The sequence below is a fragment of the Flavobacterium araucananum genome (assembly GCF_002222055.1).
GTDB classification, from domain to species: domain Bacteria; phylum Bacteroidota; class Bacteroidia; order Flavobacteriales; family Flavobacteriaceae; genus Flavobacterium; species Flavobacterium araucananum.
Genome location: NZ_MUGS01000005.1, coordinates 1 through 57671, shown reverse-complemented (window position 1 = coordinate 57671; position 57671 = coordinate 1). Strand labels below are relative to the sequence as shown.

Genomic DNA, 57671 nt, shown 5'->3' with positions numbered 1-57671 from the left:
GGTTTTAAAATATTTTTTATACACTTTAACAACCTGAATACTTCCTAAAACAATAAAGAACAACGGAATAAAAACAGGCATTATGTACTTTGAAAACTGATTTGTTTTTTCGAAAAGACGCTGTAAAATTACAATCAGACTTAACATTCCTAAAAAAATCCCCATCAAAGTTCCTGCAATATAATAATATTTTAACTTTTTTTCTATTGTAATATACTTTCCGTTAAGTAAATATAAATTCCAACTGGTCCAGAAAGGGACCTGCAAGAAATTGAAACCGTTTAAAATCACACCAATCACGAATGGCGAATACATTAAATACTCTTGTAAATCATTATTTGAATTTGCTTTTTGATTAAACCTGAAATAAAAAACAAACGCCAGAATAAACATAAATGCGATGGCAAAAAAATCAATGATCTTCATCAACTTCCTATTGTTTACGAGCCTTTTGGCAAAAAGCAATGTAAAATAAATTACAAAAGTCTCCACAAAAACAACTCCAAACAAAAAGAAAACCAGGTTATGGAATCCTGATTTTGAATAAATTTCTAATCCCGCCAGATTTAAATATCCCAACGGAATAGAACCAAGGAAACTGACCAGAAATCCTACTGAGATATTTTTAAGTTGTTTCATCTTTAAAAATTTACAATCTTATTATTTTGCGCCAAATGCAATTTGTATTCACGAATTCCAACTTTATATTCTAAATACGGAACTCCCATTTTATGATTTTCTACACTTATTTCATACATATAGGTTATGTGTCTCGCAAGCTCTTTCCAGGCAAACCAAACAGAGTGTTTAGGATCATAAATATGTGTGGGTTCACTTGCGGCACCATTAAGCTCTACTATCTGAAAATTTTCTCCGCGCTCTAATTCCTCAAGAGTATTGTACATGATATCAAAGCGTCCAAAATAAAATTCCGGAATTTGAGTTGCAATTTCGTTAATCATTGCTGTTAGTTTTTTGGTAATCAAATCGCTTCCGTCAAGAAATTTTGCACCTCGGGCATGGTTCCCAAACGGAACTAAATTGATTCTTTCGCCCTTGTGCAAAATGCGCTGCAATTGATCTCCATATTCTTCTTTTAAGGCTTCGAGCTGAAACTGAAATCTGGGTGTTTTATTAATTAAGTTCTCTATTGTCGAAATTCCGTCGCCGGTAACGATTAAAAACTCTTTTGAAACAATTCCGGTAATCTTTCCGTCTTTTTGAAGCGGATGACGGACATAAAAAATACCTACTTCGTTTTTGAACGGAATTAAATCTTGTATCAAAAAATCAAACGTTGCTTTGCTGGCGTATTCACTTAATTCGCTAACGGTTTTGATTTTTTTTACACCAGAACCTCTCAAACCAATATCAGGCTTGGCTATTAAAGGAAAATAAATACTGTTTTCGACAATCAAATTCACTATCTTTTTTAAATCTGTATTTTCTTTTATTAAAATAGTTTTGGGATAATATTTTTTAGGCAGCAAATCATAAATCTGCTTTTTGCTTTCCATCAAAAAACCTCCATTTTTAATTTTTGGATTTGAGGCATTAAAGAAAAAAACAGATCGTGCTTTGAAAGCATAATACGCCCAAAGAAAATAAATAGGAACATATAAAACCTGAAACGGCCAATATTCCCAATTCGTGATTTTATGAAAAAATAGTTTCATCGTTATTTTTTTTTAAATACTTATAAATGAGGTCGAAAAATCCTGTGCATTCACTAAATCATAATATCGCATAACCCTCTTATTTTGTTCGATTATTGCTTGTGTAACACTTAGTGTTTTTATGGTATTTTCTCTATTGATAATCAAGCCATTCTCCGAATCATCCCGATGTGTAAAGCGATGAAAGTCGAACATTTCAGGCGCCGAAACTTCTGTTTTGTTTCTTAAAAAATTACTGAACCACGACGCTCTTTTTTTTCTAACCTCATCCGGATATAAGGTAACTGATGACCAGATGTAGTTTTGCAATTCGTTTAATTGTGTTGTTCTTTTTACAAAACCATCCCAGATCAATTCGTACAAAGCACCTTTCTGGTACAAAACCAAGGTAAAGGGCTCGATATCTTCCAGATTAATTTGTTCCCAAAAATCCTTTGGCGAATTATCCGAAATAAGATCCAAAGCAATTAACCCGCGGCTTTTTCGATAGGGAAATATAACATCATGCTTTACAATTGCACCATTGAGGAGCACCAACACGGTTCCGTACTCATCGACTGCAAACCAGGTCCCTCCCGCTTTTGGATCTTTGGGGTACATAATATTCTTGCCATTATGGTAATAATTTCTAGGCAAAACAGCGGCCGGCCGAATTACTTTTTCATCTCTATTTGAAGTTATAATTACAACTCCGTTTGTATTGATATAACTTACTGTACACATTGTTTTCTATATTCTATGGTCGAACGCGCTACGCCAAAATTTTCATTGATCAAAATATTTTCAAATTGCATCACCGCAACTTTTATTAAAGCCTGATGGTGTATACAATGTTCCAGATTATAAAGTAATTCTCTGTAATAACTACTCTGAATCCTGATGGCAAGCCCATCGATAACCTGCTCTAAATAGAGGGTTTTGTTTTCGCTTTTCAAACCCGTTTTTATTTCGATAATGCATTGTTTCGCAAATTCAGTTTCAGTTTGAATCTGGAAATTTCTTTCCCGGTTATCATAATTCAAAATACCTGAATCATAACCGTTATCAAGACATTGAAACATCTCGATTATATGTCGTGTGTGTTCACCAATTGTTGCGTTGCTTAAAGCCTCGCAAGATTTAGAATATTCTTTATCAGACAATTGATCTAATAGATAAATTAATTCATCTAAACTATGACGTAATGATTTTAGTAACATGGCTATTTAAAATTTAGAAGATTAAACAATTTGTTTTTATTAAAGTAAAGTAATCCTAAGCAACATAATAAAGTAATAACGGCCAATAGAAACAGAAATCCTCCGTCATTTTCGACCTCTATTCCTAAGACCAATAAATGTGACAAAATTGCTCCGCCCATTATTGCAGATCCGCCTAAAGCACCAATCCAGGTGGTTTTTGGAATCAGAATTAAAATTGCCACAATCAACTCTGCGATTCCGGAACCAATTCTTCCGTAAGGTTCTATTCCCAGCTTCGAAAAAATATAAATACTTTCTGCCGCTCCACTGAATTTAAAAAACAGGGTTTGCAATAAAATTACCGAAACAACTATTCTGAAAATCCATATTATAATTTCCTTTTTCATGGCTAAGGTTATTTATATGTTTTTTTCCAGTTACTATCAGCTTTAGACTTCAGGTTGGCTTCCTCTTTATTCCAACTTTTAAGTGTATTATTAAAGTAAGCATTGTAAAATAGATAAAGTTTATTATCGATAATCTTAAACGTTTCCGGATTTATTTCGACTTTTTCACCAGTGCTTCCCATTGCATAAGCGCACCATCCTCCGTATTGAGGTTCATATTTTGAAGGATTCTTTAAGAACGCCTCTTTATTTTCGTTTGACGAGAATTTGTAAACCACACCTTGATACGATGCTGATACTTCTTTTTTCCCCTTTATTGCTTTTCCCTGGCTAAAATACCCAACCGGGTCATAACCCTGAATTGCAACTTTATTTTCTAAATTATATTGATCGATTCGTTTGGTCTCGTTTTGGGCAAATGAAATTCCTGAAATCAAAATCAATACAAATAATACTAGCTTTTTCATTTTATTTTATTTGAAAGTTTTTAATACAGAAACAAGTAATTCGGTCGTTATGCGATGCTTAAAATCAGGAGAAATGTATTCGAATAAAATATCACCTTCGGGGTTTACAACAAAAACAGACGGAACTGGTAACAAACTCATATTGACTCCATTAGAATGTACGTTAATTACTGATTTATAGTTTTCAGGAGCCGTAAAAGCGATACCAACAGCTTTAATAAATTCTCCGTTGGAGTCAGAAAGTAAGGTGTATTTTATCTGATCTTTTTCTGCTGTAATTTTCAAATTTTCGGGAGCATCAGGGCTTACGGCAATAATTTGGTATCCTAGGTCAAGAATTTCTTTTTCGGCATCAGCCAAAGCCTGCAAATGCATATTGCAATAGGGGCACCAACCGCCTCGATAAAAAACTAAAATTGTCTTTTTCTTTTTAAGTAAATCAGAAATTTTGACAACTGTGTTTTCAGCTGTTTTTAAAGTAATGTCAGGGATTTTCTCTCCTATTAATAAAGGAGCAATATCTGTCGCAGATTTTGGAATCGCGTTTTGTGCGTTAGTAACCGTAGTGAGGATTACTAAAAAAATAGGAATTAATTTTTTCATAGCTTTTGGTGTTACATCTTTTTGATGATGTAAAATTACTTTGCTATGAAAAAAGAAAATGTCGGCTAATTTACACTTCGCCTAAAATAATTATATTTTAGTAATATCGGGAATGATAATTTCCTTTCTATTGTAAGCCAAAAGATTATTCGTTTCCATTTCGTTCAATAATTGTGTAGCTGTTTGCCTTGAAGTACAAATAATTTGGGCAATATCATTTTGGGTCAAATAGTTTTCTATGGTAACTACATTTCCATTTCGAACCCCTTCTTGTTCTGCCCAGTCTTTTAGAAACTGATGCAATCTGGTTTTAGCATCTTTAGAAATTAAATTGGCATAACTATTTTTGATACGCTTCATTTTTAAGCCCACAAACTTGGTATACGAAAGTGCCAATGTTGGATTTTTAAGCAATAAATCTTCAAAATCAGACATTAGAAAACTACAAATCGCGACATCGTCTGAGAGGACTTTAGCATATTCCTCATTCTTATTATCTGCTTCTAAAGTTAATTCGCCAAATAAATCTCCTTTCTGAATGATATCTTTTATGGTTTCATTACCATCATCATCAATAGCGACAATTTTGATGTTTCCTTTTTTCAGCAAAAAGATTCGAGGGACATCTGAGGTCGAAAAATAAATGATTTCTCCTTTTGAAGCTTTTTTAAAACCTGTAATAATACACAATTGCTTGATTTGAGAATAGCTCAAAGTCCGGAACAATTTATGATCTCGCAAGTACCAGTATTTTAAATCTTCGTACATATCTAACTTTCTTTATGTAAATGTAACAATTTTAAAAAGCAAACAAAAAACCCTTTGAGACACAAAGGCCTCAAAGGGTTTTATTTGTTTATTCTATAAGAAAATTATCCTGCAATTACAGCTCTTGAAATTACGATTTTCTGAATTTCAGAAGTTCCTTCGTAAATCTGAGTAATTTTTGCATCACGCATGAAACGCTCTACATGGTACTCTTTTACATAACCATTTCCTCCGTGAATCTGAACCGCTTCTACAGCTGTGTCCATTGCCACTTGCGAAGCAAATAATTTTGCCATTGCACCACTTACATCATAATTTTTATGCTGGTCTTTATCCCAAGCTGCTTTCATACACAAATGACGCGCTGCTTCGATATTTACCGCCATATCTGCCAATTTGAAAGCAATTGCCTGATGATTGCAAATTTCTGTTCCAAAAGCTTTACGCTCTTTAGAATATTTTAAAGCTAACTCATAAGCTCCGGAAGCTATTCCTAAAGCCTGAGATGCAATCCCGATACGTCCTCCGGCAAGGGTTTTCATTGCAAATTTAAATCCAAAACCATCTTCACCAATTCTGTTTTCTTTTGGAACTTTTACATCACTAAACATTAAAGAATGCGTATCTGAACCACGAATTCCCATTTTTTGTTCTTTTGGACCAATAGAAAAGCCCGGCATATCTTTGGTCATAATCAAAGCATTAATTCCTTTATGCTTTAATTCCGGATGTGTTTGAGCAATTACCAAATAAACAGATGCTGTATTTCCGTTTGTAATCCAGTTTTTTGTTCCGTTTACAATATAATGATCTCCCATATCAACCGCAGTTGTTTTTTGAGAAGTTGCATCACTTCCGGCTTCCGGCTCGCTTAAGCAAAATGCTCCGTGAATTTCGCCAGACGCTAAACCCGGTAAATATTTTTGTTTTTGCTCTTCGGTTCCAAATTCCTGTAAACCCCAACAAACTAATGAGTTGTTTACAGACATAACTACAGATGCAGATGCATCAACCTTAGAAATCTCTTCCATAGCAATTACATACGAAATCGCATCCAAACCACTACCTCCGTATTTAGGATCAACCATCATACCCATGAAGCCCAATTGCCCCATTTTTTTTACTTGCTCTGTTGGAAAAATTTGTTTTTCGTCACGCTCAATAACACCTGGCAACAATTCGTTCTGAGCAAAATCTCTTGCAGCTTGTTGAATCATTAAATGTTCTTCGGTAAGATTGAAATCCATAGTTATATTGTTTAATTGTTTTCTTCTAAACCAAATTTTAAAATATTTTGTTTAGCCGACGGTTATTTTTGTTTTTTGAATTGTTTTTTTCCTTGAAAAAGGCTTCCAAAGATAATTTTTAAATGTCAAATTAACAATGCATGCATATAAATTTGATAGATCAGCAATAATTACGATATCGTTTTCGTAATAATCGTGTAATTTAGCAATACTGCCACAAAATTTGCAATGTTTTCTTTAAAATTTAAGAATATAAAAACACATAAAAATAGCATAAAACTTAAAGTCAGCCTTAATTTTTAATCTTAAAAAGGTTAAACAAATCTTAAAACAGGTAAAACTACGTAAAACTAGTCTTACTAATTTGATTATTAACATCATACGAATCAATGAATCAAAATCAAGAACAAAAAAACATATCAAAAAACGACGTTTAATTGATAAATTAACATTATTTTTGCCTAAAAATTATAAAATTGATAGAACATGAAAAAGATTTTACTACTACTTACACTCCTTTTAAGCATACAATTTTCTACCGTTTCGGCGCAAACCCAATTAGAGGTTAATGGTGTTACAGTTCCCAGAAAAATTGAATTTCAAAATAAAACTTTGCAACTTAACGGAGCTGGCGGAAGATCTAAAATGTGGCTTGAAGTTTATGTGCAGGCATTATATTTATCGCAATTAAGTCAGGATCCTCAATTTATTATTGATAGCGATACTGAAATGGCGATTCGAATCGAAATTACCTCTTCTATGGTTTCTTCAAACAAATTAACGAAAGCGATGAATGCCGGGTTCGAAAAATCTGCCGGAAGCAATCTTGAAGAATTAAGACCAAGAATTGAACAATTTAAAGCACTTTTAAGTGATGCAATTACTGAAAAAGATGTATTTGTTTTAGGATACAATCCACTTGACCAAACTATTAACGTATATAAAAATGAAGTTCTAAAAGGAAAAGTTTCCGGATTTGATTTCAAAAAAGCATTATTCGGAATCTGGCTTTCTGATAAACCAGTTGATGATACTTTAAAAAAACACTTATTAGGGATATAATTCTTAAATTTTAAGAATATTCGAAAGCCGAAAACATATTGTTTTCGGCTTTCTTTTTTTGTTTCATAAAAATTGAGACTAAATACATTATTCGCATTATTCTATTTTATACTTTTACGCAAACTAAACATATCTCAACAAAATGAAAGATTTATTACAGCAATTTGAAAATAAAGCACCTGAAATTGTTTTTAACTGGAAAGATTCTGAAACAGAAGCTGAAGGTTGGACTGTTATTAATTCACTACGTGGAGGAGCTGCCGGTGGAGGAACCAGAATGAGAAAAGGCTTAGACATGAATGAAGTTTTATCATTGGCCAAAACAATGGAGGTTAAATTTTCAGTTTCCGGACCAGCAATTGGAGGCGCTAAATCCGGAATAAATTTTGATCCGAATGATCCTCGTAAAAAAGGTGTTTTGCAACGTTGGTACAAAGCGGTTTCGCCTTTACTAAAAAGTTATTACGGAACTGGTGGAGATTTGAATGTTGATGAAATTCACGAAGTAATTCCAATGACAGAAGAATGTGGTGTTTGGCATCCGCAAGAAGGTGTTTTTAATGGTCATTTTAAACCAACTGAAGCAGATAAAATTAATAGAATAGGACAATTACGTCAAGGTGTTATCAAGGTAATCGAAAACCCTAAATTCTCACCAGATGTAACCAGAAAATATACTGTTGCAGATATGATTACAGGCTATGGCGTTGCTGAGGCTGTCCGACATTTTTATGCAACTTATGGCGGAGACATAAAAGGTAAAAAAGCAATCGTACAAGGTTTTGGAAATGTAGGTTCTGCTGCTGCTTTTTATCTGGCTGAAATGGGTGCAAAAGTTATTGGAATCATTGACCGCGATGGCGGACTAATTAAAGAAGAAGGTTTTTCGTTTGATGAAATCAAAACTTTATTTCTAAACAAAGACGGAAACAAATTGGTTGCTGATAATATGATTCCGTTTGAAGAAATCAACTCTAAAATATGGACTATTGGTGCTGAGATTTTTACTCCTTGTGCTGCATCTAGATTAGTACAACAAACTCAAATTGACAGCCTGATCGCAAACGGATTAGAAGTTATTTCCTGCGGAGCAAATGTTCCTTTTGCTGATGCAGCAATTTTCTTTGGTCCTATTATGGAAGAAGTGGACCGTAAAGTAAGTCTGATTCCGGATTTTATTTCGAACTGCGGAATGGCAAGGGTTTTTGCTTATTTTATGGAGAAAAAAGTTCAAATGACAGATGAGGCTATTTTTAATGACACCTCTGAAATTATAAAAAATGCGATTGTAAAAGCCCATGCTTTAAATCCTTCTAAAACAAACATTAGTGCAACTGCTTTTGAAATTGCATTGAAACAATTAGTATAATTTTATTTATACTTTTATTCTAAACGAGTTAAATTATTTGGCTCGTTTTTTTTATGTTTTTTTGCCACAGATTAAAAGGATTAAAAAGATTTTCAAGCTGTCTAATAAAGTTTTCTCGCAGATTTGGCAGATTGAGCAGATTTATTTTAAAAATTGTGGCTATTACTAATGATAAATGGCAAAGAAAAAATCTGCTTAATCTGCGTGCAAAAAAAGTTAATCCACAGATTTACAGCTTTGCGAATCTTTACGGTAAGATTTTCACGCAGATAACACAGATCTAGAAGGATTTATGCAGATAATTTTAAAATATAAAAGAAAAAATCTGCTCTATCTGCCAAATCTGCGTGCAAAAAACAACTTATTACAAAATAGCTGTAGCTCTTCGTTTCTAAACAATTTTTACTACTTTTAAACGTTTTTATTTAATACTATTACAAAACTCAGAATCAAAATGACTTATACGGATTCTTCAGATAAAAAGAAATCGCTATTAATCTCAACAGCTCTATATGCTGCTTTATTATTGCTTTTATTTTTCATTCGTTTTTGGCCTCCTTATAATCCTGAAAACAACTCGGCACTTGCTTCAGGTGGCGGAGGTGGTGGCGTAACGGTAAATTTTGGAGACAGTGATTTAGGATCAGGGGCCAATTATAAAAGTGAGGTTTTGAATGTAAAAAACGAAACAAAACAAGCACCTGCAAAAGCAACTCCGGAGGAAGCGATCATAACACAAGAAAACGCAACTCCTGCTCAGGAAGATGTAATTATTCCCGTAAAAGAAAAGCCTAAGAAAGCAGTACCTGTTGTAAAACCGGAAACAAAACCTGTTCCTGAAAAACCAAAAGTTTCTAATTCTACAAACGATGCTTTATCAAGTATTTTAAAAGGATCCAACAAAGGTGGTGATGGCGACGATAAAGTTGCAGGAAATAAAGGAAAAGCCGGCGGAAGTTTAGGCTCTAATGGCTATTACGGCAACGGAGGCTCTGGTGGTGGAACGGGCGGAGGAAACGGAACAGGAAATGGTATTGGTACCGGAAGTGGTTACGGTCCCGGAAGCGGCGGTGGCTCTGGAGGAGGATCTGGATATTCGTTAGGAAACAGAAGGGCATTATCTAAACCCGCACCAAAATATACTTGTGATGAAGCCGGAAAGGTAGTAGTTGAAGTTACAGTAGACCAAAACGGAAAAACAATAAGCGCAACGGCTGGAATTAAAGGAACAACCAATACAGCAAGATGTTTATTAGATCAGGCCAAAATTGCTGCCATGAATACCAAATGGGATGCGGACAGCGATGCACCGGCAAAACAAGTAGGGAAGATTATTTATAATTTTAGTTTGGATTAAAACACGAATTTACATCAATAAAAAAATGGGACAATCAACGTTATGCTGATAGTCCCATTTTTTTATTACGGTCACACCCTAATGCTTTTTACTTAGGACTGGTAGCAATAACAAACTTCAAGTTGTTCTTTACTCCTATTTGCAATACATCGACTAAATCCTGTACTTGCAAGTTAAACGGAATTCGAACGACAACGGTTTGTTCTTTGTCTGCTCCTATTTTTGACATTAGACTGGTTTCGAGATTTTCAAATTCAACCGGTTCTTTGTCTATGTAAAATTTTTTATCTTCGGTAACGGACAAACTAATTAACTGTTTGTTGGTTTTTTCATTTGATTTCGCCTTTGGCAAAGTCATTTTAATGACATTAGGATTTGCAAGTGTTGAGATAATAAGGAAAAACAACAGCAAGAAAAACATAATATCACTCAATGATGAAGTCGCCACTTCGGCATGAAATCTTCTTTTTCTCTTAATAGACATACCTTATGATCTTTGAATTATATTAACAAATTCTAATATTTGTTTTTGAATTTTTAAAGCAAAATCATCAATTTTTCCGTTTAATAAATGGTAAGCGCTATAGGCTATAATACCAACAATAAGCCCTGAACCTGAACTAATCATTTTCTCGTATAAACCTCCGGAAATATTCCCGATACTAATATTCTCTGTAACCGAGATGCTATAAAAAATCTTGATTACTCCGGAAATGGTTCCAATAAAACCTAACGTTGGTGCAATACCTGCAATAAGACCAAGATGTCCTAAACGTCTCTCCATTTCACCAATTTCAATATCGGCAGCACGGTCCATGTTTGATTCAATTTCGGCAATAGGCCTTCCAATTACCAAAACCCCTTCTTTTAATATATTTCCGGCAGCAGTATTACTTCTCTCTACAATTGTTCTCGCCAACTCGATATTACCCGCATTTAGCTTATCTCCTACATCCTGCATTAATCTGGCATCTATTCTCGAAGCTTTATGAATATATAAATAACGTTCTATGATAACATAAAAGGTATAGAACAAAAGGATAGCGATGGGAATAAGAAAAAAACCTCCTTTTAAGATAAATCCTAAAACTGAGATCTCTGTATTTGGTGCAATTTTCTCGATAACTACGTTAGATGCGGCATTTGCAATGGTGTCCGTTTGTAATTGAATAAAACTAAACATATATTAATTCTGGTTTTTAATAATTAATTCTAAAAAATATTTGAAATTTGCAATAAAGATAATTTTCGCTGTAATATAAAACTAAAAAAAACGAAAATTATTTCAATCGACAACACTTTTATCCAAAATACATGAACTATCAGGAAACTACAAATTGGATGTTTAATCAACTCCCAATGTATCAACTTCAAGGCGCCTCGGCTTACAAGGAAGATTTGACCAATATTAAACTATTGGCAGCCCATCTTGATAATCCACAAAATGAGTTAAAATGCATTCATGTTGCAGGAACAAACGGCAAAGGATCAACCTCGCACATGTTAGCTTCGGTTTTGCAGGAAGCAGGATATAAAGTTGGATTGTATACTTCGCCGCATTTAAAAGATTTCAGGGAAAGAATCAAAATAAATGGAGCCGAAATTTCAGAAGATTTTGTTTGCGAATTTGTCGCCAGACATAAAGACTTTTTTGAAGCCAACGATATGAGTTTCTTCGAAATGTCTGTAGGTTTGGCGTTTGATTATTTTGCTGCCCAAAAAACAGATATTGCCATTATCGAAGTTGGCCTTGGCGGAAGACTTGACGCTACCAATATTATCACGCCATTAGTTGCTGTTATTACCAACATCGATTTAGATCATACTCAGTTTTTAGGAAATACTCCCGCATTAATAGCAGGTGAAAAAGCCGGAATTATCAAACCTGATGTTCCCGTTGTTATTGGAGAATACACAACAGAAACGCAACCTGTATTTTTGGCTAAAGCCGAAGAAAACAAAGCGCCAATCTATTTTGCTTCGGATTTAGTTTCAGATGTTTTTGCTTCGGATTTAATTGGAGACTATCAATTTCATAATAAAAAGACTGTTCAACAAACTATTGCTGTTTTAAATGCTCAAAATGAGTTTAAAGTTTCTGATGAAAACTTAAAAAACGGTTTGTTAAATGTCGTAAAAAATACCGGCTTGCAAGGAAGATGGCAACAATTGGGTGAAAACCCAAAAATTATTTGCGACACGGCGCATAACAAACACGGATTGGCTGTTGTGATGAATCAAATCCAGAAAGAAACTTTTGAAAACTTACATATTGTTCTTGGCGTTGTAAATGACAAAGACCTGGATTCTATTTTACCTCTATTTCCTAAAATTGCACACTATTATTTTTGCCGACCCGATTCGCCAAGAGGTTTACCTACCGAAATTTTGAAAGAAACTGCTAAAAAATATGATTTATCAGGAGAGAAATATGAATCTGTAGACGAAGCTTTCTCTGCTGCAAAGCAAAATGCGGCTAAAAACGATTTTATTTACGTTGGCGGAAGCACTTTTGTTGTTGCCGAATTGCCATTAAACTAGTAGAACTTGAAATTATTCGAGAAAGACTAAAAAAACTTCCGTTATAATAAATTCAATTACAACGAGATAGAAAAAACTTTAAAAAAACTTTAAATTTTTAACGTATTTTCTTTGCAGAACTAAAAAAGTGGCTTATATTTGCACTCGCAATCACAAACGATAGCAACCTAGTAAAATAGGGCGATTAGCTCAGCTGGTTCAGAGCACCTCGTTTACACCGAGGGGGTCGGGGGTTCGAACCCCTCATCGCCCACTGTGAGGGATAACAGAAATGTTATCCCTCTTTTTTTGATATATAAGATATCCCTTTTCCTCCATTTTACTGGCATTATGAGAAAATATCTCCATCATTGTAGGTGTTCGATATATACCGCCTTGGTAGTACAAGTTGCCATCGAACACCATGTTTACAAACTGATGTTTTTGCAAAACATCTAATTTTGTATATACATGCCTGATATCCCCCATTAAATCCAAGTTATTATCTAGAACCTCAAAAGCTTTACCGTGATTTGTACTGAATCTTTCGATTGATGCAGTAAGTGTTAGAATATGATCACTATAGGTAGAATACCATCTTTCATAGGTGTCTTTATTTATTTCATCTTTAAACCATTTTTCTTCTACCTTATTTAATCTGTGTTGCACTTCGTCAAGTTCATGCTTTTTTTCTGTTACTTTTTTCTTGTTTGCTTTTACTTCCTGTTCAATTGAAGCATAAGATCCAGCCCTTATTTCCTTAATTTTCCTTTCAGGAACACTCATGAGGTTGCAGGCATTTAAAAACTGCTCATGTGCTTTTACAGCACTTATGTTGTTATGCTTCGAATGCTTACATTTATAATAGTAAAAATATTTTCCAGATTTACCACGAGAAGGTGCGCCTGTCAGAGGAGTTCCGCAGTGGCATTTTACAACGCCTCTCAGAGGTATTTCCTCGTCTACAGTTACTTTTACCTTATCCACCTTTTTCATTTTGGACTGTACCATTGTCCATGTCGTCTTATCAACTATCGGTTCATGAATAGCAGGAAAAAGACCTCCCGGCAGATCCTTGAAAGGTTCAACTCTGACAAGTCCTGCATAAACAGGATTTGCCAGCACTCGGTCAATGGCCATGTTGCCTTTCCTGTCAAATCCTGCTCCGTATGCGATTTCCTTGATTTTATATAACGGCACATCACGCAGGAACATATCATAAATATTTCTTACCACTTTGGCTTCTATTTCATTTACTTCAAGATGTCGCTGTTTTCCTTCTCCAACCTTGCTGTAGCCAAAAGGTTTTTCTCTGGTAAGGAAACGACCTTCCTTAGCACGGGCAGTGTAAAGCCCGCCACGCACTTTTATGCTCCTATTGATATTATCCTCTTCAGCAAGTAACAATTGTAACCCTGCCCTGAAAAAACTTCCAGGCGTATCATAATCAAAAACAATGCCTTCAGTCACGCTGATAATCTGAATACTATATTTTTTTTGGAACTGCTTTACCATATTCATGGCTTCTCCAGCATCCCTGCTGAAACGGTCAAGCTGATCTACAAGTAGATAGTCTACAGATTTATAATGTTTCGCAATAAATGCCTGCAGTTTTATAAAATCCGGACGATCAAAAGTCTTGGCACTTTTCCCTCTGTCGACAAAGGTATCTACCAATTGTATATTATTATACTGCAAATACTGATCAGTATACAATTCCTGTCTTTCAATAGAGCCATTACTTTGCCCCAGCTGGCTAAACCTTAAATATCTAATCGCCCTCTTCATATAATTCTTTTAATGTTAATGACACCATAATTTCAATCATGAAATTTACAAATTTTTGTTCTTTTTCTCTTTCTAAATCTTGATAATTTTTTGATATAATATCATCATTGTCAAACTGTTCACCTTCTAAATTTTCCATATCAAATATTATTAAACTTAATTAAAATACCGCGTTTCTCACAGCACCAAGACGAATTTAAAATACAATAATGCATTTCCTTTTTTTTTGCCTTTTATGGAACAATGTGACTGCATTTGGCTTAGTTAATAGTTTAAAAACACTGTAAAATATTTATTTTTTAAGATGCTTTAATTCAAATTCCTCTGTGAGCTGTATAATCTTTTTAGATAAAACAGCTAATTCTATTGTTTGCTTTTCCAGTTTGTAGAGATATGCAGAAGCTTTCTTTTCGGAAAATTTTTGATATAAAATCTTGACAACCTGATTGTAATTAACCCCGACAGCCCTAAACTGGCTGTAAAAGGAGGTCAGGCGCATATAATAGTCCATTGTTGCTTTATCGATCTTAACTGTTTTTATTCCTTTTTGAAAAATGCACGCTGTAATAAAGCGAGCCATTACATGCATTCCGGATGTTTCAAAAAGAGTTAGGAAACGGGCATTTTCTTCATCATTAAGACTGATGGAATAGCGATGGACGGCGGGATCAATTTTAGGAGGTCTGCCCCCTTTATGCTGGTTAGTTTTTTGTTCATTTTCCATGACTTCAATTAATGGTATTAATAAAAACCCAATATATTTTATAATCAGCAATTACACTCCAATTTGTAAGTGCTTGGAAGCACTTGGAAGCATTTGGCTTATTTGTTTCCAATACACTGCCTCAAACCTTTAATATCAGATACCACCTTTGAAAGGCGTAGATGTATTAAAAGAAAAAGAGCAGACATTAAAAAACGTCTGGAACTGGCAGTAAAAAAATCCTTTATATAAATTTAAATCCCAGGATTTACCGATTAATCCCACCAAAAAGAGAGGTTTTCGCAAGTAATTCAGCAAAAAATGCTTATATTTGATACTAACCATTATTAAAAAAACAATAGAGAATTAACTAAAAATATACCTGATCTTCACCCTAAATTCTTTTGGGATTTTAGATTTGACAATATTGATTGGGACGGCGGATATAAAATGGTAATTGCCCGTATTGTTGAGCGCGAAGGTCAGGATCAAATTGACAAAATCGTGTGTTTTTATGGCCGTGAAAAAGTAATTAAGGCTGTTCGTGAAGAGATTTACTTTCTGCCCAACTATGCAATTGAAGAAGCCCTTAAATTCTTTCCCGAACTCAAAAAGGAAGAAATGTACTGCTACCTAAATCGCAAGGATAAACCCTAGCACTGGATTTAATTCTGCCTCTTAAATTTATTAAACACGAGATTTTTTTTAATTTATATTTTTCCAAAGAAATAATAAAAAGAAAACGAAGGTAGGTCGGGTTGTTTGGCTAACCAAAAGACTACGGCATAATGTCTTGGTCGCATACTCGCAATCCACCCTTACGGGACTTATTCCGTTTCCTTTTGGCCTGCCCACAACCCATCCTGTAGAATTGCTTTCTTTTTCTTTTTTCCGGTTTTTCTGTTTTCTTTTGAAATAATATATTTTTCTGGGTGTTTGTACAGATTTAATTATACCTGTGCAATTGCGCTTAAAAATTTACTTTCATACAATAGTGCATATCTATTTAAATACAGGCTTGCAGATTAGCATACATGAAAACATGCAAGCGTGAATACATGCAAACGTAAAACCATGAAAGCATACAAACATAAAAGCGTGAATACGGAAATACATAAGTACATGAGTTACCATTCCGGCAACCTATATCACTAAAATACACCTATTTAATCTTCATCTCATCTACAATGGAAATCCTTTCAGCTATAAAGAACATCGGCGGGCAGCCTTCATGGCTGCCGAAGTTTATTGACATTCTTAATTATCAAAGCGGATTCCGATAATCCTTTCCCTTAAAATTAGTTTCACTAATATTACTCGTATCAGTATTTCTTAAATAGTTACTATTTTTTTAAATGTATTTATAGGCAGATAGTGTTATTATTATTAATATTTTTACGAATGTCTTAAGTAAGTATTTAATCCTCTAACATTTCTAATTTTAAAACAGCATTGAAATCAACTATTAAAAAATTGAAGTGTGGCAGTGATCTATGCGTCATAGACATTGAAAATATCGACGCAACCTTAAAAGTTGCTCTGGATAATAAGTTCATTAAAATATGCGAGGGAAATGTATCGGTTGATTTAAACGGAGTTAAGCAACGAGTCGTGCATTATCTCACCCCAAAAAAAGGCAAGACCCTTGAAATGGGTGCAATTGCAGAATTTTTTATTCACTTGTATTTAAATGAAGTGGGTTTTGAACCTCAATTTCTGTTTTTTAATCTAGAAGAAAATTCGATAAAAAAAGGTTTTGATGGTTACTACTTTCATAATGCCGAGGAATGGATTCTAGAGAGTAAGTCAGGTCTAATTTCAACAGCAGGAATTTCACATGGTTCAAAAGTAAAAGAATCTTACAATGACTTAAAAGGAAAACTAGCTGGGGATGTCAAGAATAATCCATGGCGAGAGGCTTACAACCATGCATCTCACATTGACGTAGGTGCCAACTTGGGTGTCAGAGCAAACATTAAAAAGTTTACCACCGAATTTGACAACAAAGTTTATCATAAGATTGATGATTTCAATATAATTCCAGGCTCGACAATTTTCTTAAATGGAACTTGGAATGCTACCGATGCTAACGCCTTAGAAATAGAGATTGAGGAAGCAATTTCGAAATTCAATTTTAAAAAAATAAAAATTGTCTGCGTGACAAAAAAATCGTTAGAACTTTTTTGGCAATACTTGACAACACCTTAGTTATTCATGAATCAAATAGAAAAAACAGCGCTTACAGATATCAACAAAATTGAGACTTTCCAGACTATCATGGAAAAACTAACGATTGGTACTGAATTGACCCATGAGGAAATTGTTTATATATTAGGCTGTGCCATCATATTTTTAAAACATTATGAGCAGGACAACAGATACACCAGCTATGCAGAGTTCGCGTACTATATAGTACTGAAATACAGCACTCAATATAATGATTACGCGCCGCTTTATGATTTTTCTACCAATTTTGGTTATTACCCCGTGACTAAGGCAGTTTTAGATGATGCTCTTTTAAGTGAGGAATCCTTAGAAGATTGCTGTATTGGAATTGAATTAGAACGCTATAGACATGAGGAATATATAGAAACTGTCCATCAATTCAACAGTAAAAGACAGTTACTTGCTGATCAAACTTTGGAAGTAAGTTATATTGCTCCGACATCATTTGGTAAAAGTTCGATAATTGTGGACTATATAAAAAAATATACCGCTTTAAACAGCAAAATTGGAATAATTGTACCGACAAAATCGTTACTGATGCAAACATACCGGATGATTAGAAATGCTAATCTTGGTAAAAAAATTATCATTCACGACGAGATGTTCCAAGGCCAAGATTCTTTTATAGCAATCTTTACACAAGAGCGGGCATTACGCCTCTTAAGCAAAAATAACATTCATTTTAATGTCCTTTTTATTGACGAGGCACATAATATCTTAAAAGATGATCCCCGAAGTATTTTGCTTTCGAGACTTTTAGCTAAAAATCGTATACTTAACCCTAATCAAAATGTCGTTTATTTATCACCTCTTATTGAGGATGCACATAGCTTAAAAATTGCACAAGAGCAAAGTATTAATCAGCATAAAATACCGTTTAATATCAAAGAGCCAGAAATATATGAGTTTTGTACAGATGGAAATGTAACCAAATACAATAGGTTCGTTAATGAACAATACCACATCGGGCAATTTAAAGATATGTTTGTTTATATCAATTCAACATCTGCCACAAAGAATTTCCTATACAATTACCGTCCTGTAAGCATAGAGTTGGCTGCAAAAGAATTAGCAAGGCATTTGCCTGAAATTGGAAACTCAGAACCTATTAACCAATTGATTAAAATTTTGAAGCAAGAGGTACATGAAAAATTCTATGCTGTAGACTATTTAAAACACGGAATTGTTTATTTGCATGGCAAACTTCCTGACCTTATAAAAGAATATCTTGAAAGCAAGTTTAAAGATTTAATAGAAATAAAATATATCATTGCAAACTCTGTCATATTAGAGGGAATGAATTTGCCAATTGACAATCTTTATATTTTAAATACATATTCGTTGGGGGGAAAGGAACTAACAAATCTTATTGGTAGGGTTAACCGTCTTAATACTATTTTTTCGCGGTCTAAAAATGATCTTAATAAACTCCTCCCAACGGTTCATTTTGTCAATAGTGAACTTTTCAATAGAAAGGATGGAAAGATGGCAGCAAAAATTGGATTGTTGCGTAGTCGTATTTTTAAAGATGTAATTCACAATCCTACACTCGACAAATTCGATTTGGACAAATTGACAAAAAGTGAGCGAGAACGTAAGAAGACATTATATGATCAGGTAAAAGAAGATGAAACGTTTTTAACTAAAGTGCCACAAAACTCTTTTGAAAGGGTTAAACAATATCTTATAGAATCGGGAATTTCGCATTTTTATGAGGATCTTGACAAAATTTGCCAAATACTCGACCAGCGTTTAGACAATGTAAAAAGCAATCCTGTTTGGAATACACTTGATATGATGGGGAAGATTAATTATGTGTTCATAAATAATGTTGATGTCAAAGATGCAGAATTTAAACGACTGCAATATCCACAAGCTCGAACATATTACGACTTTCATATTACGGTGAGTCAGAAAAAGGCTTTAAAGGAAAATGTCAATCATATGTTTAATTACTTTAAGAAACGCGTTGCAGATAAAAATCCATTAACTTTTTTCGGAAAGACTTACGGCGAGGTGGGCAGGACAGAAAGCCAACAAGAAGCAAAACTCTACATTAATCTGGGTAAAAAAAGTGATGTTGAACTTATAAATTTAGCAATCATCAAACTGAAGATGGAAGATGACTTTATAAGCTTCAAACTGAATAAATTTATAATTATGTTATATGATTATAAGCTGATATCACTAGATGATTATAATAAATACATCTACGGTACGACCAACCAGTATAAAATCGACCTTTCAAAAATTGGCTTAAGCGTTAGTTTGATTTCTAGACTCGAAAATGACAACCAATTACAATACCTATTCTTCGATGATTATAATAATTTGAGGTCACTTCCTGAATTTGAAGCATATAAAAACTCAGTTGACGACTTCTATAGATTTGAAATCGAACGGTTTTTAAATTAATTGTCGAATTAATTTTCGCTTATAGTTTGTTAATACCCCTCAAAAAAAGGCATCATTAAATCCATTTCTAAAAAGTTGTCGCGGGACAACGGCAAGTTGTGTTCTGAGCTGCTTGAAATACTTTCCGCAGCTCAAAACCACTTGCCCTTGCAGGGGCTGTAAAAAAAACTCCAAAGTCGTTTTTTTAATTAGTTGTATCGAATGTTTTCAGTGTTAGCTTTCCTCTTTATAAGTTCACCTGATTTTTTAGTATCGATATCATTTTAAACATCCTTTCAGGTTTACGACGTTTTTTATACTCCATAATTCTAAGGTTTTTTTAGGTATCAAAGGAAAAAACTATTGCTTTTTGTCCATAAGGCCTGTATTTGCTAGCCTTTTTATGTGTTTTAGCTTTTTTAGTAGGCCAGTAAAATGGATCGTTTTTTGCAAATTTTGGCTCGTTTTTCGTAACAACTCTTCCACAATATTGTTTTAATTTAGCTTTTACAATATGCTAAAGATGTGGTTATTAGCTAATTTTTAGCAGTGCAAGCTAGGGTGAATTGGTATGCCCGCACGCCATGTCAATTATGATTCACAGATTTGCCCGGATTTATATTCTGCTATTAGTATATACATCCATAAGCAAAACATTCGATTTTGAAAGTTTGTTATTCAGCTATAGTCACCAATGGCATTTTTAATCCGTTTTTGGCATATGATTATCCTGATTTGACAAGAGTTAATTATTTATTTTACAGAACTTTATATTACAAATTCTCAATTGCATTATAATAAAATTCAGACAACGTTATAAGTGAAAAATGGATCGTTTTTTACAAATTTTGGATCGTTTTTCACATTAATCCTTTGGCAGCTTTGTTCTAATTTAGATTTATAAAACACTTATAAAGTGGATATTATAAAAGAAACACATCTATTAGCCTATTTTGATATGCCTCAAGTAAGATTATAAAACATTGTAAACGTTAAAAGCAATGAAATGAAAACATCAATATCTTTTAAGAACACTATAGCCGACATAATCTGCCTGCTTTATATCCTGCTTTTTGTATACGCGGCTGTAAGCAAATTACTTGACTTTGAGGACTTTCGTGTACAATTGGGACAGTCACCTTTATTAAGTGCTTTTGCAGGATTAATATCGTGGATTGTACCTGTACTTGAATTATTTATTGCACTACTTATTGTTTTTAAAAGATGGAGATTAATTGGTCTTTTTGCAGCATTTAGTTTGATGGTTATGTTTACCGCGTACATCTATATTATTTTAAATTACAGTTCCTCTGTTCCATGTTCCTGCGGAGGTATTCTGGAGAAAATGGGATGGAAGGAACATTTCTTTTTTAATGCAGTTTTCATGGTCCTGGCGGCAGCGGGTATCCTGATATCGGCCGGTGGGATACCAAAGGTATCCCTAATTTCAAAACCCGCTGTTATCGCCAGTGCTCTTATGTTGACTGTCTTTTTTAGTATTGGTGTCGTTGCTTTTCTATTTATGCTCTCGGACACGGAAATTAAAAGAAATAACGCGTTCATTAGGAAGTATATTCCACATGCTTTGGAAAAAGTAGGCGAATGTCCATTAGAATCTAACTCCTTTTACATTGCCGGTGCAGATGAAAATACTGTTTACTTGGGCAATTATTTGGCACCTCTGTATGTAAAATCAATAAATATAAAAAATGGTAATGCATATGAGAATCGGATATCAATAGATAAAACCGATCTTTCATATAAAAGGGTAAGGATAGATGTCAGACCGCCTTATTTTTTCCTTGGAGACGGTACAGTTCCTGTATTATTTAAAGGTTCAGTAAGTAATTGGAATGCAAGAATTTTTTCAATAGACAATGCATATTTTACACAATTTTCAGTTTTAGATCCTTTCAAAATAGCTATTGCAACAAACAGTGGCAAGACTGGAGAAAATATTTTGGGTTTGGTCACAAGTCAGGCAGATTCTTTAAATCTCAAGCTAAATGATACAATCCTTAAGCGACAGATTGATGGAAAATTCGATACAGATGGAGTATTGACAAATAATGGGAAAGGCATTATCCTATATGTATATTATTACCGCAACCAATATATTGTGGCTGATGCGCAATTTCATTCTTTCTCTACAGGTAAAACAATTGATACTATTGGCAGGGCGCAATTAGATGTTGCCCATTACAAAAATAAAGATCAGTACAAATTAGGAGTAAACACTGTCGTAGTTAACAAACATACTTCAGCGTATGGGGATTTATTATATGTACATAGTGATAGGCTGGGTAAATACGAGGATGAGAAAGTTCTGCGCTCAGCCAGCATAATTGATGTATACAATTTTAAGGAAAAAACATATTTAAAAAGCTTTTATCTCTACCACCAGCGTGATGTAAGACTACAAGAATTTAAAGTCTATAAAGATTTAGTCATAGCCCTTGCACAAGACAAACTATGGATTTACCGTATTAAGTAATGAAATATTTTAAGATATACTACGTAGTTTCAGGAATAAGGCCGAACACCTGTAGAAAAAAGTAGGCCGTTAACTTTAAAATTTTAGAATTATGAAAAGTAAATTTTTTAAATTCGGATTACCCGTTGGGGTTTTTATGATGGCAATAGGTCTCGCCTTTGCCTCTGAGAGTAAAGCTTCAGAGAAAGAAGCTTTTGTTACAGGTTACATTTTTCAGGCAGGTCAGTGTAGACCAGCTCCAAAAGACTGTAACAACATCAGTGCCACTCCCTGTACCTACCTTGGCAATCAGGTATGGTCGGTGAACAATGGTACAAGCTGTGCTGCGATGTTATTCCATAACGGCTTGTAGTTTTTCAGGGTATGGAATGATATATTATCATTCCATACCCTTTTTACAAAAAGTATCAAACCATTCTTCTATTTCTTTGGATAAAAGTTCCTGATTGTCTAGGTTCATTATATTATGTCCCTCATTTTTAAAAAGCAATAATTTACCCTTTTTATGAAGCCGCTTCATTGCCATATGCATGTAAATACTTTGTGACCAGTTGACATTGTAGTCTTCCTTGCCAGCCCAGAGTAAAAGCGGTGTATTTAGCTGCTGAACATTATATAAAGGAGAATTTTTATTGTACTGTTCTTTTAGATCATAAAAGGAAGCTCCCATCCTATATTGCTGGCTTTCGATTCTCCACATCTGATCTCTTTTCCAATCCCATGCGACATCGTGATACCAACTGACCAAATCCGTTACCGGCGCTCCAGCTACGGCGGCGGCAAAAATATTGCTTTGCGTAGCGATATAAGCTGTTTCGTATCCTCCAAAGGAATGACCTATCAGCCCGATTCTATTTTTGTCTACCGATTTATTTTTTAATACCTCGCTGACTGCTGCCCTTACTGATTGTAATGCCGAATAACCGGGATTCTGTTGACGGTATATGATATCAGGCAATAAAACAAAATAATCTTTTGTCACAAAGTTCAAGATGTTAAAACCAGTATAGGAATATTGCGTCGGCGAATTATATGAATTAACGAATTCAGCAGTTTGCTCATAAATATATACGATCATTGGATATTTCCTGCCAGCCTGAAAATTTGCAGGATAAATTAGAACACCCTTCTGCATATCCCCATCCTGACCAGGATAATGTACTACCTGATCCTGGCCTAAATCGTAATCCAACAGCGCAGTGTTACTTTGATATAAAATTTTGGAAAGCTTATTATTTAATTCTAAAACATGAATAGAGGGAGGCAAATTGTACCTGTAGGTCTTAAATGCCAAAATATTTTTGTTAAGAGATATAAGAGGCTCATCGACCTTTATCGGAGCAAAACACAGTTCTTTTACTCCTGTTTTTTTCTTAAAAAAGGCAAAACCGCTGCTAAAGTCTTCCCCTGTCATATCCAGCAAAATGCCTTTATCCAGATCAAAGCTGATTCCTGTATTCTTGGAGAAGTGGCTTAAATACTTTGCATCATTTCTTCTGCTGTCCCTGTTGATTCTGAATTTAATTTTCTTTGCCCTTCCAGATGTAATTTTTTGGTATTTCATCCCTGTTGGATCCATTAGCCATATATCGTACTGGTCATACAAAATGAGGTTTTCATCCTCTGACCAGCCAGGACTTCCAAATGGTATATTCTCATTGGTCCAGCTACCTTTGACATCCCGGAAAGCCTCTTTAAGCTTGCTGGTCACGTTCTCGGATTCTCGAGTCTTTACATTAAATATCCACCAATTACTGTCATTAAAATAGGCTACATAGTTTCCTTTAGGTGATAATGCAATTAATTCCGGCTGTATGCTTTGTTTTTTTATAACCAGTTGTTTCTTGCCAGACTTATTATTTATGCTGTAGATATCCGCTTCTAAAAACTGTCTGTATTGAGGCTCATACACTAATTTATTGAAAACTAAAGAATATGGATGATTAGGGTTAAAAAGTGCGCTTGGGGTCTCTTTGTCGGCAATTTCGAGAATCCGATCACTTCGTACATCCCATGCTGTAAGCAGGAAAGGCAGTTCATTTTTCTTGTAATCTTTCATTTGCGGATAAATCCAAGGTTCGTCAGTATCCCATGCTTCCATTGCTTCTATATCAGGAACCTCACGGCTGGATTTTCTGTAAAAGAAAACATTATTTCCATCGTCTGAAATGGAAAGTCCCCTGTTGCTTATAACGGCATTTAAGAAATGTTTATTTAGAACATCGTTATCCAGCATCTTATGCTCTTTTTTAACAACATCATAAAAATGGATTTTATGCTGGTGTCCTGCAGTCTCTAAAAAAGTCAAAGCATTTCCGGATCCAGTCCATTTTAAATCAAAGCAGACACTGTTTTGATATTTATAGATGACATGATATTGTAGCTTAACAGCATCAATTAGTACTGACTCGCCCGATTTTTCGCTCATGAACTGGGCAGCTAACAGATCTGCGTTAGGGTGCCAAACACAGTCACCTGCATTAGAAAAACTACGGCTGTTATTATGTACGAGATCAATAACAAGAAGCGAAGCCGAAATGTCAGGCTTAACAGCATTTGCAGCAATAAAATTACCAGTGTAAGAAAAACTAAATGATTGTATATCATTATAAACTTCTTCATGAAGATTGCTTAGATCAATTACCTTAAGCTTATTGTCAGGCGTTGTATAAGCAAACCATTTATTGTTATTAGAAAAATTAAAAATACCCGATGTAGCAAATTTCAGCGATGTTGTGCCCCGTGTATTTCTCAAGTAGAGCGTGCTTTGCTTATTATGATATGCTTCCTCGAATGCAATCCATTGTCCGTCATTGCTAAGCGCGTTGATATAGACATTCTTGCTCCATAATGAATCCAGTTCGCGGGTATACCTTTTTTTTAGCGTTTTATCTTGCGCAAGTACAGGTTGCTGTATTATGCAACAACCCGTAACAATTAATAACATCTGAAAGTATAATCCACGCATTATACCTAAATAATATAAAATTTTCATTTTGCTTTCTTTAGTATCCTGAATTTTGAGGTGCCAGATTAGGATTCATTAATAATTCAGTTTCTGGGACAGGAAGCAGGACATCTGTTGGTCTCCAATTAGGCTTAATTGGGGATAAAATTTCCTGAGCCTGTCCGAAACGCTTGAGATCAAACCACCGCTGTCCATACTCTGAGAAAAGCTCAACTCTCCTTTCTCGCAAAACAGATTGAAGTATTTCAGCCACTGAAAAGGCTTGTGTATCGGATAGTCCTGCACGGTGCCTTATCTGATTTATGTCTTCCCGCGCACCGCTGAGATCGCCAAGATTGACGCGAGCTTCAGCACGAATTAAATATTGTTCTGCAAGCCTTAAAACTATTGAATACTCCTGCGATGTGCCAGTATTTGCTGATTGGCGGTATTTGTAAGGAGCATACCATGACTGATTGCCATCTGATATTTCTACAACCCATTGCTGCCTTCTCAGATCATTAGTTTCGAAGGCTTCTTCCAGTCCATAATTTAGAGCCATAAGTGGGGGTGGTCCTGTCACGAATAAAAAAGTGACAGCCTCTTGTGTATTTTGTCCAGCATTTTTTGGCTTTAATTGGAAGATTGCCGATGTGCTTTCCTTTAAAAATTCATTTGCTAGATTGGCTTCAAGCTGGTACATTGGAGCATTGATTACTGCTGAACTCTCATTTTGTGCGTCCTCCCAATGACCCATGCTCAGGTAAACCCTTGCCAGTAGTGCTGAAACGGCAAATGTGTTAGCCCGGATACGTTCTCCAGATACATAGTCTTCATCAAGTAATGTTTTCGCCTCAATAAGATCTTGCACAAGATTTATATAAACCTGTTCTTCACTCATCCGCGTTACATGCTGGTTGGCAGTATAATCTGTCGTTTGAATATAGGGTACATCTCCGAAGAGCTCCACGAGGTAGAAATGGCATAATGACCTTACAAATAGCGCTTCTCCTTTTAATTGGTTTTTTGTGGTTGCGGAAAGATTTTCAGAAGCTTCCAAGCCTTCAAGCGCCGAATTGCTCATATAAATTGCGCTGTATGTTCCATTCCATAATGTCTTGATGATGTCGTTTGAAGCTATAACATTGTGATTGTAAAAAGTTGCCACAGGCTGGCCGGGAGCAGCATAATAATCGAATTCATCGGAATAAAAACCTATTAGCGCATTTAATCCATATAAGTTTCCGGTAAGCAATACATCGTCACGAAGCCTGCCATATAAGGTTGTGACCGCTGCAGTTGCTGTTTCTTCATTTTCAAATATAGTGGCTTGCGGCAATTGGCCTTTAGGATCATCTGCCTCTACAAAACTCTCGCAGCCTACAGGAAGACAAAGAAGTAAGATCATCAATGCTACAGTAGAACCTTTGACAATATTTTTTAAAGTATTTTTCATAATTGTAATTTTAAACTGTTATAATTCAATCCTGATCCCAAAAGATATTCTTCTCACTGGGGCGAGGAATCCGGGTGCCTGTTCAGGGTCACCGCCTTTAAATTTTGTGAAGGTTAAAAGGTTCTGTCCCTGCGCAAATAAGGTACAGCCGGCAATCCCTTTTTCTTTAAGAGGAAGCTTGTATGATAGCGCCAGAGTCTTCAGCCGTATGAATGATGCGTCTGAGATTACACCGCTGCTTTGTGTAAATTGGGAATAGGCAGTATAGGCATCAAAGTTCCATCCAGTCGTATAAATCTGCATTGACGCATTATCACCGGGATTCTGCCATCGGTCTAAAGCAGTTTGAGGCTGGTTAAGCATTGTTCCGGGAGGCTCGGTAGTATAAAATTCATTGAGTCCCTTTTTTTTCATAAACTGAAAGGTTGCATCAAGACTCCAATTTTTATACTGGAGCGTATTGCTTAGCGATCCATAAAATTTAGGTGTTAGATCTGCAACAAATTGCCTGTCTGCAACGGTAATGGTATTATCGCCGTTGTAATCGGTAAAATTAAACAACCCTGTTTCGGTATTTACACCTTTAACCTGATACAGCTTATAAATAGACAATGGTTGCCCAATGGCCAATTGGTTGGCATATGAAGAATTTTCTAGTCCCTCGAAGGCGACAAGCCTGTTTTTAGGCACCGTAAATTGAAGGGAAGTGTTCCATTTGAATCTGTCATTTTGGATATTATTTGTGCCGATTCTTATTTCCCAACCTGAATTTTCTACTGTTGCGTTAAGATTCGCGTTAATAGAGTTGAAGCCTGTGGATCCCGGCAGAGGGATTCCCAACAGCTGATTGTCTGATCTGTTGTTGTAATAAGCTGCCTCAAGGTTAACTGCTCCTTTCCAAAATTCTGCTTCAAGGGCAACTTCAATCTTCTTGTTTTTTTCCCATGCAAAGCTGGGATTAAAAAGGCGTGAAGGTGTCAGGCCAAGGTTTCCATTATAACCTCCGTCTGTGATGGAATAGGTATTGAGGTATTGATAGTCCCCAATTTGATCATTGCCTGTAATTCCATAGCTTGCCCTGAGTTTACCAAAGTGTAGCCATGTCAGGGCATTACTGAATTTTTCTTTTGAAAAGAGCCAGGCACCACCAATGGCTCCAAAATTTGCAAAGCGATTGTCCGGACCAAAGCGACTGGAACCGTCCCTGCGTCCGGTGAAGTTTACAATGTATTTACTACGTAAATTAAAATTGACCCGTGCATAGCCTGCCTGATAACGGTACTGTGTTGTCTGCTCATTTATAAACCTCACTGTAGTGGCAGCACTAAAATTTGTAATTAGGTAGTTGTTGGCAAAGCCATTGGCGCTCAGCGTCAACTGGTCGCTTTCCTTCTCCTGAAAAGTACTGCCCAAGGTCAGGTTTAAGCTTCCCCATGAAAAATCATGCTTATAATCAAGCTGGGGTTCCACAATCCATGAATTCCTGATGTTTTGGTTACGGGTAGCATTCGATGAGGCGGGCGTAAGTCCAAAAGCGGGATCATATATTGTATTTGGGCTGACCTGTATTTCGGTTAGTTCTGAACAATTGTATCCTAAGTTTGTTTTTAGTTCAAGACCCTGCATGACAACATAACTTATCACTGCATTTGCCATAAGGTTGTTGGTTTGGTTGTGATAGTTGCTGTTGAGCGCAGCGAGCGGATTGGTCCAAGTGCTGCCTTCCCAGTTTAGCTGCCCATTTTCGTCATATAATTCAGGGGCATTTGGGGGCAGTATGCGTGCTATGCGGGAAAGGTCTGAAGATGGAAGGAAGTTTTGATCCTGCCCATAGTTGGCGGAGAATTGTATACTTAACTTCTCGTCTGGCGAATGATGGGTAATATTAGCGTACGCTGTTGTTTTTTTATAGTTAAAGTCTCCGGGAAACACAGTTGTTTCTTTCATAAAGGTTCCTCCAAGAATAAAGCGGGTTGATTCGCTTCCTCCTGTCGCTGACAGCCTCACTGTGTTGTTGTAGGCAGTATTGCCTACAAGTTCTTTCTGCCAGTCGGTATATCGGTTTTGATCCCAAGTTCCATTGACATCGTATTCCCAAGCCGGAATCTCTGTTATGCCATCATTTGCAAAAGCCTCGCGCCGCATTTCTAGATACTGTTCTGTATTTAAAAGCTTTAGTATGCGGGTGGTCGAAATTAATGTGGTGAAGGCTTCAACTGAAAATTTTGTTTTGCCTGCACGACCTCGTTTGGTAGTGATTAATATCACGCCATTTGCGCCACGGGATCCGTAAATTGCGGTTGCATCCGCGTCTTTTAGTACTTCTATAGAAGCGATCAGAGAAGGATCTATTGTATTTAAAGGATTGATATTCCCTCCTGGCAGTATACCGCCAGAGACATCCCTGCTTCCTAAGCTACCGGAATCGAATGGCACTCCATCAACTACATACAAGGGTTCATTACCTGCGGATATACTGCTCTGGCCTCTTATACGCACTTGGTAGCCACCTCCAGGCAAGCCTGTGGTGGAAACGATATCAACACCATTTAACTTGCCCTGCATAGCTGATAGTACATCATTAACGGGTTGATTGTCAATATCTTTTGACGTAATCCGTCCAATACTTCCAGTTCGATCTTTATCTTTAACCGAATAGTACCCCGCATTTATCGTGACTTCCTTAAGCTGCGTGCTGTCTTCGGACAATGTAACCTTTATTGAAGTTTGGCTTCCAATTGGGATTTCCTGTGTGGTATAGCCTAAAAAAGAAAATACGAGAATGTCAGTTGAAGTGGCCGTGATTGAGAAAGTACCTTTTTCATCTGTTACGGCCGAGGTAGTAGTTCCTTTAACAATAACGGTTACGCTTGGAAGCGGTCCGGCAGCATCGATAACTGTACCTGTAATTTGATGTTGCGACTGCTTCGTATAGGTTCTAACCGTTAGTTTGGCGGCATAAATCTGATTGGAAAACAGTATTGCGAAAATAAAAATGCAAAGACAGGAAGGCCTGCCCTTGTTTAATGAAAGATTTTTCATAATTTTAAAAAGGTTAAATGAAACGAGAGTTTGTTTTTCCCAGCCTTCTATGCTAGTTTCGACGCGAGATAGAAGGCTTTTTTTGTTAATTAATTCATCATAGGCATAATTTGGTTTTTTGGTTAATTAAATAAATTAATAGCTGTTGTGTGGTTTCGGATCTGCGCTTCTGTAGGTAAATTCTAAATGGCGAAGATGATAATATAATAACCTGACCCTTCCCCGACTAACTCAGCGAGAATACTAATACGGGCCAGGCATCATCAATGGAAATTATATGATATACATAGTCGAATGGCTAAAGGTTAAATAAACCAATGCAATTCTTTTTATTATACTGAAGTAGCTTGAAAAGTTGAGAAAAACAAAAAAGGCGCGGGTACTCAACAAATCCGCTTCCGAGGTACTGCTAAGAACCTTTTCACACGAATAAGTGAGCCCACGCCCTTTTATAGAGGCGTGAGCATTTACACTTAGTCATCTCGCGTGATTAAAAATTAGCAGTTTTCGGAAACGAGACTCCAAGCGAATGCTTCATATATTTTATAAGAAGTATCGCAAATTTACACAATCATTACTTAATATCAATTATTAAGTAATTCATTTAATTATTCCCAAATATAATAAAAAAATACATACATCTACAGGTGGATGTGTATATTTTTTAAAAAAAGCGGTTCTTTCATCTTTTATAAAACATGCAAGAGGAAGTAATAGAAATAATAATTTCACAGTTAGATTTTTATTTAATTGAAAAAGTAAGAGATATGAGAGTTAATGCAACACCTTATATTTCACAAGTGTCTTTGTCTCAAAAACTGGATTTATCAGAAGGATTTGTAAGCAAAGTTGAAAATCTCAAAGAAAGATCAAAGTATAATATTCGCCTTGTCAATAGGATAGTTAACGTATTTAATTTAAAATCTTATTCAGATCTATTTCCTTCAGAAATTATAAAGAATGACATTGTTCGAATGAGGATAAAATTGTTCAAGAACATAAAATCTCAAGGAAGTAATAGTGTGAATGAAATTTCAAAGAAATCTTACCAGATAATTTCTATAAATCCATTGAGTGAAAAAGAAATGATACTTTGGAAATCTAATAAATTAGATTATTTAACTATTATAAAGTAATTCATATAGTCTCATAATTTTAGGTGAGCTTAAAGGTGCCACTGGGCATCTTTTTTTATATTCAATAGTGCTAAACAGGTATTTATACGGTAGTCATTTCATCATTAAATGAATTATTTTGCTGTTTTAATGATAAAGTATGGAAAACCGTAAAGTATTGTAAGAATGGTTTTCTAGGTTTGTCGTTAATTTGTTTTTATTATACTAAACTATTAGTTGTGCAGAGTTTTTTTATATACATAATTAGCCAAATACTTAAACCGAAAACTAATGAAGATACCTTACTTTAGAAACTTCAGAAAGCTATCGAGAATATCTAAAGCTATTCATAAATGATTTGGAATCTGTATTGATAATATAGATAAGCTACAAGTAGCTCAATCAGAAAAAAATCAATCTTCAACCAATATGAATCATTGTTTATCCAAGCTATTCAAAATGTTCTATAAATATTTATAAAATTTTTAAGTCCGAAGAAAAGAGAAGTTTTCATAAACTATTTAATCTATTCAGAAATTCTAAATTGTCTGCCGATATATCTAAGAGATAATTTTGATTTAGTAAAGAATAGAATTGAATTTTGGAATTAGTAGATAAAATTGAAATAGAAATTGAATAAATAGTAAAAATCAAAAGTCAAGCAAATGCAAAACGATAAATAAATGGTTAAATCTGAAAGATTAATTAAAATAGCATTTGATAAATCAACAGGGGAACTTGTTAATGCCTCTGATCTTTTTGATGAAAGCAAAACTGATAGCTTTGCTGTTAGAAAAGAATTCCAAGATAGAAATGTATCATGGAATTGTTGCGAGTGTGGCCAAGACTTAAATATTTCTGTTAGCAGATATGACCGGCTCTACTTCAAGCATAAATTTCCTCATGACTTTTGCATTCTTACCGACGGTAACTTGTCTCCAAAAGAGCAGGAACAATTTTCAAAAATATTAATTGCAAAAGAAAGTGACAGGCATAAAGACTTAAAAAACAAAATTGGTAACCTACTACAGGCTGTTCCGGGAGTAGATGTTGCTAGTATTTCAGTAGACGCAAGATTCATCATCAAGGATAATGAAAAAAGGAAACCTGATGTTTACTGCAAATATTTTGACAAAGAGCTTGTCTTTGAGATTCAGTTATCGAATCTGTCACTCAGGTATATTTTAAGCCGATATAACTTTTACAAAAAACACGGAATGTTCCTGATTTGGGTTTTGGATAATTTCGACATACATAGTCAGGGAACACTTGAAAGGGATATAAAATACCTGACAGAGTATCAAAATTTTTTCAAGTTAGATGAATCCGTTGCTACTTTTAAGATGGTTTGCGATTATAAGTTTCCTTTCATAACGGAAGATGACAGAGTATTTACCAAATGGCTTAATAGATCTGTGTCTCTTGACGAGTTGAAATTTGATGATGATATATTTCAGGTATATTATTATAATTATTCTCTAAATAAAACAAAGGTGGAGAATGATTTAAAGGATAAGCTTACAGAAAAGAATCTCCTAAAAAAAAAGAATGCGCAGGAGTTAAATGAAACTATTGCCAATGAAAAGGCCGCTAGGATCATAAGTTCGATAACCGCTAGAAAATCAAGTTGTAGTCTGGATTATAGTGACTTGCAACTCGACATTTACGCATTAAGTGATTTCGAGCTCAGAATATTTAATTCTAAATTAAACTTAATAAATAGACATAGAGCCGGAATGCCAATACTAAATTACTGGATTAAAAATTCCAATCACAAATATGACTATTTTTTGCATTTTTTACTATCCTGTAAAGAAATTGAGATAAACTTAAATTTTGAAAGCATAACAATACCAAACTTATTTCAGGAAGTATTAAGCAATAATAATTTGTGTAATGACTTTATTATAAAGTTGCTCTTAAAACGTGGTTATAAAATCACAAAAGAAGATGAACATCTCTATCAGCAGGTGGCAGGTGACGATATGGATAGACTACTTTTATACAAAATGTGCTCATGGCTATCAGATAAGGGTTTAGTTGATGATGTCTTTAAATATTACCAACTATTATTTACACTACAGTCTGCCGCTGGCAAAAAAATTGTAGGATATAGATTTAGTAACTGGGTGTCTCTGGCTAATAATGCAATAGAGCATCATAACAAATACTGGGACTATATAGAAATGGCATTCAAAAAATATGGTGTGTGGGATTTGGTAATGGAGTCTGATAAAAAGGGTACATTTCAAAAAAAATTAAGCACGCTGTACAGCAATATGCCTCACCAGAACTATGACTTTGATGAAGTATTTAGAGATCTTTATTCAGAACTTGAATATTTATAATAAAAACAGATAGAAAATAGACTAACTTTAAACTAAACTAATTATGAGGCCTTTAATATTGGATTACTCGGTAGAACGTACCGGAGAATATAAAGCACTATTTGAATATGACGAGTCACTTTCTTTGAATGTAATACACTCAAACAATACAGTTATCCCATTTATTGATTATCATAATGACAGCGTTAATCTAACCACCACAACGAAAGTCCTCAATGAAAATAATATGGAGAATGATGGCTACAACCAGTCACTTCTGGAGATGACCACCAAAACCAGAGTAATACAGGAAGCAGACGACACGCCAAGCAATATCCTTGAACTGACGACAAAAACTATGGTAAGACAGGAAAGCGATGATTAAAGTTTTATTGATTACCAATAAAGCGGATGTAACCACCGATTTTGTAGTTAAGAGATTAGCGGAGCAAAGTATAGATTTCTACAGACTTAACACCGAAGATTTACTGACTAAGAATGCTTTAAGCTTTAATTTTAAAGAAGATCAATTTACATTATTTGATAAGGCCGCGGGTTTAAAAATAGATCTTTTAGAAATTCGGTCGGTTTATTATAGGAGGCCGTTGTCACCAGATTTTAGTACCGAAAGCTTAACTAAAGGGGAACAGGCATTTATCTTAAATGAAATCACTTATTGGATTGAAGGTCTATATAAAATACTAAAAAACGCCTTCTGGATCAGTCCAGTATTTGCGATTAGGGAAGCCGAGTCCAAAATATTTCAATTACAAACAGCACAAAAATTGGGTTTTAAAATCCCTGATAGCCTTATCACGAATAACCCGGAAGAGGCTTTGGAATTTATTGGAACAACTTCGAAAATTATCAAACCCATCAAAACGGGTTTGATTGATGATGAAATTGGAAGTAAAGTAATATTTACATCGGTTTTTAGTAGTTCCGATGATATAGAAAGAATTAGCGCATGCCCAACATATTTTCAGGATTTTGTTGATAAAGTTGCTGATGTAAGGGTAACAGTAGTGGGAAACAAAGTTTTTCCTGCTTCAATTCTTTCACAGGAGTTTGCTGAAACAAAGGTAGATTGGAGGAATGGTGAAAATCTGAAATTGAAGTATGAAAAAATCACTCTGCCAAAACCCCTAGAAGACTTATGTGTAAAGCTAACCCAGAACCTAGGCCTTAATTTCGGGGCAATTGATTTTGTCAAAGATAAAAACAATGATTTTATCTTTTTGGAGATCAATCCAAATGGACAGTGGGCATGGATTGAAAGACAACTGGATTACAAGATTTCTCAGGAAATCTGTACTCTACTTACTAACGAAATATGAAACGAATTCGAGAATTTTTCTGGCCTTTATTGGACAAGGCAGAACCCAAAACGTTGAGGATATATACCTTAGAAGACATCAATGTGAACAACGAGAATATTGATAAGGTGCTTGATCTTACCCAAAGGACATTTGATGAAGAATTGAGCAGGGGTTCTTCGGTAGAAACAAAATCATCTTTGTTTATCGGTACACTGAGTGTTGTTACTTCAGTAGTACTTGCCGTGACCACCGCATTAATCAATAAGAACGATTTCAGCATATCTCTATTATCAATTGTAGTTCTATTATTTGTTCTTATTGTATATATGATAAGAACAATATGGTTTTCTATTAAAGTATTGGAGAGAAGAAGCTTCCATACAATGCATCATAATAATTATCTTTTGGGAGACGAAAAAATTGAGTTCAGTAAAAAGTTGATTGTTCAATTAATAAACAAAACCAACCAGAACACTGACACGGCAAATTCTAAAGTGAATAACATGGTTATGGCTCAGGAATATTTTAAAAGGGCAATAATTGTATTGTTATTATATTCGGGATTGCTTTTGCTGTTTTTTATTGAAAAGTCCTCTAAAGAATCTGCTAACACATATTCAAGAATCGTAACCGCTGCAAATTCAATTTATATAAATTGTAGTTTACTTTGGTTGACGCTGCTTCTGTTGATGTCATCTCTATTGCTTAACGTCATTTTATATAGAAAGTTTAAAAAAATAAAAAGTGCTGATGAGTCACAAATATAAATATTCTGACAGCATATCACTACAAAATAAAAATGACTTATGTCTGAAATCATTAATAAACACTTTCTAGCAGATTATGATTTGGGAACTATCAGGAATAAATCAAAATTTTTGCTTCACTCAGAAAGTTTAGACGAAATAGATCGACTAATTATCTCTTACATTGACGTGATTTCTGGACTTAGTCTACTTGATTCGAACAGTAATTCCAACAGTATATCTGAACACCGACCTGGTCAGCAAACATTAAATGTTATCGCTACTTGGGGAAATGATATTTCAAATCCTTACATAAGAGGATTATTGTTTGACATACTTCAATGTAATAAAATAAACAAATTCGCTAATGCCAAATTCGCAATTGACACATATTTGAAGATTTGTGAGGTTCGCGACAATTTGAGTTCTAAAAGAGATTATTATATAAGAATTATTAATATCCTTAAAGGATTAGGCAAAGGCAATAAAGCGCTTATACCTATTTATTTTGACACAATTAAAAATGATGTACTTAGCGCGGAAATTTTAACGGAATGCTATTCTATTACAGAACTCGTCAAGGAAATGAATGCACTAAACCTGGAACCAATCCTCTATGAGCCCTTTATTATTAAGATAGAAAACAGTATTGGGTCTTTTCTCGCAAAATCGGAATTTAAACATTATCGCGAGTGTCACCAAGTGCTTGCAATACTGAAAGAAGAAGATTCGATTTTTCATCGTACAGAAATAGCACGTGGATATATTATGGAAGCAAATGAGTTTGATCTCCAGGAAAATGCTTCCCAACACATAATCGCCGAGCTTTACAAAAAAGGACTCAGGATTTTCAAGCTCTTAAATGTAAAAAATGCAGAAACAAAACTGCTGGCCAATAAATTACTTGATATACAGAAAAAAGCCGCCGCTCAACTCAATGGAATGGCTATAAACCTTCCTATTTCCATAAATGTGGAAACAATAGAGTTTCCTGACTTTGACAATATCTATCAGGCTGTTTACTGGTTGATTGGATTTGATCTTGCTTCAAAGTCGGAATCTGTTGAAGAGTTTGAAAAAAGCAAAAATACATTTATGCATTTGCAGTTTCTTAGCTCAACTATTACAGACTCACAAGGAAACACAATCGGTATTAGTGAGGATAGTGAAAAGCGTATATACAGGGATGCTTCCATGAGAAGAGAAATCATTTGTAAAATGATTTTAAAACCTCTTTATGACAAGTTTTGTGACAATTTTGCTATTTCAGAATTGGAAGTCTATGAATTGATTTCACATAGTAAATTTATACCTAAAGACAGATTGGGAATCTACACTCATGGCCTTTATAATGGCTTTTGTGGCAACTTTGTAGTGGCGGTCCACTTGCTACTTCCCCAAATAGAAAATGGCATTAGATTCATACTGAATAATAGAGGCATTATAACAACAAAACTTGTAGATGAGGTCCAAACAGAAAATGGTCTAACTACTAACCTAAACAATTTAAAAAACATCTTACATGAAGACCTAATATTTGATCTTGAAGGACTTCTAAATGAACCATTCGGTGAAAATTTAAGAAATGATGTATCTCACGGACTATGTGGAATTTCTAGGTTAGGTTTAGCTCCTGGTTTTTATACATGGTGGCTTGCTTTAAAATTAAGTTTAGAAATTGAGCAGTACATGCTTGATAAAAAATAAATCAGTAGATATTAAATAATCGATGTTAAATAAAATCTATGAAAATATCCATATTCCCAGCTTTTAATGGCGACTCTATACTTTTGGAAACCGAAATTTCAACTATACTTATTGATGGAGGTTATGTTGACACATATAAAAAACACATTAAACCCAAACTTAAAGAATTAGGAATAAAAGACAAAAAAATATCTCACTTAATTGTAACACATATTGATAATGATCATATCTCTGGAATCATAAAGTTAATCGAAGAAAATAAATTCGATGAACTTATTGTAGTTGAAAATGTTTGGCATAATTCATTTCAACATATTGTAGATATTGACGATGGTCTTGTTTTTAAGGGCAAGGACATTTCCGAATTATCTATAAATTATCTTCTAAAGGAAGGTAATGATTCAAAAGATAAAAATATATCTGCAGTTCAGGGTTCAACATTAGCTTCCTTTTTAAAAAAATATAATCATAAATGGAACTCCGAATTTGACAATAAGGCTATTTCTGTTGATTCTAAATCCGAAATTATTAATAAAGATTTGACTTTTAAAATCCTCTCTCCAAATAATGAAAAACTAAGAGAATTAAAGAAATACTGGAAAAAAGAATTATATATAAAAGGGTTTTCTTCCGATGAAAATCTATCCGATTTCAATGAAGACGCTTTTGAATACATTTTATCTTTAGAAAAAGAGAAAAGAAAACTTCGTAAAAAAAATGTATCCGGTTCTTTCGATATCGAAAAATTATTGAATGATCCATTTATTGAAGACGATGCAGTTACAAATGGTAGTTCAATATCATTCATCATTGAATGTGAAAATTTGAAAATTCTTTTTCTAGCGGATTCTCATCCATCAATCATTATTGAGAATTTAAATAAACATTTTAAAAAAGAAGAATTTCCAATTAAATTTGACTTAATAAAAGTAGCTCATCATGGCTGTAAAAACAATACAAGTCCAGAACTGCTTAATTACATCGACTCAGAAAATTTTATCTTTTCTACAAATGGTTTAAGTCATAACCATCCCGATGAAGAAACTATTGCTAGAATAATATCTAGAAAAACAGTATTTAAAAGGAATTTATATTTTAACTACCCGACACAAGCAATTGCCTCTTTTAAAAAAGATGATTTAATGAAAGAATATAATTTTACAATAATTGAAAGTGTTGAAGATAAACCAATAGAAATTAATTTTAGCAAATGAATAGAATAATAAATCCTCAGCAAATTCAAAGTTCAACAGTAAAAATTATTTATAAAAAAGAACAGGGAACTGGCTTTTTTGTAACCAAAAGCATTATTATAACAGCATATCATACGCTTTTGGATATGGTAATTGATGAAGACAGCATACAAATAATCCTTAATGATTATTCTATACAAAAATGTAGAGTATTATCGATTGATGAAGACAATGATATCTGCCTTTTAAGTTGTGAATATGAAAACCAATATTATTTACCATTAAATAAAATACCCATAAGAATAAATGAAAATTGGGAGTCTTACGGTTTTCCCTATCAAGGTGAGCAAGAAGGATTGCGAATATATGGTACAATAAATCAATTAGTTGAAAATCAAAAATATGATTTTACTATTAATTGTCATGATATAAATACTGATTACAGTTATGATGGACTTTCCGGCTCTTCAGTTGTTTCCGGAAATAAAGTTATAGGTGTCATATTAAAACAGCTAGATGATAAAATCGGTGTTATTTCTATATCCAAAATTATTGATTTATTGCAAAAACAAAACATACCTATCCAATTTGAGGAATCTATAAATGAAATTCCCAAACAACTTGAAGATGACATCAAAAACATCATCTCAAATTATGATGTTATTAATCGATTGGATGAGAGTATTAAAGAAAGTGGAAATTGGATTTTACTTGAAGGGAATCCTGGAACAGGAAAAACTTTTAATGTAGCTTCTTACACTTCTGAGGAAGAAAATGTTATTTTAGGTAAATACTTTACCAAAGTTCCTAATGATGACAAACCTAAAAGTTTAAGAATTTCTAAAGAATATTTTTTAAATTGGTTTGAAGAAACAATATCGTTAACACTGACTGGTAATATTCCGCCAAGAAGCAATGAAACTTTCAATAAAAGAATAGAATTATTAGGCTATTTATTCATAGAATTAGGTTAATATCTAGAAAGAATAGAGAAAACTGGAGTGTTTTTTATTGATGGTATAGATGAGATAACCTACATAGAAGATTTTTTAGGGATTATACCGGAAAATATTCCAAATAATATCAAAATAGTATTCTCTTGTACATCTAAAGAAATATTGCCTAGCAATATAAAAAATAAAATTGATCCAAAACAAAGCATCTTGGTTACACCACTCGATCAAGGTCAATGCGAGTTTTATATTCAAAGAAACCTGAAAGACAAAATTAATTATGAAAGCATCCAGAAAATCGCTTTAAAATCAGAAGGACATCCTTTATATTTAAGCTATTTAATAGATTTCATAAAACTATCGGATATTGCTGAAGATGATGACGAGTTAAATAAATGGATCGACAGCATCCCTGTTATTAGCGGTGATATTGTAAATTACTACAATACAATTTGGGACAAGATTTATGAAGACAAAAATAAGTTGTGGATCTGTCTATTATTATCACAATTAAGACAAGCTATAGAAAAAGATGATTTTTTTGAAATTCTTACACCTGAAATAAGAAGTAATTTTTATTCCATTTTTCCGAAAATTAGTTATTTAATAAAAGGTAATGAATTACTCGAAATTTATCACAACTCATTCAAAGACTTTATTTTAAACAAAATTCCTTTATTAAAGAAAGATTGCAACGATTTAATTGTGGATTTCTGTGAGAAACAACCAGACAATAAGTATTCTATAACCAACAACCTTTATCACTATTCATTATCAAACTTTCCCGAGAAAGCAGTCTGTAATTGCGACCAATTATGGGCAGATAAAATGGCTATTCATCATATAGAACCAGATTTGATTGTCGCAGATATTAAGACTATAATTGGATTATCAATTGAGTTAGGACAAACAACAGAAGTAATTAGGCTATTATTACTACTTCAAAGAATAGACTTCAGATATAATAGTGTCTTTGTAGAATACGCCCATGAAATCACATTAGCATTAATTGCTAATAAAAAATATAATCAAGCGATAAAATATATTGTAAGAAGAGACACATTGCTTATTAGTATTACAGACGCTATCCATTTCTTACAACATTTTTATGAAAATGAGGCTTATGAAGAAATAGATATTTTGACCAACGCATTAGATAGTGAGTATAGAAAATTAATGGATGAAGGCTTAAAAGGCAAAGGGATAAGTTCTTCAACTTTTATTGTAAAGGCACAAACAATAATATTAGACAGTAATAACAATCTTAAAAACTCTCAAGAAGGTTTACATGACTATCTAAACAGATTAAGAAAATTTTCAAAATATTCAGATGATCCAAATAATCATATTGACAATGAAAATTATCAAACTATACAGTTTGTAAGAGATTATTGTTGCGCTTGGTATAACGCATATTTGTTGAGAAAATTCAATATTAATATGGATATCGAAGGGATGATAAAAGTTCCCGGAATAAAAATAAATGAGACCTGGACCGGAATCTATGCTATATCATTGTTAATCTATAAAAAAGAGATAAATAATTTCAATTTAAAAAATCTTTATTCTAATGATAATGAGAAAACATTAATAAAAGACATTGAATTGTTAATTGAAAATTATGGATATCAAAAGGAGGAAAATGTTATTAGAAATATAATTTTAGCACTACTAAACAACACAGTAAGGCCAGATATATTAAAACCAATTATTAGTGAATATTTGTCTTTCAATAAAGTACTTGATATCAAAAACGAGAACGGTGTTGATTTTGAACATTTAAAATATAATAATTTATGTTTACATCATAACTGTTTAGGTTTTTTAGATGAAGATAATGATTTGGAGATTTCGCATAAATTTTGGAATCATACAAGTTGGGAAAATGATTTAATTAAATTAATAGAGGAAATACATTTTTTTGAAGGGAAATTATACTATTATAAATCTGCTAATCTACTAAAAGAAAAATCAGGTTTAATTAAAACCAAATTAGAATTAATAATAAAAAGTATTGGTTTTACATTTGATTATAGAAGTCATTGGGAAAGAGCTTATCAAATACCGGAACAAGTTTTTGCATTAGTATATTCTAAATTAATTAATTTAGTTCATGAGTTTGATTATGAAAGGCTAGAACTATTTTTAGAGTCTGTGATAATTAAGTCAACAAATCAATTAGGTCTATATACTGAAGGTTATCGAAAGGTATTAAATGAAATTATCAAATCATTAATACTAATCGAGTATGATAAAGTGAAAATTTTGCCATTGGTGGAATTATGGCAGGACCATATTCTGCATGGCGTTCAAAACAGATGGGAAAGAACAGAAGAATTATTAAAAATTAATGAAATATATGGCATACTAGGTTTTGAGGATAAATCAAATAATGTTTTTCAAGAAATGTTAAATACTTCTATGGGGCCAAGTTGGTATAAAGAATCACAACTTACTCCAATTAACACAACTTTAAAAATTTTAAAATCCAAGCCAAGTAATGATGTTATTCGAAATTTTGCTTCTCTTTTGGATTATGCTTCCGGGGAAATGACATTTCAGCAATATGTAAAACATAACAAGGAAGATTTTATTAGTTCGTTAATAATAAATGATAGACTAAATGAAGCATTGGAATACTATAAATTTGAAGTTTTACCAAATCCAAAGGTTATAATAAGAAATGCTGAAGTAAGCAATTTTGATGCCCCAAGAATTGGCGACGGATATTCTTTAGGAGCCCGAAACATAACAGAACAAAGTGGAATTTTGAGTGTATTGGAAAATGCAACTATAAATCCATATTTAAAATGGTCTTTATGTGAAATTTTCACTGTAAATGATGATATTTTCAGATACATAATAGACTATGGTAGGGAAATTGCAAATACACTAAATGAAATAGAAAAACTAGAAGATGGAAATATTAATTCCATAAGCAATAGTATTTCAGATTTAGTAGCCTCAAATTTTATAGAAAATGATGATAGGAGGAGTTTACTGTTAGAAATTGGCAAACATCTATCAATCTCTAATGTTAAGAGACTTCAAGAAGATTTGCTAAATCATAATATACAATGGGGGTTAAATGAAGATATTGAAAATAAGGATTCTATTGGGAAACCCAAAGAAAAAGGTAGCATTGATTTATTTAATGATGAAGTAAATAATGATGAAGTATTTAATAAGAATAAATTATTAAAGGAAGGATTAGAAGCTTTTGAAAAAGAAAGGAAAAGTATTTGGTTTAATAACTGGTCAAATAGTACTGATAAAGCAAAAGACAATATAAAATTACTTTTAGAAAATGATAAATCAGTAATGATAAATCTAAAAGAAAATATCTTAAAATTTGATAATGAATATTGGGTTATATGTAAAGAATTGATTTGGTTTCTTGAAAGCAAATTAGATGATTTTCAAATTTCTGAAATATACGAAATTGTGAATAAGCATTTTCACTACATAGTAAGACCAGATGATGAAGTAAAAGAAAAATATACTTGGCTTAATAATGATTTTAATAATCAAAATCCTGATGAATTAGTGACCAATTTTATCATTTGGCATTTAAATCATCCTGATAGCTACATTAGAAATAGAACCTCGGCTATTTTAGATCAATTAGCTATTTATTATTCCTCAGTAATTAAAAATTTGATAGATACTTGCATCTCTAACAAACCTGAACTTTCAACAGAAATATCTAGTCAAATTCTAGTAGAAATATCAAATAAAAATCCCAATTTAATTATTGATTTTCTAAATAAAAATCTTGATATGTTGGATGAAATTTCTAAAATTGAGCATTTTACGATAAAGAAAAATTTAATTGATGTTGCTGTAAATTTGAATAATAAAGGATATAATCAATTGCATTTAAAAATTCAAAGTACGATCCCAAAATCAATTGTACTTACAGGTGAAGTATTCTTAGAGGAAGATTATTTAGATTTGATTCAATATGAAATTGACGACCTAAATGAGGAATTATTATTAGATGAAAAATTTTGTTTAAAGCTGAATAAATTTATTGATGATTATTGTAATTCTTTAAAAAAAGCGGAAGTAGCCAAATCTGATAAATATCTCATACGAAGTTTTTATAGTGAAGAGGATTTCTCCGGAAGATATCAGTATTTGTTAAGACACGCACTTAATAATGCCATATCACATAGAATCGATGAAAATAATATTGAATTAATTAACGAAATAATTAATGACCGTTATGTTTGAGAGTAGAAAAGGTAATAGAGATTCAAGAGCTGACTTTGAGAGAGAATTGAATATTTTGGGAGAAAATTTGAGAAATGGGAAGATGTTTTTTACAGAAGGTACAAGAAAGAGCACACGAGATTTAACAAAAGTTAGATATTCGCCCAATAAAAGGGTAAATCTAAATACAATAACTGAAATGGTCAGGACTCTAGCTATGAGTGTTAATTTTGATAGAGAAAAAATTAATCCAAACATTGAAAATGAATAAAAATAAATATGGAATGCCTCCACCAAAAACCAGATATGAAATGGAGCATAATTTAAGTTTAGTAATTGAGGATTTTATAGGAAAAATAAAATCCGACAATGAGGATTTAATCAAAAATGCAATGTGGTCTACTCACCGTCATCTAAAGGATGTTAAAAAGACCCCCAATGGAAGAATAAACATGATTACTTACAATGAACAAATTAGACTCCAAGCTAACATGTTAGAATGGATGAAAGATATGTAAATCTTGAATCATTGTTTAAATTTATTCTAATCACTTTATTATTAACTCTGTTTGATATGACTTTTTAAAGTTTTTATCTAGTAACAAATGAATATGTAGAACTAATTAATATTTATTATAATATTACGCTACATTAATTTTGGATGGAAACTTCAATTCAAAAAGCTAATTGATAAGCAATCAGTTGGGATTCAAGTTTCCATAAAAAATTACATAGTTGACTCCAAACTAGGAAAATAATCTATAATGTTTCGTTTATCGACTCTCCAATCATCTAGCATATTAAAACAAAAACGACTAATATTGCTCTTTTCTTCAAATGTAAGTGTATTAGAAATAACATTGTTTGAATTTGCTGTATCAACAATTCTTATGAATTCAACATTTCGTGCAATAAAATAAATTACATTGGTTAAATCCTTCTCAATTTTATTTGTAATTGGTTTTGAGTCAAAAGATCTTTTAGCTAACCATTCTAAAAAAATAGATTTAATTTTTAAATTATTTTCAACCTTCCAAATTTTAAGTAATCTTACAATTCTTTGCTCTCTATAATTTAACTTTAGAGATAACATTTGCTTTTCATGATTTGTCTTTTTATATGTTGGTTTTTCAAAAAAACCAATTTTATTGACAAATAACTGAACGTCATTTTTTCCATTTTCAATTAAACGAGTTGGAATTATATCTATTCTTTTAACCTCGTTTTCGAGTTGGATTCCGATTCCAATAGAATGTTTTTGTTCTCTTATTTCTTTAATTTCTTTGATTTTTAATTCGTCAAAGATATAATCAGAAATAGTATCATATACACTAGCAATAGAGCCATAATCTTTTTTAAAACAAAGTTGAATATCTACATCAGAGCCATAAATAGATGTGCCCTTAATAACTGAACCAGTAATTTTAGGCTTCAATGCCAACTCCGATTTAAATTTTGACTGAAAGTTTGATTTTAATTGTTCCGCTTTGTTCAAAAGTAAGGTATTGTCATCTTTGTAATGATTCAATGTTTTATGGAGATAATTTGGGACACTATTAAATTCCAAAAGGACTTTATTCATCTTGTTATCACGTATAGCACCTAAAATTAATCCTCCAGTTCCGCCAACTAAGGCACCCTTACCTGCGGCAACACAAAGTTGACTCCAATCAAATTCGCTGTTTGGGTCATTACTATTGAGTTGTTTAAATGTATTAATAATTGCATTTCCTAATCCAAATATTAAAGCCCCATTTTGAGCATATTTTTTTCCTTTATTCATACTTATATCTTTTCATCAATTTCAAATCCAACAGCCTTTGCATAAGCGTTCAAGTCTATGGCTGCTACTGTTCCAATAGACTGTTGCAAATATCTTGTGAGTTGAAGAAAAAAAGTGACTAAGGAATTTTCTTTTTCACTAAATGTTGTGCTACTAAAAGTCCTTTCAAGGTAGTAATTTGTTATACGTTCCTCAAAATTTGTGTTTGATATATTTTCCTCACCATCATAATTCACATAAAAGCTCCCATAGTCTACTGCACATCCCATTTCAATACTTTGTAATCCAGTTAAACTTTTTAAATGTGATTCAATAGTATTATTATTCTTTGCATAGGTATTAGTACTAGCTAATATACCTCCAACTATTTTTGTCAGTGCTCTAGGATTTTGAGGTATTCCAGCATTAATTATACCAACCGATGTTCTCTTTAATTTCCTTACACTTTCAATTTTCTTTCCTGCATATTCAAAAAAATTATCACCCGCCGCATTACCCTGAAAATCAGGCTTAACTTCAAAAACAGCATATACACCTTCAGCAGGAATATAATGAATGCCGTTTTGGGTAAAAACAAAAGGTGTGTATTGCTGATCGTAAATCACTAAGTCTAATTGATGGCTTAAACTTCCTGTACTATCAATTACAATTGCTTTGTCAACACAATATCTATTAGGTAAATATTTTCTCAGCCATTCTATCCAAACATTTTCTAAAGAATCTCCTTTTGATCCAGGATGCAAAATAAATTCTCTGTTAGTATTTAATTGCGCAACCATTTGATTTTGCAATCCAGCAAATAAGTCACTTATATTTATTTTATTACTCATATCTATATAATTTATTTTTAAATTGAACATAAAAACCAAGTTCAACCTTGGTCTTATCATAACCAATAATCAGCATTAAAGGATTTTTAATTGAAACTTCAGGGTGATTTGCAATTGAATTAATGGCATCTATATCAGTACTGCTGGGTATTGGTAAATTGTTTGGATGAGTGTGCCATTCTCCAAGATAATATTTTTTAGGATCTTCAGTATAGAATTTTTTTAGTTTATCATCTATACCTATTGTATCTCTCTCAAATAAATATGGTGTCCCCTTAAACTTATTTGGTAAAATTGTATCTGTTATTCTTAAATGGGTTTGTGTTTGTGAATAATTACCAATTAAGAAACCTCCAAACTCATTTGGATAATGTTGTATTCCTACTTCAATAATAGTAGATAATAATTTATCATCTATCTCCATTGTTAACCCTAATTCAATTATTTTATACATCAAAACTCATTTAATTTTATTGAAAATATATTGCTCTCATTCGTACTTAAAACAAAGTTTCTCAAACTCTTACTGTCATCACTCAATTTCATGTTAATATGTTTAATGGCAAATTGAACCAATGTACTGATATCATTATATGAAGCCTTGAATGTTGGACTCCAACATCCAGTTGGATTATGTAAATCTTCCATCTCATTCTCCAAAACATTTTCATATTGATTCATTACCCAATTATAACTGTTTGGTTCAACTGAGCAAACAAGGTCTTTAGCATTATTAGTTACTGATAATGTTATAAGTCGATTAAGTTCTAATTTACTTAAAATATATAGTAAATCATTATCCGTAGAACAATCTACTATAATATCATAATGAAGCAGTTTTTTTTGCAATTCAGTATTAGTACTGTTCAATCCTTGTGCTATTTTTGAATCAACATGAAACAATATTGGATTAATTATTCCGACTTCAACAAAAGGAGATATTAAGAACAATTCATTTGATAAATCATCTACTTTATTACAAATTCCTGACAAAAATGAGTATTCTGATCTACATACATTTTCAGGCTCTTTAATATCATAATCAACTACATCAATGCTTGTACAGCCACATCTTGTCAATGTCTTGGCAACCATACTACCTATTGCGCCTATCCCAATAATAAGTATTTTGCTTTTAGTAATATTTTCGGTTAATCTACCTCTTCCAAAGAAATAATCATAAGAACAATTTTTAGTGATACCCCATACAATATCTTCATTAATAAATCCACCTTTCCATACTTTGTCTACTTTATAAGACTCAATTGGAAATTTTCCGATTTCTAAAATAGCAACCTGCCAGTGTATTTCTTTATCTGATATCCTATAACCTATTAAAAAAGGAATTGGTTTTCCATTCAGTTTTAAATTGGTTTTCTGAACACTATAGAGGAAACTATGCAGATTTTGATCAACTAAATCTTCAAAATCTCCCCAATTGCTTATTATAAATTTACCCATCCTAGCAGGAGGACTATCTAATAAAACATATATACCAAGGTCTTTGTTTGGCAATTGTTTTATGGCAGTACTCCATTTGCACTCTGTAACCTTTTTACTTAAAGAATCTCTAAATTCCTGAATAATATTATTAAAAATAACCTTTTCATGATACAGTCCGTTATTTATTTTTGAATACTCGAAAAAACCAAATTGCTGATTGCTGAAAATATGGTCGACTTCAGTAAACAAAAAAGAAAAATGATTGCCCTTAAATTCTTTAGGCTGTAAAATCAAATGTTCATAATGCTTGTCATTATCTTTATTTAAGTAATATTTCCACATCCATCTTTTTAGTGAATTAATATCGATCTCAATTTTTTTCTTTAAATCAGTCTGGTGAGAAGTGTGTCTGCATATAGATCCATCTCCCATCACATGACCATATTCTAAATAATCGCTGTTGGAAAAAGTAATAGATTCTGTATCCATTCTTTTTAATGGGTACTCAGGATAAATCTTAACATCAAAAAACAAGCAATCGTCTGTTGACTCAACTGGAACTTTAATTTTTCCAACTATATTAAATTCTAAATCTGAACTAAATGAGGTCTCAATTGAAATCCCATTTAGTTCAGAAAAAATTTGCTGGATTGTATTTAGTCTTTTGTCTATCATTTAACCGAATCTTTCATTTTTTGGTGGATTAGAATAGAATCCGTTTCCTTTGTTTTCGTATTTGTTGTCACTTCCTTCTTCCTCAAGAAATTTTGAATTTTCAGGGAAATACGTTTTGATATTTTCATCGTTATCCTCAATTCTTTCAAGCATATTCTTCATATCATCAGACAGAGTCTGTCTCTCTGTTGTCGTTAAAGTATCGATTAAATCATTAGAACCATTTCCTGGATCTTTCAATGTAAAACTTTCACCGGTAACTTCGTCTCGGATATATTGCAATACGGTTTCTAGCTTACTCCATAAATTCCCCGACACATCTTTATTGTCAAAAGCTTTAATTGTAATCAATTCTAAAAAGAAGGATTTCGCAGGGTTATTATACTTGGTATTCTTCCAGACTTTAAGCAGACGGATGATCTTTCTAATGGAATCTTTTTCTTTTGTTGCTCTATCTTTAATATTTTTGATTTGGGCCTGCACATTGGTTTTAATTCTCTCACTGCCTTGGTCAAAGTTTCCATATTTGTAGTAAACGTAGAGATTAAGGTTTTCATCATCTTTGTATTGATCTCGATTTAATTCACGCCCTGGTACAACATCAATTTTTACAACATCCCCGTCTTCATCTGCAAAAAACTCAATCCCAATAGAAACTTTTTGCTTTCTGACATTTGCCTCATCTTTGTATTTCTCATATAAAAAATCAAAAACATCTTCGTACATCTGCTTTAATGTGCCATTAGAACCAAACGCATTTCTTTTAAAAGGGCATACCATATCAAAATCAAATTTGGTATTCATAGCAGTATTTTTTGCATAGGAACCAGAATTAAAAGGAGAGTAAATATTACTTTCATACTTCTGCTCTAAAGCCTCTTTAACTTCTTTGTTTTTGTCTTTGTGCTTATTTAAAAGCTCCTCCTCTTTGGTAATTTGATGCGTTTTAATTACCGAATCTAAGTGTAAACTCTTATCCATATTTATAATTATTTAATTGCTTTCATTGATATTAAATTGTCTAAATTATCTTTTGTTGTAGCATTTGCATCGCTCCTTAAATATTCTTTTCCAGCACTCTGAACATATGTTACCTTAGATTTAATACTCCATCCAGGATAACCCCATACTACCGTCTTAATAATATTCGCTTTTTTTAGTAATCCTATGGTATCTTCTTCTGAAGTTTTAATACCCATGTTGAAAGAATCTCCGTCATTTACCGGATGCAACATTACATGTGTAATATTATCATTTGAATCCTTCCACACGCCAGATATTAAATAATTTGCTGATTTGCTCATATTTTTTTGTTTAAGTTAAACCTCTCATATACATTGTAATGCTATATAAATTTCATAAATTGCCATCGCTATGGAAAATTTTAAAAAAATTTAAGCATTACTATATAAATGAAGTCAAATAATAGAGAGGTTGCAACTTTTGATGAGAAATGCAGAGCGCTTCAGGAGGTTTACACTTCGGAGTTTTATGCTATTCTTTTCAAACACGCTATCATAAGGCTTAAGACTGTTTTTGGAATCAAATACAATTATCAAAAGGGGTTTAGGGGTATTATGATTGAAGACATGATTAATGATACGATCGAAGCCTTTTTAAGAGAAGGGGGTCGGAACTGGTATCTTGATAAGTTTCCTGATTTCCGAAAGCAAGTAATAAGTGCGTTAGATAGTGTTATTTCAAACACATTAAACGCCGAGCTTGATAAAGCAAATGAAACATTTGAAATTATGGATAATGATGTCGAAATGTCTTTTGACGATTCCGATTACCAATCATTATTATCTATATGCCATGATGAATTAACAGCTATGGGAGCCACAGATGATGAATTATTATTGTTCGAACCATATATAATTAATGGTATGAAACGAAACGACTTGTCAGAGTTACTAGGCATTGGTATCGATGAACTGACAAATATTAAAAAGCGATTAGATCGCAAGTTACCATTTATAAAAGAAAAATTGAAAGTGTTGAATTATGAAAAATAACTTCATCAAAAAGATAGACGAGGCAATTATCTCCCAAATTATTGACGGAGATTCTAGTACCTATGATGAAATTCTTAAAGAGGAAGGTTTCGATATTAATGATATTGAAAATTATGCTCTTAAAAATTTCCGTAAACATTCATTTCTCTTAAAAGGTTATATTAATAAGCAGAGAGACAACGATTTATTAGAAAAAGCTTCTGCATTACTACAAAGTGCAATCGAGAAAAATATTGACAAACCAATTAGTTATTTAAAATCTTTAATTGCAAATAATCAATTTCAGGTACAATATAGAAATTTAGATAATCTAGGAATTGATGAGATTAAAGAAATTATTAAAGATCAAAATTTATTAGAACTACTGGAACAATTGGAAAATGATCAGAAATAGTAGAGGTTCAAATAGAGCTAAAGCGCTATTGGAAGAAATTGGCTTCGATGAAATTACTGATATTCCTTTGGATATTTTTGTTGCCGGACTTGGAGCAACATTAATCGAAGAAAAATTGCCAAGCTCGGACGGTAAAATTATCAGAGGTAATTCCAAAACATTAATAAAAGTAAACTCCAATATTCAGTTTGAAGAGAGAAAAAGGTTTACTGTCGCCCATGAAATCGGACATTTTTTACTACATGACAAACTAGATTTAGAAATTCACGATGAAACACCCAATACACTAAACTGGTTTAATAATGCAGAGCAGCAAGCAAAAAAAGGAATTCAGGAATGGGAAGCTAACGATTTTGCATCAGAGCTTTTAATGCCGGAAGATATAATACGGAAAGCTGCATTTAAAAAAAAATTCTCTCCAGATTTAGTAAAAGAATTATCAGAAAGATTCAAAACCAGTTTAACCTCAATTATTTATAGATTATTATCATTAAATATCTATCCCTTATTTGTTGTTTTTATTAATAATGGTCAAGTTAAATATTGGAGTAAGTCAGATGGTTATTGGATAAAGATTAAAGAAATTACTAAATTATCTCCTCCTGAAGATTCTGTTGCTCAAGAATATATTGATGCTAAATATGATTTTTTATATTCAGGAAAAGATAAAGCGCAATCAATATATAAATCTACATGGTTCGAATTAAAAGATGATGAGGATGATAGCGATTTTTTCGAATATTGTATTCCCTATAAGCAACTTAAAACTATAATAAGTGTAGTTTGGGAAGAATAAAGCATATTATTGTTTCTAATCTTTTGTACAATTAAATCTAAATATTACAAATTGTTTATTGGAATACACTTGTTCAAAACTAGATTGATATGATGCATAAAATGACTTTTATAAATCTTGAGAAACTTATATAAAATAAATGACTATATACGAAAATGAACCAAAAACATGGAAAGATTTACAAAACAAAGTTGCGGAGATTTTAACTGTATGTGGCTATCTGTGTGAAACAGAAAAAGACATAATTACGGTGAGGGAAAAAGTTAATGTTGATGTGTATGCAGAAATAAGCAACCAAGTGTCTAGAAGCGTAATTATTTGTGAATGTAAATTCTGGAAAAAAAAAGTTCCAAAACATGTTGTGCACTCCTTTCGTACAGTTATAAATGACTATGGAGCCAATTATGGACTTATAATTTCAAAGATGGGCTTTCAGAGTGGGGCATTTAATGCAATTAAAAACACCAATGTTCAATTAGTCAATTGGCCTGAATTTGAAAATACCTTCAGGGCAGAATGGATCAGAAAAAAATTAATTGCCATTTCCAAGACGACAAAACCTTTATATGATTATGTTGGTGTCGGTTTTATGGTGTTCTTTAAAGAACAACTTTCAAAACTTTCTCAAGATGAACTTGAAAAATATCACTACTTGACGGAAAAATATTTTAACCCCGTTTTTGCCTCAGCAAATATTGATTACAAAAATGAAGAGACCAAAGAATTTGACATAGAAATGTTTGATAATTTTCTCCCTCATTATATGAGAGAATTAAATATTATTTTTTGTACTTCATATGAAAATTATTTTCTTCATTTAGAAAAAATCTGTACCGAAGGATTGGTCGAATTTGACAAATTATTTAAAGAAGAATTACGTCTATAAAATTAAAATTTCACAAACAATGGAAGTCGAAAGTTGTTATTTTTACACGCAAAGAGCTCATCCCATTGAAAGAAAATTTGACACTTTACGATTAGCAAAATGGCTAGTCGAAAAGGGTAACGTTTAATATTTTTGCTTAAATATTTATTTAAGAGTTTCAAAAAATGTTAAAAATTGGTATTAAGTGTTCGATACACCCCTGACAGCCAATAATTACAAAAACAACGCCATTGGAATCCAATGGCGTTGTTTTTGTAATTATACTTCATAAAATCTATTAACGTAATTTGTATTGTTTCAAAAACACACAGCGTAGTATTCCTTTTTTGTGTATTATTGTAATACTGTACGCTTTTTTTAGTAGGGCTTATACATCTATCAAGAGATAGATATTAGATATAAGTAGCGGTGTCTGCAAGTTTAGTGTCAACCAAATCAACTTCATTTAGTATCATGAGCAATTCCCATAAGTTTTTCGAAAGGTGTTCTATTAGCGCATCTCTAAATGATTTAGCGTATCGAGATTATATCGCAGCAAGGTTTCTTCTCAATAATGAGTTTATATTACAAGGACTTACTCTTGCCAGTACTGCCGTAGAAAAGTATCTAAAATCTATATTAGTTTATCACTCGACTGAGAAAAAGAACTATCGTTATCATTTTGACAATATTGAAAAGCTAAAAAATGTTTTGTCAAATATCTATGACATAGATGCATCATTTGATCCGGTGTTTTTATCTATACTTCGGAAAGCTTATAAGATTAGATATTATGATCATCTAAAAGAGCCAATCCTGATAGGAATTTATTTAAATCAATTTATTGGAGAATTTGATGCTGCAATTCATGATTTAGAAATATTCATTATGAAGAGGCAAAACGGCAACAGTAGATTTACAAATTATTGGCGAGCAATTGACAAAGAAGACCCAAACCTCTTTAAGAATAATTATCTACTAAATCAACAAGACAAAAAAGAGTTCATGGAGACACCTGGTTTCGCATTCTCAATTCATATTCAGGCGGGAACTTCGGCTATAGGTTTTGAGAAAACAGTCAAGAGTAAAGAAATTGCTGCTAAATATGAAGGTTATTTAGCAGCCTTTGAGGAGTTTCAGCAAGAATGGGAAATTAAATAAATTTAGTTTGTCATTCTCATCACCGCATATTAGCTGAATTGATATGATTTTGTGATATATGCAAATGAGGCGTCTGCGCTCAATTAATCTATTACACATAAAAAAGAATAATCTACAATTATGCCAAATTTAGAAGGATTAGGGTTACAGAATTTTAGGACTTTCCAAAAAAAAGAAAATCTTGAATTTGCCCCCATTACATTAATCACGGGTACAAATAATGCAGGAAAAAGTTCTGTTTTTAAAGCAATACAATTTTTAGTTGATAATTTTAAAGATGGAATTGTTTTAGAAACCTTAGATTTTAAGGCTATGAAACATGAACTTGGAAATCTTGAACGTATCTATAACCGAGTTACAATGGAAGTTTTTAAAAACTCAGAAATCCAAAACAGTCAAAGTATGTATTCTAGACTTTCGGATTATCATGAAAAGAATGACAACTATTCAAGTGAACTGCCAATTTTTGAAGAGAATGAAGATTTAGTATTTGCTTTTCCGATAAAGTTTGGAAACAGTCGAGAAATATCTGCGACTATGGAGATTAGGTATGAATTGAAACGATCTATACCTCATAATTCAACTAAAGAAGCTTTAGTAGTTTACCATGATATTAAAAATATCGCTATTGTAAAAAATGGAGAATATCTACATTGGTCTAATATTATCGTATTCAGAGAATATCACGATGAACCTGGTGAATGGGAGATGTCAACAAGTATTTATTTAAAAAAAATCATTCAACTTATCACAGACACACCTTTTGTCGAGATAAAAGAAGGAATTAAACCAAATAAAAATACTGAAAACTATTTTACTATTGATTTATTTAGTAGAATTAAAAAATATGGAGGCATTTTTTTTGACTTCCCTTTTCCTAAACATAAAAAAGATGGATATGAAAGTTTTATAGAAAAACTTATACAAGGTCAAAGTTTATTTTCTGATTATTCAGAATTATCAGAAAAAGACAAATTAAACCTATTAGCTATAGAAAAAAAGATTATTAGTGAACTTTTTAAAGGAAAAAATAATAACCAATCTAAAATTCTTGAATGTTTCAAACATCGTTTTTCTAGTATTATAGATGGGATGGAGAGAGACATTGTAAGTGCTGAACTAAAAGAAAAGGAACCTGATGAAAAACCGGAAACTAGCGAAGAACAGAATTTGCGAAGTCTTTTTAAAAACTCATTTCAAACAACTGCTAATAGCGAACTTTTTAAGAGCCTATTAGAAGCAATAGAGAAAGATTTTTCAGACGCTGTTCAGAAAAAAATTGATAGTTTAAACAAAGTTTATTTTTTACCAACTACAAGAGGTAAAAATAGAGAATGGTTTATTGATGAGCAAAATAGTGAAGATATTCAGATTGTGAGAGATTTCTCTGCTATATATTTAAAAAAATATCCACAGATCGAAAATTTTGTAAACTTTTGGATTGGAAATGGAGAGATTAATGAAGTGGACGAAAATGGAATGAAGAAACAAAAGGGCTTCAAAATAGGAAAAGAACTTTTTGTATTTAGAGATGAAGCAATAGGATTAACCAAGATTTTTTTAGTCAATTTTGACGGAACAAAAACTCCTCTAGTTGACTTAGGTTATGGAATATCTCAGTTACTGCCAATTATTATGAAGATAGCTATTATTGCTTATAAACATCAATTACCTTATGAATATGATTTTGATCATCAAGATGGTTCCCATAGAGAAACAATCTATTTTAATCCTTCCACATTATTAATCGAAGAACCTGAAGCTAATCTACATCCTTCTTTACAGTCAAAAATGGCGGAGTTATTTATAGATGCCGCATCGAGGTTCAATATTCAATTCCTTATAGAAACGCATAGCGAGTATCTAATTTATAAATTTCAAGAATATATAGGTCGAAAAATAGTTTCTCCAAACAATGTTAAGATGTATTACTTCAATCATCCTAATGATGTTAGACAAGGGGTGAAAAATGAGTACATTAGTAATGTCCAGATAGATAAAGATGGAAGTATCGATTATAACAAGTATTTTGGAAAAGGTTTTTTTGACGAACAGACTAATTTGAAATTAAGTTTGTTTAATATTCAAAGAAATAGCTTTATTGAAGATTATGAAACAATTAAAGAAGAACTGAAAAAATCTAATGAAACGCTGAAAGACTATGATACTAAAATAGAAAAAATCAGTATAGAACTAGTAACTGCAACTTCGGGAAAAAATGAGTTGGAAGAGCAACTTAATGGAATTAAAAAAGAGAAAGAGTACAAAGAATTAGAACTTCAAGAACTGCTAAAAAGGCAAGAAGAGAAAATTGATGAATACACATCTAAAACAGATTATTCAAAATATGTAATTGAAATTGAAAGCATTATAGATAAAACTAAGATTGACAATTCAAAAACACTTCAGTATCTATCAACAGGTAAATTTCTATTAGAAAATTTAGACAATAATGCTGATTTTGCGCCGGTTATTATACAATATGGCCGAGCAGTTGAATTTGAGATGATTAAATGGGTGAACGGTTTTAAAAACTTGGTTAGTTCTACAGATAAAAACTTATGGAGTGCAGATATTAATTATAAAGATGAATTAGATGATATTTTTACCAATTTAAGTATAGTGAAATCAAATCTTGATACGATTAGTTTTGGTTTAGGAACAGCTAATGAAAAGAAAATAAATTTTCATCATTTAAAAAATTTTACTAACAACAGTGCTACGAGTTATACATTTGGGAATCTAACCCAAATCTTTGAATTATTTTTTTATATCTCTCCAACAAAAAATGCAACTTATAATTATAACACTGTTCCTTTGATGGTGGCATTTTCAGATTATCTAAAAAATATTTGGGCAGATTATAATACAGCAGAAGGATTATTCAATACATGTCGAAATATTTTAAATTTGAGAAATTGTGCTGGACACACTTATAGTGATAGTGTTTGTACTAGTGCTATTATTGACAAGAGTACAGCAGAAAATTACGTTGCTAAGGTTGAAGATATTTTTAAGTGCTTATAACATAATTTTTATGTAAATACTTTAATAATGTAAAGCTTCGCAATTGTAGATATTAGTTATCATGATAGAATTAAATTGTTTTTGAGGTCTATCTTATGTATCAAAAAATGTCAAATGGTTTTAAGTGTTTTACATGTGATCCCTTATATTCCAAACGAAGACGAGCAACGCCATTGGAAGACAATGGTGTTGCAGTTTCATATTTTTACTTATTTTAGAGTTTCAAAAAATGTTAAAATCGGTACAAGGTGTTCGACTGTGATCCCTGACAGCCCACCAAGAAACTCCTTAAGAAATTAAGGAGTTTTTTTATGCTTTATATTTTTACAATTCGCATGTTTTTTAAAAGCCATAGTATGGGACCAATCCAAAAACCTGGGGGAAAATGTCAAAATAAAATCAGAGATTTGCAATCTAAGAATTAGACATGACTCCTATCGAGCTTTTATAGTTTATAAATCAAAAGGCACAAGTATTAATTTCTTGTGCCTTTTGCGTAAATTATTTTGTTATCTATTTGCTTCTCCTTAAAGAAATTATCGATTGCAAGACAACTGAAATCATTACAAAAAACAATCCGATATAAAATGAAGTATTTACTTCTTTGCTTTCATCAAAAAAAATAAATGCTAATATAATTGCGTAAATTGGTTCCAGATTAAAACTAAGATTAACAGTAAAAGCAGGAATCTTTTTCAATACTTCGGCAAAAGAAACATACAAGCCAACAGTACAAAAAGATGATAATAAAATTAGATAAAAAGTATCTTTCAAATTAGGAATAATACTTTTCGCAGGGAAAAAATAAAGGTAAAAAGGAAGTAAAATCCCTAAACCAATCGTCCCGCCTATCATTTGATGATAATTAATAATTTTACTATCGTAAATTTTCACAAGTTTCTCATTGTAAATTGTATAAAGTGCCGCAAAAGCCGATGAAATAACACCCAACACGATGGCTAACTGATAAGAAGCATCAAAATGAAAAATTAGACTGATACCTAACAATGTCAGTGCACTTAACAATAATTCAGAGAATTTAAACTTCGACTTGTCAATCAAAGGTTTGAAAACCGCAGTAAAAAAACTTGTCAAACAGTAACAGACAACACCTATAGAAATATTAGAATATTTAATACTTGCATAAAAGAACACCCAATGTATGGTAATTAGCAAGCCAATTTTAGCAATATTAAACTTTTCTTTTGATGTAGTACGGTCAGCTATTCTAAAAAGTTTTAGAATCAGAAACAAAATGACAGCAGAAAATAATACTCTGTACCATGTTAATAAACCTTCATTAAGCGAAATGAGTTTTCCAAAAACGCCGGTAAAGCCGGCAAGTATTACAGCGAAGTGTAATAATAAATATGATTTTTTCATAAAAAATTATCTACCAA

General features: G+C 32.7%; 50 protein-coding genes and 1 tRNA gene (1 of these 51 running past the window's edge). 27 read left to right on the top strand and 24 right to left on the bottom strand.

Annotation, left to right across the window (positions count from 1 at the left end; translation table 11 throughout):
• The 9 genes from B0A64_RS04305 to B0A64_RS04265 all read right to left on the bottom strand — a co-directional run.
• Nucleotides 1-639: the 5' portion of a hypothetical protein gene (locus B0A64_RS04305; RefSeq protein ID WP_089478323.1), read on the bottom strand. The gene continues 18 nt to the left of window position 1, outside the view; 639 of the gene's 657 nt are visible here — the first part of the coding sequence; it begins with the start codon at nt 637-639; its stop codon lies off the left edge, out of view.
• A 2-nt stretch (nt 640-641) separates the two neighbouring features.
• Entirely contained in the window at nt 642-1676 is a 1035-nt protein-coding gene (locus B0A64_RS04300) for an ATP-grasp domain-containing protein (RefSeq protein WP_089478322.1), read from the bottom strand.
• A 12-nt stretch (nt 1677-1688) separates the two neighbouring features.
• Nucleotides 1689-2399: an NRDE family protein gene (locus B0A64_RS04295; RefSeq protein WP_089478321.1), complete on the bottom strand. Its 711-nt coding sequence runs from the start codon at nt 2397-2399 to the stop codon at nt 1689-1691.
• The gene (locus B0A64_RS04290; protein WP_089478320.1) at nt 2387-2875 is read right to left on the bottom strand and encodes a hypothetical protein; all 489 of its coding nucleotides are present in this window, start codon (nt 2873-2875) and stop codon (nt 2387-2389) included. The genes B0A64_RS04295 and B0A64_RS04290 overlap by 13 nt, the downstream gene beginning before the upstream one ends.
• Nucleotides 2876-2877: 2 nt before the next feature.
• Nucleotides 2878-3264, bottom strand: a complete 387-nt coding sequence (locus tag B0A64_RS04285) for a DoxX family membrane protein (RefSeq protein ID WP_089478319.1) — start codon at nt 3262-3264, stop codon at nt 2878-2880.
• Nucleotides 3265-3272: 8 nt separating this feature from the next.
• Nucleotides 3273-3731 carry a YHS domain-containing (seleno)protein gene (locus tag B0A64_RS04280; protein WP_089478318.1) on the bottom strand — a complete coding sequence of 153 codons (459 nt, stop codon included), beginning with the start codon at nt 3729-3731 and terminating at the stop codon, nt 3273-3275.
• A gap of 6 nt (nt 3732-3737) precedes the next feature.
• Nucleotides 3738-4334 carry a peroxiredoxin-like family protein gene (locus B0A64_RS04275; protein WP_089478317.1) on the bottom strand — a complete coding sequence of 199 codons (597 nt, stop codon included), beginning with the start codon at nt 4332-4334 and terminating at the stop codon, nt 3738-3740.
• 90 nt (nt 4335-4424) lie between these two features.
• Nucleotides 4425-5102 (bottom strand): Crp/Fnr family transcriptional regulator, encoded by a 678-nt coding sequence (locus B0A64_RS04270; RefSeq protein WP_089478316.1) that lies wholly within the window; start codon nt 5100-5102, stop codon nt 4425-4427.
• A 104-nt stretch (nt 5103-5206) separates the two neighbouring features.
• Nucleotides 5207-6349, bottom strand: coding sequence for an acyl-CoA dehydrogenase (locus B0A64_RS04265; protein WP_089478315.1), 1143 nt, complete (start codon nt 6347-6349; stop codon nt 5207-5209).
• Nucleotides 6350-6835: 486 nt separating this feature from the next.
• On the opposite strand from B0A64_RS04265, the gene B0A64_RS04260 reads away from it, so the two are divergent.
• The 3 genes from B0A64_RS04260 (at nt 6836) to B0A64_RS04245 (ending at nt 10137) form a co-directional block, all read left to right on the top strand.
• Nucleotides 6836-7411: a chalcone isomerase family protein gene (locus B0A64_RS04260; protein WP_089478314.1), complete on the top strand. Its 576-nt coding sequence runs from the start codon at nt 6836-6838 to the stop codon at nt 7409-7411.
• A gap of 142 nt (nt 7412-7553) precedes the next feature.
• Nucleotides 7554-8780: a Glu/Leu/Phe/Val dehydrogenase dimerization domain-containing protein gene (locus B0A64_RS04255; RefSeq protein WP_089478313.1), complete on the top strand. Its 1227-nt coding sequence runs from the start codon at nt 7554-7556 to the stop codon at nt 8778-8780.
• A 454-nt stretch (nt 8781-9234) separates the two neighbouring features.
• On the top strand, nt 9235-10137 hold the full coding sequence (locus B0A64_RS04245; RefSeq protein WP_089478311.1) for a hypothetical protein: 903 nt from the start codon (nt 9235-9237) through the stop codon (nt 10135-10137).
• Between the two features lie 88 nt (nt 10138-10225).
• Here the strand turns inward: B0A64_RS04245 and B0A64_RS04240 are convergent, their stop codons facing one another.
• Both B0A64_RS04240 and B0A64_RS04235 read right to left on the bottom strand, forming a co-directional pair.
• On the bottom strand, nt 10226-10621 hold the full coding sequence (locus B0A64_RS04240; protein ID WP_089478310.1) for an ExbD/TolR family protein: 396 nt from the start codon (nt 10619-10621) through the stop codon (nt 10226-10228).
• A gap of 3 nt (nt 10622-10624) precedes the next feature.
• On the bottom strand, nt 10625-11320 hold the full coding sequence (locus tag B0A64_RS04235) for a MotA/TolQ/ExbB proton channel family protein (protein ID WP_089478309.1): 696 nt from the start codon (nt 11318-11320) through the stop codon (nt 10625-10627).
• A gap of 131 nt (nt 11321-11451) precedes the next feature.
• Here B0A64_RS04235 and B0A64_RS04230 point away from each other — a divergent pair, with 131 nt between their 5' ends.
• Entirely contained in the window at nt 11452-12678 is a 1227-nt protein-coding gene (locus B0A64_RS04230) for a bifunctional folylpolyglutamate synthase/dihydrofolate synthase (RefSeq protein WP_089478308.1), read from the top strand.
• A gap of 178 nt (nt 12679-12856) precedes the next feature.
• Nucleotides 12857-12931: transfer RNA gene (locus tag B0A64_RS04225), tRNA-Val, on the top strand.
• Here B0A64_RS04225 and B0A64_RS04220 read toward each other — a convergent pair.
• The 3 genes from B0A64_RS04220 to mobA form a co-directional block, all read right to left on the bottom strand.
• Nucleotides 12922-14445, bottom strand: coding sequence for a recombinase family protein (locus B0A64_RS04220; protein ID WP_089478307.1), 1524 nt, complete (start codon nt 14443-14445; stop codon nt 12922-12924). The genes B0A64_RS04225 and B0A64_RS04220 overlap by 10 nt on opposite strands.
• Nucleotides 14429-14584 (bottom strand): hypothetical protein, encoded by a 156-nt coding sequence (locus B0A64_RS25080; protein WP_165769760.1) that lies wholly within the window; start codon nt 14582-14584, stop codon nt 14429-14431. Before B0A64_RS25080 ends, B0A64_RS04220 begins: the two co-directional genes overlap by 17 nt.
• Nucleotides 14585-14737: 153 nt before the next feature.
• The gene (gene mobA, locus B0A64_RS04215; protein ID WP_089478306.1) at nt 14738-15169 is read right to left on the bottom strand and encodes a conjugal transfer protein MobA; all 432 of its coding nucleotides are present in this window, start codon (nt 15167-15169) and stop codon (nt 14738-14740) included.
• A gap of 357 nt (nt 15170-15526) precedes the next feature.
• Here mobA and B0A64_RS04210 point away from each other — a divergent pair, with 357 nt between their 5' ends.
• The 5 genes from B0A64_RS04210 to B0A64_RS04190 all read left to right on the top strand — a co-directional run bounded on the left by B0A64_RS04210 (nt 15527) and on the right by B0A64_RS04190 (nt 22614).
• Nucleotides 15527-15805, top strand: a complete 279-nt coding sequence (locus tag B0A64_RS04210; protein ID WP_089478305.1) for a DUF6922 domain-containing protein — start codon at nt 15527-15529, stop codon at nt 15803-15805.
• Between the two features lie 795 nt (nt 15806-16600).
• Nucleotides 16601-17356 carry a hypothetical protein gene (locus B0A64_RS04205; RefSeq protein WP_089478304.1) on the top strand — a complete coding sequence of 252 codons (756 nt, stop codon included), beginning with the start codon at nt 16601-16603 and terminating at the stop codon, nt 17354-17356.
• 6 nt (nt 17357-17362) lie between these two features.
• Nucleotides 17363-19789, top strand: a complete 2427-nt coding sequence (locus tag B0A64_RS04200; RefSeq protein ID WP_089478303.1) for a DEAD/DEAH box helicase family protein — start codon at nt 17363-17365, stop codon at nt 19787-19789.
• 985 nt (nt 19790-20774) lie between these two features.
• A complete protein-coding gene (locus tag B0A64_RS04195; protein WP_089478302.1) occupies nt 20775-22262 on the top strand; it encodes a DoxX family protein in 1488 nt (495 codons plus the stop codon).
• A 91-nt stretch (nt 22263-22353) separates the two neighbouring features.
• A complete protein-coding gene (locus B0A64_RS04190) occupies nt 22354-22614 on the top strand; it encodes a DUF6520 family protein (RefSeq protein ID WP_089478301.1) in 261 nt (86 codons plus the stop codon).
• Between the two features lie 27 nt (nt 22615-22641).
• Here the strand turns inward: B0A64_RS04190 and B0A64_RS04185 are convergent, their stop codons facing one another.
• From B0A64_RS04185 to B0A64_RS04175, 3 genes are read right to left on the bottom strand one after another with little or no spacing between them, the layout of a single operon-like run.
• Entirely contained in the window at nt 22642-25257 is a 2616-nt protein-coding gene (locus tag B0A64_RS04185; RefSeq protein ID WP_089478300.1) for a S9 family peptidase, read from the bottom strand.
• Nucleotides 25258-25267: 10 nt separating this feature from the next.
• Entirely contained in the window at nt 25268-26665 is a 1398-nt protein-coding gene (locus B0A64_RS04180; protein ID WP_165769759.1) for a RagB/SusD family nutrient uptake outer membrane protein, read from the bottom strand.
• A gap of 18 nt (nt 26666-26683) precedes the next feature.
• Entirely contained in the window at nt 26684-29707 is a 3024-nt protein-coding gene (locus B0A64_RS04175) for a SusC/RagA family TonB-linked outer membrane protein (RefSeq protein WP_089478299.1), read from the bottom strand.
• 698 nt (nt 29708-30405) lie between these two features.
• Between B0A64_RS04175 and B0A64_RS04170 the strand changes: the two genes are divergently transcribed.
• The 11 genes from B0A64_RS04170 to B0A64_RS04120 all read left to right on the top strand — a co-directional run bounded on the left by B0A64_RS04170 (nt 30406) and on the right by B0A64_RS04120 (nt 43800).
• Complete coding sequence (locus B0A64_RS04170) at nt 30406-30843, top strand: hypothetical protein (RefSeq protein WP_089478298.1); 438 nt, start codon at nt 30406-30408, stop codon at nt 30841-30843.
• 662 nt (nt 30844-31505) lie between these two features.
• Nucleotides 31506-33170 carry a DUF6035 family protein gene (locus tag B0A64_RS04165; RefSeq protein ID WP_089478297.1) on the top strand — a complete coding sequence of 555 codons (1665 nt, stop codon included), beginning with the start codon at nt 31506-31508 and terminating at the stop codon, nt 33168-33170.
• A 43-nt stretch (nt 33171-33213) separates the two neighbouring features.
• Complete coding sequence (locus tag B0A64_RS04160; protein ID WP_089478296.1) at nt 33214-33534, top strand: hypothetical protein; 321 nt, start codon at nt 33214-33216, stop codon at nt 33532-33534.
• Nucleotides 33527-34486 (top strand): MvdC/MvdD family ATP grasp protein, encoded by a 960-nt coding sequence (locus B0A64_RS04155; protein ID WP_089478295.1) that lies wholly within the window; start codon nt 33527-33529, stop codon nt 34484-34486. Before B0A64_RS04160 ends, B0A64_RS04155 begins: the two co-directional genes overlap by 8 nt.
• Nucleotides 34483-35235 (top strand): hypothetical protein, encoded by a 753-nt coding sequence (locus B0A64_RS04150; RefSeq protein ID WP_089478294.1) that lies wholly within the window; start codon nt 34483-34485, stop codon nt 35233-35235. The genes B0A64_RS04155 and B0A64_RS04150 overlap by 4 nt, the downstream gene beginning before the upstream one ends.
• Before the next feature lie 39 nt (nt 35236-35274).
• Complete coding sequence (locus B0A64_RS04145; protein ID WP_089478293.1) at nt 35275-36921, top strand: DUF4209 domain-containing protein; 1647 nt, start codon at nt 35275-35277, stop codon at nt 36919-36921.
• A 38-nt stretch (nt 36922-36959) separates the two neighbouring features.
• Nucleotides 36960-38135 (top strand): MBL fold metallo-hydrolase, encoded by a 1176-nt coding sequence (locus B0A64_RS04140; RefSeq protein ID WP_089478292.1) that lies wholly within the window; start codon nt 36960-36962, stop codon nt 38133-38135.
• Nucleotides 38132-39088: a trypsin-like peptidase domain-containing protein gene (locus B0A64_RS04135; protein WP_089478291.1), complete on the top strand. Its 957-nt coding sequence runs from the start codon at nt 38132-38134 to the stop codon at nt 39086-39088. Before B0A64_RS04140 ends, B0A64_RS04135 begins: the two co-directional genes overlap by 4 nt.
• Before the next feature lie 27 nt (nt 39089-39115).
• Nucleotides 39116-43303 carry a hypothetical protein gene (locus B0A64_RS04130; RefSeq protein ID WP_089478290.1) on the top strand — a complete coding sequence of 1396 codons (4188 nt, stop codon included), beginning with the start codon at nt 39116-39118 and terminating at the stop codon, nt 43301-43303.
• Complete coding sequence (locus tag B0A64_RS04125) at nt 43296-43553, top strand: hypothetical protein (RefSeq protein WP_089478289.1); 258 nt, start codon at nt 43296-43298, stop codon at nt 43551-43553. Before B0A64_RS04130 ends, B0A64_RS04125 begins: the two co-directional genes overlap by 8 nt.
• Complete coding sequence (locus B0A64_RS04120) at nt 43546-43800, top strand: hypothetical protein (RefSeq protein ID WP_089478288.1); 255 nt, start codon at nt 43546-43548, stop codon at nt 43798-43800. The genes B0A64_RS04125 and B0A64_RS04120 overlap by 8 nt, the downstream gene beginning before the upstream one ends.
• 209 nt (nt 43801-44009) lie before the next feature.
• Here the strand turns inward: B0A64_RS04120 and B0A64_RS04115 are convergent, their stop codons facing one another.
• The 6 genes from B0A64_RS04115 to B0A64_RS04090 are packed head-to-tail and all read right to left on the bottom strand — an operon-like array spanning nt 44010 to nt 49317.
• Complete coding sequence (locus tag B0A64_RS04115; protein ID WP_089478287.1) at nt 44010-45065, bottom strand: nucleotidyltransferase family protein; 1056 nt, start codon at nt 45063-45065, stop codon at nt 44010-44012.
• Nucleotides 45066-45067: 2 nt separating this feature from the next.
• Nucleotides 45068-45895, bottom strand: a complete 828-nt coding sequence (locus B0A64_RS04110; RefSeq protein WP_089478536.1) for a DUF6602 domain-containing protein — start codon at nt 45893-45895, stop codon at nt 45068-45070.
• A complete protein-coding gene (locus B0A64_RS04105; RefSeq protein ID WP_208863513.1) occupies nt 45888-46349 on the bottom strand; it encodes a Mov34/MPN/PAD-1 family protein in 462 nt (153 codons plus the stop codon). The genes B0A64_RS04110 and B0A64_RS04105 overlap by 8 nt, the downstream gene beginning before the upstream one ends.
• Entirely contained in the window at nt 46349-48013 is a 1665-nt protein-coding gene (locus tag B0A64_RS04100) for a ThiF family adenylyltransferase (RefSeq protein WP_089478285.1), read from the bottom strand. The genes B0A64_RS04105 and B0A64_RS04100 overlap by 1 nt, the downstream gene beginning before the upstream one ends.
• Entirely contained in the window at nt 48014-48994 is a 981-nt protein-coding gene (locus tag B0A64_RS04095; protein ID WP_089478284.1) for a nucleotidyltransferase family protein, read from the bottom strand.
• Between the two features lie 8 nt (nt 48995-49002).
• Entirely contained in the window at nt 49003-49317 is a 315-nt protein-coding gene (locus B0A64_RS04090) for a DUF3892 domain-containing protein (RefSeq protein ID WP_089478283.1), read from the bottom strand.
• A gap of 108 nt (nt 49318-49425) precedes the next feature.
• Here B0A64_RS04090 and B0A64_RS04085 point away from each other — a divergent pair, with 108 nt between their 5' ends.
• From B0A64_RS04085 to B0A64_RS04060, 6 genes are all read left to right on the top strand, one after another.
• Nucleotides 49426-50028, top strand: coding sequence for a hypothetical protein (locus B0A64_RS04085; RefSeq protein ID WP_089478282.1), 603 nt, complete (start codon nt 49426-49428; stop codon nt 50026-50028).
• On the top strand, nt 50018-50422 hold the full coding sequence (locus B0A64_RS04080; RefSeq protein ID WP_089478281.1) for a hypothetical protein: 405 nt from the start codon (nt 50018-50020) through the stop codon (nt 50420-50422). Before B0A64_RS04085 ends, B0A64_RS04080 begins: the two co-directional genes overlap by 11 nt.
• Nucleotides 50409-51218 carry an ImmA/IrrE family metallo-endopeptidase gene (locus B0A64_RS04075; RefSeq protein ID WP_089478280.1) on the top strand — a complete coding sequence of 270 codons (810 nt, stop codon included), beginning with the start codon at nt 50409-50411 and terminating at the stop codon, nt 51216-51218. The genes B0A64_RS04080 and B0A64_RS04075 overlap by 14 nt, the downstream gene beginning before the upstream one ends.
• Before the next feature lie 139 nt (nt 51219-51357).
• On the top strand, nt 51358-52104 hold the full coding sequence (locus tag B0A64_RS04070) for a restriction endonuclease (protein WP_089478279.1): 747 nt from the start codon (nt 51358-51360) through the stop codon (nt 52102-52104).
• Between the two features lie 453 nt (nt 52105-52557).
• Nucleotides 52558-53244, top strand: a complete 687-nt coding sequence (locus B0A64_RS04065; protein ID WP_089478278.1) for a HEPN domain-containing protein — start codon at nt 52558-52560, stop codon at nt 53242-53244.
• Between the two features lie 120 nt (nt 53245-53364).
• Nucleotides 53365-56271, top strand: a complete 2907-nt coding sequence (locus tag B0A64_RS04060; RefSeq protein WP_089478277.1) for a DUF3696 domain-containing protein — start codon at nt 53365-53367, stop codon at nt 56269-56271.
• Nucleotides 56272-56784: 513 nt separating this feature from the next.
• Here the strand turns inward: B0A64_RS04060 and B0A64_RS04055 are convergent.
• Nucleotides 56785-57654 (bottom strand): DMT family transporter, encoded by an 870-nt coding sequence (locus B0A64_RS04055; protein ID WP_089478276.1) that lies wholly within the window; start codon nt 57652-57654, stop codon nt 56785-56787.
• Nucleotides 57655-57671 lie beyond the last annotated feature (17 nt).

Coding starts and splice junctions, on each gene's coding strand:
- B0A64_RS04255 (WP_089478313.1), top strand. CDS start 7,554: ATGAAAGATTTATTACAGCAATTTGAAAATAAAGCACCTGAAATTGTT.
- B0A64_RS04240 (WP_089478310.1), bottom strand. CDS start 10,621: ATGTCTATTAAGAGAAAAAGAAGATTTCATGCCGAAGTGGCGACTTCA.
- B0A64_RS04235 (WP_089478309.1), bottom strand. CDS start 11,320: ATGTTTAGTTTTATTCAATTACAAACGGACACCATTGCAAATGCCGCA.
- B0A64_RS04280 (WP_089478318.1), bottom strand. CDS start 3,731: ATGAAAAAGCTAGTATTATTTGTATTGATTTTGATTTCAGGAATTTCA.
- B0A64_RS04155 (WP_089478295.1), top strand. CDS start 33,527: ATGATTAAAGTTTTATTGATTACCAATAAAGCGGATGTAACCACCGAT.
- B0A64_RS04180 (WP_165769759.1), bottom strand. CDS start 26,665: ATGAAAAATACTTTAAAAAATATTGTCAAAGGTTCTACTGTAGCATTG.
- B0A64_RS04070 (WP_089478279.1), top strand. CDS start 51,358: ATGACTATATACGAAAATGAACCAAAAACATGGAAAGATTTACAAAAC.
- B0A64_RS04100 (WP_089478285.1), bottom strand. CDS start 48,013: ATGATAGACAAAAGACTAAATACAATCCAGCAAATTTTTTCTGAACTA.
- B0A64_RS04275 (WP_089478317.1), bottom strand. CDS start 4,334: ATGAAAAAATTAATTCCTATTTTTTTAGTAATCCTCACTACGGTTACT.
- B0A64_RS04150 (WP_089478294.1), top strand. CDS start 34,483: ATGAAACGAATTCGAGAATTTTTCTGGCCTTTATTGGACAAGGCAGAA.
- B0A64_RS04110 (WP_089478536.1), bottom strand. CDS start 45,895: ATGAGTAATAAAATAAATATAAGTGACTTATTTGCTGGATTGCAAAAT.
- B0A64_RS04135 (WP_089478291.1), top strand. CDS start 38,132: ATGAATAGAATAATAAATCCTCAGCAAATTCAAAGTTCAACAGTAAAA.
- B0A64_RS04195 (WP_089478302.1), top strand. CDS start 20,775: ATGAAAACATCAATATCTTTTAAGAACACTATAGCCGACATAATCTGC.
- B0A64_RS04125 (WP_089478289.1), top strand. CDS start 43,296: ATGTTTGAGAGTAGAAAAGGTAATAGAGATTCAAGAGCTGACTTTGAG.
- B0A64_RS04140 (WP_089478292.1), top strand. CDS start 36,960: ATGAAAATATCCATATTCCCAGCTTTTAATGGCGACTCTATACTTTTG.
- B0A64_RS04170 (WP_089478298.1), top strand. CDS start 30,406: ATGCAAGAGGAAGTAATAGAAATAATAATTTCACAGTTAGATTTTTAT.
- B0A64_RS04290 (WP_089478320.1), bottom strand. CDS start 2,875: ATGTTACTAAAATCATTACGTCATAGTTTAGATGAATTAATTTATCTA.
- B0A64_RS04300 (WP_089478322.1), bottom strand. CDS start 1,676: ATGAAACTATTTTTTCATAAAATCACGAATTGGGAATATTGGCCGTTT.
- B0A64_RS04075 (WP_089478280.1), top strand. CDS start 50,409: ATGATCAGAAATAGTAGAGGTTCAAATAGAGCTAAAGCGCTATTGGAA.
- B0A64_RS04230 (WP_089478308.1), top strand. CDS start 11,452: ATGAACTATCAGGAAACTACAAATTGGATGTTTAATCAACTCCCAATG.
- B0A64_RS04185 (WP_089478300.1), bottom strand. CDS start 25,257: ATGAAAATTTTATATTATTTAGGTATAATGCGTGGATTATACTTTCAG.
- B0A64_RS25080 (WP_165769760.1), bottom strand. CDS start 14,584: ATGGAAAATTTAGAAGGTGAACAGTTTGACAATGATGATATTATATCA.
- B0A64_RS04190 (WP_089478301.1), top strand. CDS start 22,354: ATGAAAAGTAAATTTTTTAAATTCGGATTACCCGTTGGGGTTTTTATG.
- B0A64_RS04095 (WP_089478284.1), bottom strand. CDS start 48,994: ATGGATAAGAGTTTACACTTAGATTCGGTAATTAAAACGCATCAAATT.
- B0A64_RS04160 (WP_089478296.1), top strand. CDS start 33,214: ATGAGGCCTTTAATATTGGATTACTCGGTAGAACGTACCGGAGAATAT.
- B0A64_RS04065 (WP_089478278.1), top strand. CDS start 52,558: ATGAGCAATTCCCATAAGTTTTTCGAAAGGTGTTCTATTAGCGCATCT.
- B0A64_RS04295 (WP_089478321.1), bottom strand. CDS start 2,399: ATGTGTACAGTAAGTTATATCAATACAAACGGAGTTGTAATTATAACT.
- B0A64_RS04200 (WP_089478303.1), top strand. CDS start 17,363: ATGAATCAAATAGAAAAAACAGCGCTTACAGATATCAACAAAATTGAG.
- B0A64_RS04055 (WP_089478276.1), bottom strand. CDS start 57,654: ATGAAAAAATCATATTTATTATTACACTTCGCTGTAATACTTGCCGGC.
- B0A64_RS04145 (WP_089478293.1), top strand. CDS start 35,275: ATGTCTGAAATCATTAATAAACACTTTCTAGCAGATTATGATTTGGGA.
- B0A64_RS04105 (WP_208863513.1), bottom strand. CDS start 46,349: ATGTATAAAATAATTGAATTAGGGTTAACAATGGAGATAGATGATAAA.
- B0A64_RS04060 (WP_089478277.1), top strand. CDS start 53,365: ATGCCAAATTTAGAAGGATTAGGGTTACAGAATTTTAGGACTTTCCAA.
- B0A64_RS04245 (WP_089478311.1), top strand. CDS start 9,235: ATGACTTATACGGATTCTTCAGATAAAAAGAAATCGCTATTAATCTCA.
- B0A64_RS04080 (WP_089478281.1), top strand. CDS start 50,018: ATGAAAAATAACTTCATCAAAAAGATAGACGAGGCAATTATCTCCCAA.
- B0A64_RS04085 (WP_089478282.1), top strand. CDS start 49,426: ATGAAGTCAAATAATAGAGAGGTTGCAACTTTTGATGAGAAATGCAGA.
- B0A64_RS04115 (WP_089478287.1), bottom strand. CDS start 45,065: ATGAATAAAGGAAAAAAATATGCTCAAAATGGGGCTTTAATATTTGGA.
- B0A64_RS04260 (WP_089478314.1), top strand. CDS start 6,836: ATGAAAAAGATTTTACTACTACTTACACTCCTTTTAAGCATACAATTT.
- B0A64_RS04270 (WP_089478316.1), bottom strand. CDS start 5,102: ATGTACGAAGATTTAAAATACTGGTACTTGCGAGATCATAAATTGTTC.
- B0A64_RS04175 (WP_089478299.1), bottom strand. CDS start 29,707: ATGAAAAATCTTTCATTAAACAAGGGCAGGCCTTCCTGTCTTTGCATT.
- mobA (WP_089478306.1), bottom strand. CDS start 15,169: ATGGAAAATGAACAAAAAACTAACCAGCATAAAGGGGGCAGACCTCCT.
- B0A64_RS04265 (WP_089478315.1), bottom strand. CDS start 6,349: ATGGATTTCAATCTTACCGAAGAACATTTAATGATTCAACAAGCTGCA.
- B0A64_RS04120 (WP_089478288.1), top strand. CDS start 43,546: ATGAATAAAAATAAATATGGAATGCCTCCACCAAAAACCAGATATGAA.
- B0A64_RS04090 (WP_089478283.1), bottom strand. CDS start 49,317: ATGAGCAAATCAGCAAATTATTTAATATCTGGCGTGTGGAAGGATTCA.
- B0A64_RS04285 (WP_089478319.1), bottom strand. CDS start 3,264: ATGAAAAAGGAAATTATAATATGGATTTTCAGAATAGTTGTTTCGGTA.
- B0A64_RS04165 (WP_089478297.1), top strand. CDS start 31,506: ATGGTTAAATCTGAAAGATTAATTAAAATAGCATTTGATAAATCAACA.
- B0A64_RS04220 (WP_089478307.1), bottom strand. CDS start 14,445: ATGAAGAGGGCGATTAGATATTTAAGGTTTAGCCAGCTGGGGCAAAGT.